The organism is Nostoc sp. S13 (assembly GCF_029379315.1).
In the GTDB taxonomy this organism is placed as follows: domain Bacteria; phylum Cyanobacteriota; class Cyanobacteriia; order Cyanobacteriales; family Nostocaceae; genus Nostoc.
Genome location: NZ_JAQYWQ010000051.1, coordinates 1 through 44284 on the forward strand (window position 1 = coordinate 1; position 44284 = coordinate 44284).

31 protein-coding genes, 1 other RNA gene and 2 pseudogenes are annotated in these 44284 nt (G+C 41.6%); 16 read left to right on the forward strand and 18 right to left on the reverse strand.

What is annotated here, in order from left to right; all coding sequences use genetic code 11:
* Nucleotides 1-58 precede the first annotated feature (58 nt).
* The 6 genes and pseudogenes from PUQ00_RS16880 to PUQ00_RS16905 all read left to right on the forward strand — a co-directional run bounded on the left by PUQ00_RS16880 (nucleotide 59) and on the right by PUQ00_RS16905 (nucleotide 5568).
* Nucleotides 59-703 carry a tetratricopeptide repeat protein gene (locus PUQ00_RS16880; protein WP_300418760.1) on the forward strand — a complete coding sequence of 215 codons (645 nt, stop codon included), beginning with the start codon at nucleotides 59-61 and terminating at the stop codon, nucleotides 701-703.
* Nucleotides 700-2970 carry a glycosyltransferase gene (locus PUQ00_RS16885; RefSeq protein WP_300418761.1) on the forward strand — a complete coding sequence of 757 codons (2271 nt, stop codon included), beginning with the start codon at nucleotides 700-702 and terminating at the stop codon, nucleotides 2968-2970. The genes PUQ00_RS16880 and PUQ00_RS16885 overlap by 4 nt, the downstream gene beginning before the upstream one ends.
* Nucleotides 2918-3472 (forward strand): hypothetical protein, encoded by a 555-nt coding sequence (locus tag PUQ00_RS16890; RefSeq protein WP_300418762.1) that lies wholly within the window; start codon nucleotides 2918-2920, stop codon nucleotides 3470-3472. The genes PUQ00_RS16885 and PUQ00_RS16890 overlap by 53 nt, the downstream gene beginning before the upstream one ends.
* A 3-nt stretch (nucleotides 3473-3475) precedes the next feature.
* Nucleotides 3476-3595: pseudogene (locus PUQ00_RS16895) on the forward strand (NAD-dependent dehydratase); the annotation flags it as partial.
* 165 nt (nucleotides 3596-3760) lie between these two features.
* Nucleotides 3761-4141 (forward strand): hypothetical protein, encoded by a 381-nt coding sequence (locus PUQ00_RS16900; protein WP_300418763.1) that lies wholly within the window; start codon nucleotides 3761-3763, stop codon nucleotides 4139-4141.
* 116 nt (nucleotides 4142-4257) lie between these two features.
* A pseudogene (locus tag PUQ00_RS16905) lies at nucleotides 4258-5568 on the forward strand (DUF4910 domain-containing protein).
* A gap of 127 nt (nucleotides 5569-5695) precedes the next feature.
* On the opposite strand, the gene PUQ00_RS16915 reads toward PUQ00_RS16905, so the two are convergent.
* Both PUQ00_RS16915 and PUQ00_RS16920 read right to left on the reverse strand, forming a co-directional pair.
* Nucleotides 5696-8281, reverse strand: coding sequence for an adenylate/guanylate cyclase domain-containing protein (locus tag PUQ00_RS16915; protein WP_300418765.1), 2586 nt, complete (start codon nucleotides 8279-8281; stop codon nucleotides 5696-5698).
* A gap of 388 nt (nucleotides 8282-8669) precedes the next feature.
* Nucleotides 8670-15800 (reverse strand): AAA family ATPase, encoded by a 7131-nt coding sequence (locus PUQ00_RS16920; RefSeq protein ID WP_300418767.1) that lies wholly within the window; start codon nucleotides 15798-15800, stop codon nucleotides 8670-8672.
* Between the two features lie 181 nt (nucleotides 15801-15981).
* On the opposite strand from PUQ00_RS16920, the gene PUQ00_RS16925 reads away from it, so the two are divergent.
* Complete coding sequence (locus tag PUQ00_RS16925; protein ID WP_300418769.1) at nucleotides 15982-16722, forward strand: cytochrome c biogenesis protein CcdA; 741 nt, start codon at nucleotides 15982-15984, stop codon at nucleotides 16720-16722.
* Nucleotides 16723-16751: 29 nt separating this feature from the next.
* Nucleotides 16752-18152 carry a cytochrome c biogenesis protein gene (locus PUQ00_RS16930; RefSeq protein ID WP_300418771.1) on the forward strand — a complete coding sequence of 467 codons (1401 nt, stop codon included), beginning with the start codon at nucleotides 16752-16754 and terminating at the stop codon, nucleotides 18150-18152.
* Nucleotides 18153-18366: 214 nt separating this feature from the next.
* Here the strand turns inward: PUQ00_RS16930 and queF are convergent, their stop codons facing one another.
* The 6 genes from queF to PUQ00_RS16960 all read right to left on the reverse strand — a co-directional run bounded on the left by queF (nucleotide 18367) and on the right by PUQ00_RS16960 (nucleotide 20681).
* On the reverse strand, nucleotides 18367-18780 hold the full coding sequence (queF, locus tag PUQ00_RS16935; protein WP_300418772.1) for a preQ(1) synthase: 414 nt from the start codon (nucleotides 18778-18780) through the stop codon (nucleotides 18367-18369).
* 72 nt (nucleotides 18781-18852) lie between these two features.
* Nucleotides 18853-19248, reverse strand: a complete 396-nt coding sequence (locus PUQ00_RS16940; RefSeq protein WP_300418773.1) for a hypothetical protein — start codon at nucleotides 19246-19248, stop codon at nucleotides 18853-18855.
* A gap of 146 nt (nucleotides 19249-19394) precedes the next feature.
* On the reverse strand, nucleotides 19395-19778 hold the full coding sequence (locus PUQ00_RS16945; protein WP_300418774.1) for a phasin family protein: 384 nt from the start codon (nucleotides 19776-19778) through the stop codon (nucleotides 19395-19397).
* Between the two features lie 25 nt (nucleotides 19779-19803).
* An RNA gene (ffs, locus tag PUQ00_RS16950) (signal recognition particle sRNA small type) lies at nucleotides 19804-19900 on the reverse strand.
* Nucleotides 19901-19937: 37 nt separating this feature from the next.
* Entirely contained in the window at nucleotides 19938-20204 is a 267-nt protein-coding gene (locus PUQ00_RS16955) for a YciI family protein (protein WP_292767049.1), read from the reverse strand.
* A 141-nt stretch (nucleotides 20205-20345) separates the two neighbouring features.
* Complete coding sequence (locus tag PUQ00_RS16960) at nucleotides 20346-20681, reverse strand: KGK domain-containing protein (protein ID WP_300418777.1); 336 nt, start codon at nucleotides 20679-20681, stop codon at nucleotides 20346-20348.
* A gap of 116 nt (nucleotides 20682-20797) precedes the next feature.
* Here PUQ00_RS16960 and PUQ00_RS16965 point away from each other — a divergent pair, with 116 nt between their 5' ends.
* Entirely contained in the window at nucleotides 20798-21349 is a 552-nt protein-coding gene (locus PUQ00_RS16965) for a 2'-5' RNA ligase family protein (RefSeq protein WP_300418779.1), read from the forward strand.
* 35 nt (nucleotides 21350-21384) lie between these two features.
* Here the strand turns inward: PUQ00_RS16965 and PUQ00_RS16970 are convergent, their stop codons facing one another.
* A complete protein-coding gene (locus tag PUQ00_RS16970) occupies nucleotides 21385-21549 on the reverse strand; it encodes a hypothetical protein (RefSeq protein ID WP_300418781.1) in 165 nt (54 codons plus the stop codon).
* Nucleotides 21550-21665: 116 nt separating this feature from the next.
* On the opposite strand from PUQ00_RS16970, the gene PUQ00_RS16975 reads away from it, so the two are divergent.
* Nucleotides 21666-22499, forward strand: coding sequence for a peptidoglycan-binding domain-containing protein (locus tag PUQ00_RS16975; protein ID WP_300418783.1), 834 nt, complete (start codon nucleotides 21666-21668; stop codon nucleotides 22497-22499).
* A gap of 459 nt (nucleotides 22500-22958) precedes the next feature.
* On the opposite strand, the gene PUQ00_RS16980 is transcribed toward PUQ00_RS16975, so the two are convergent.
* From PUQ00_RS16980 to PUQ00_RS16990, 3 genes are all read right to left on the reverse strand, one after another.
* Nucleotides 22959-23786 (reverse strand): FecR family protein, encoded by an 828-nt coding sequence (locus tag PUQ00_RS16980; RefSeq protein ID WP_300418785.1) that lies wholly within the window; start codon nucleotides 23784-23786, stop codon nucleotides 22959-22961.
* A 125-nt stretch (nucleotides 23787-23911) separates the two neighbouring features.
* Nucleotides 23912-24286: a hypothetical protein gene (locus PUQ00_RS16985; protein WP_300418787.1), complete on the reverse strand. Its 375-nt coding sequence runs from the start codon at nucleotides 24284-24286 to the stop codon at nucleotides 23912-23914.
* A gap of 96 nt (nucleotides 24287-24382) precedes the next feature.
* Nucleotides 24383-26269: an adenylate/guanylate cyclase domain-containing protein gene (locus PUQ00_RS16990; protein WP_300418789.1), complete on the reverse strand. Its 1887-nt coding sequence runs from the start codon at nucleotides 26267-26269 to the stop codon at nucleotides 24383-24385.
* A 646-nt stretch (nucleotides 26270-26915) separates the two neighbouring features.
* Between PUQ00_RS16990 and PUQ00_RS16995 the strand changes: the two genes are divergently transcribed.
* Nucleotides 26916-28103: a TRC40/GET3/ArsA family transport-energizing ATPase gene (locus PUQ00_RS16995; protein WP_300418790.1), complete on the forward strand. Its 1188-nt coding sequence runs from the start codon at nucleotides 26916-26918 to the stop codon at nucleotides 28101-28103.
* A 256-nt stretch (nucleotides 28104-28359) separates the two neighbouring features.
* A complete protein-coding gene (locus PUQ00_RS17000) occupies nucleotides 28360-31677 on the forward strand; it encodes a GAF domain-containing protein (RefSeq protein WP_300418792.1) in 3318 nt (1105 codons plus the stop codon).
* 352 nt (nucleotides 31678-32029) lie between these two features.
* Here the strand turns inward: PUQ00_RS17000 and dnaN are convergent, their stop codons facing one another.
* Complete coding sequence (gene dnaN, locus PUQ00_RS17005; RefSeq protein ID WP_300418794.1) at nucleotides 32030-33193, reverse strand: DNA polymerase III subunit beta; 1164 nt, start codon at nucleotides 33191-33193, stop codon at nucleotides 32030-32032.
* A 60-nt stretch (nucleotides 33194-33253) separates the two neighbouring features.
* Nucleotides 33254-34477 (reverse strand): transposase, encoded by a 1224-nt coding sequence (locus PUQ00_RS17010; RefSeq protein ID WP_300418796.1) that lies wholly within the window; start codon nucleotides 34475-34477, stop codon nucleotides 33254-33256.
* Nucleotides 34478-35185: 708 nt separating this feature from the next.
* Between PUQ00_RS17010 and PUQ00_RS17015 the strand changes: the two genes are divergently transcribed.
* Nucleotides 35186-35626: a hypothetical protein gene (locus tag PUQ00_RS17015; RefSeq protein ID WP_300418798.1), complete on the forward strand. Its 441-nt coding sequence runs from the start codon at nucleotides 35186-35188 to the stop codon at nucleotides 35624-35626.
* Between the two features lie 117 nt (nucleotides 35627-35743).
* On the opposite strand, the gene PUQ00_RS17020 is transcribed toward PUQ00_RS17015, so the two are convergent.
* From PUQ00_RS17020 to dnaA, 3 genes are all read right to left on the reverse strand, one after another.
* Nucleotides 35744-36436, reverse strand: coding sequence for a hypothetical protein (locus tag PUQ00_RS17020; protein ID WP_300418799.1), 693 nt, complete (start codon nucleotides 36434-36436; stop codon nucleotides 35744-35746).
* 14 nt (nucleotides 36437-36450) lie between these two features.
* Nucleotides 36451-36879, reverse strand: coding sequence for a DUF4365 domain-containing protein (locus PUQ00_RS17025; protein ID WP_300418801.1), 429 nt, complete (start codon nucleotides 36877-36879; stop codon nucleotides 36451-36453).
* A 476-nt stretch (nucleotides 36880-37355) separates the two neighbouring features.
* The gene (gene dnaA, locus PUQ00_RS17030; RefSeq protein ID WP_300418803.1) at nucleotides 37356-38738 is read right to left on the reverse strand and encodes a chromosomal replication initiator protein DnaA; all 1383 of its coding nucleotides are present in this window, start codon (nucleotides 38736-38738) and stop codon (nucleotides 37356-37358) included.
* A gap of 164 nt (nucleotides 38739-38902) precedes the next feature.
* On the opposite strand from dnaA, the gene PUQ00_RS17035 reads away from it, so the two are divergent.
* The 3 genes from PUQ00_RS17035 to PUQ00_RS17045 all read left to right on the forward strand — a co-directional run bounded on the left by PUQ00_RS17035 (nucleotide 38903) and on the right by PUQ00_RS17045 (nucleotide 42218).
* Complete coding sequence (locus PUQ00_RS17035) at nucleotides 38903-40162, forward strand: HhoA/HhoB/HtrA family serine endopeptidase (RefSeq protein WP_300418804.1); 1260 nt, start codon at nucleotides 38903-38905, stop codon at nucleotides 40160-40162.
* Between the two features lie 158 nt (nucleotides 40163-40320).
* Nucleotides 40321-40851: a peptide deformylase gene (def, locus tag PUQ00_RS17040; protein ID WP_300418806.1), complete on the forward strand. Its 531-nt coding sequence runs from the start codon at nucleotides 40321-40323 to the stop codon at nucleotides 40849-40851.
* Nucleotides 40852-41069: 218 nt separating this feature from the next.
* Entirely contained in the window at nucleotides 41070-42218 is a 1149-nt protein-coding gene (locus PUQ00_RS17045; protein WP_300418808.1) for a hypothetical protein, read from the forward strand.
* Between the two features lie 133 nt (nucleotides 42219-42351).
* Here the strand turns inward: PUQ00_RS17045 and PUQ00_RS17050 are convergent, their stop codons facing one another.
* Nucleotides 42352-44043: an NAD-binding protein gene (locus tag PUQ00_RS17050; RefSeq protein WP_300418809.1), complete on the reverse strand. Its 1692-nt coding sequence runs from the start codon at nucleotides 44041-44043 to the stop codon at nucleotides 42352-42354.
* Nucleotides 44044-44284 lie beyond the last annotated feature (241 nt).

The following is a 44284-nucleotide window of genomic DNA, read 5'->3' on the forward strand; positions in this document are numbered from 1 at the left end:
TTTTTTCTTTTAATCCTTTTATTAAGAATACTCGGAAAGTGACAGAAGAGGGATAGCCATGAATATTACAAATATTTCTGAACTTAAAGTTAAATCTCTCATTCAAATCGCGTTACAAAAGCATCAGTTAGGTCAAGGGGATGAATCTGAATCGCTATACAAAACAGAAGTGGCTGAAATCCTTCAACTAGCAGTTCAACATCAACAAGCCAATCGTTTAGTGGAGGCTGAACTCCTATATAGTCAAGTTCTGGAAAAACAACCTGACCACCCGGAAGCTTTATATAGTTTAGGGATGTTGGCGCAGCAGATGGGGCAATCTCAAACTGCTGAACAGTGGCTAACTGCGGCTTCGCAAGTTCAACCTGATTCTGTTAAGACTTGGTTTAGTTTAGGTAATTTGCGTTTAGTTCAAGAACAGTTTTTGGAAGCAGAGAAAGCTTACCGTCAAGCTCTAACCATAGTACCTGCTTCACTGCCAATTTTCAACAATTTGGGCTATGCTCTGCAACAACAAGGACTATTTGAGGAAGCTATTAACTACTATCAAAAAGCTCTAGACTTAAAGCCAGACTTTATAGAAGCAGACGTGAATTTGGGTAATGCGTTGCACGCTCAAGGTAAGCTACCTAGCGAGCAACAATTGCACTATGCACAATTGAATCATAAATTGGGTCTTGCCCGGAAAAAACAGGGGATTTGAAAACTGCTGTTAGTTATTATAAGCAAGCGATCGCACTACAGCCAGATTTGCTAGAAGCTTATTATAACTTGGGACTGACACTGCAATCACAAGGGGAGTTAGAAGAGGCGATCGCCTTTTATCAAAAACTCTTGGAACTTAATGCCAACTATGGAGAAGTTTACTTGAACTTAGGCAAAATTTACCAGCAGCAGAACCAATTCCAGAAAGCAGTTTCTGCCTATCGACAAGGGTTAAAGCTAATTAATCCCCACTATGCCAAAGCATTAGCAACTGGTGAGGATGCTGAAATTCCTCAACAAGTACCAGTTACACCCCCACTTCCTCAAGAGGAGGTAATTGTAGGTAAATACGGTTTTCCGGCTATCCAGACCTTAGTAGATGATACAGTCCATCGTCCTTTCTGGAGTGTGGTGGTAACTGTATATAACCGTATCGATTATCTACTCGAATGCCTTGCCAGTGTGTTGGCACAATGGCAGGGAGAAGAGCAGATGCAAATCATCGTTATGGACGATGCTAGTAGAACGCCAGTATTTGAACTGGTGAATAGTATTGGACAAGGAATAATCCACTACTACCGCAACCCGCAAAACCTCGGTCTGCCAGAAAATTGGAATGCGGGAATTGCCCTAACTCGCGGTCGGTGGGTTCATTTACTTCACGACGATGATTATATTCTCCCAGGTTTTTATTCCCGGCTGCAAGAGAGTTTAGAAGGGTGTTCAGACTCTGTAGGAGCAGCTTTTACGGGTTATCAAAATATTAACGAGAAAGGGGAAGTAACTTTTTGCCGACAAGTCTATGGAGAGCAGCGAGGGATTGCTAAAAATTGGTTGCAACACATTGGAGTTAGTAACTTATTGAATATGCGTGCGGTGGTGATTCGTCGAGAGGCGCACGAACAATTGGGGGCATCTCATCCCGGATTGACCTATACAACTGATTGGGAACTTTATAAACGCATTGCTGCTGTTTACGATTGGTGGTATCAGCCGGAAATCTTAGCTCGTTACCGCCAACATGCTAATAATATGACTAGCGAACTTTTACTGACTGGGAAGCAGATGATATCCATCCGCCGGGCAATTGAAATGTCAGAGAGTTATTTTCCCACTGAAGACTCCGATGAGATTACGGCCCAATGCCGAAGTTATCATTTTGTTTATTGTCTAAAATTAGCCCTAATTCCTCTACAGGCTGGGAATCTGACTGAAGCTTGGCAAGTGTTAGAAGCGGCTCTAAAAATAGATCATAGCTCGAAAGCGATCGCAACATTATTCAGTTGGTTAACACGGGAAGAAACAACTCCCTTTCGGCAAGCAGGTTATATCCAGAAAGCGCTGGACTATTACCAACAAGCGATCGCTCTTAAGCCAGACTTGTCAGAGGTGTATTATAACTTAGGCAGCATTCTGCAAGAACAAAAGCAGCTAGAAGCAGCGATGCCTGCGGCGGTAAACTACGCATGCGATCACCAAGCTTTAAAAGTCAATCCTCAAAACTGGGAAATCTACAACCGTTTAGGTCAGGTTTACCAAGCTCAAAACCAGATTGTAGAGGCGATTTCGGTGTATCGTCAGGGGTTGAGCTTACTCAATCCCCACTACGCCAAAGCAGTGGCCGCTTACCAGAATTCTGCCATCATCCCAGAAATGCTGGTGACTCCACCCATTCCTCAAGGCGAGATTACTATTGAAACTTATCAGTTTCCAGCGATTCCACCTGTCACAAACCCAGAGAAACCTCGACCATTTTGGACTGTGGTGATTCCGGTATATAACCGCACTAATTATCTCCTTGAATGTCTGGCTAGCGTCTTGGTGCAATGGTCTGGGGCAGAGCAGATGGAAATTTTGGTGATCGATAATGGCAGTACACCACCGTTGTTTGATCTAGTAAATAGTATTGGGGGAGGAGTAATCCGCTACTATCGCAATCAGCAAAATATTGGAGTCCTGCCAAATCACAATGCAGGCATTTCCCTCAGTCGCGGTCAGTGGATTCATATCCTGCATGATGATGACTGTGTGCTTCCAGGTTTTTATGATCGACTCCAGCAAAGTCTTCAAGGGTGTCCAGATTCCGTAGGAGCCGCTTTCACAAATTTTGAATATTTCAATGAAAAAGGAACAGTAATTAAAAAAGGGGAAGTAATTTCCTGGTTTGGAGACCATAAAGGTATGCCTCGGAATTGTTTTGCAGCAAATTGGTGTGACATGTCCTTTACAAGTGCCTGCGGTTGTCATTCGTCGCGTTACTCATGAACAACTCGGAGGTTATCATCTGAAGTTAGTTTGCGCTCCAGAATGGGAACTTTATAAACGCATTGCTGTTTTTTATGATTGGTGGTACGAACCGGGAAGTTTGGCTCGTTACCGTATACATTCCCACAGACAGACAGATGAGGACTTATCATCTGGTATTCTGGCGACATCTATCCGCCAGGGGATAGAAATTTCTGAGAGTTATCTTCCTGCTGAACATCGCGCAGACATTACAACCCAAGCTCGTAGCTATAACTTCAATTATTGTCTGATTCGGGCGGCCATTCCTCTGAAAACTGGCAATGTTATGGGAACTTTGCGTATGCTCCAAGAAATTCTTAAACTCGATTGCTCTCCACAAGCGATCGCAAAGTTATTCGCTTGGTTAAATCAAGATGAAACTGCTTTCCTGAGAGATGAGATTGTTGCCAAGTTACTTGTTATTTTAGGAGAAAATATTCCTACTGAATTAAAACCCCCACCAATTGCGATCGCAGCATAAAATATGAAAATACTTGTAACTGGAACTGAAAGTTATATCGGTTCATTATTAGCTCCCCTCTTTATCCAACAAAGTCATAAAGTTATCAGTTTGGATACTAGCTTTTATAAAGTAGGTTGGCTAAAGATAAATAGCTGTAACTATAAATTAATATAGTTCAGTTAAGCATTTCTTCCTTCTCTCTGTGCTCTCTGCGCTTCTGCGGTTCGTTAAAAGAAATTGACTTTCACAAAGAGTTTTAGCCTTAACACCAAGCGGATTGAATTGTTTTGCCAAAAAATCTAAATTATGAATTTATCAAAACCAACAAATAATCAACCAACCCCTAATAACTGTCAGTTCTGTGAGACCGAGTTGCACCATACCTTCGTAGATTTAGGTATGTCTCCTCCCTGCGAAAGCTATCGCAGTCTCAAACAACTCAATGAAGTCGAGTCTTTTTATCCTCTGCATGTCTATGTTTGCGAGAAGTGTTTTTTAGTTCAACTCCAAGAATATATTAGCCCGGAAAATATTTTTAGCGACTACGCTTATTTCTCTTCCTACTCTGATAGTTGGTTGGAACATGCCAAGAACTACGTTGATTTGGTAGTAGAAACTTTCCAATTAAACCAGGAAAGTCAGGTAATAGAAATTGCTAGTTCCGATTTGATTTGTGAAAAAATCTAAGTATATGTAGGGTGTGTTATCGCGTAGCGTAACGCACCTGGAATCAGAGGTGGTGCGTTAGCCTTTGGCGTAACGCACCCTACGTATATTTCAAAAATCAAATATCAGTCCTATATATGAATCTTAGTAGTATAAAAACACCCTCAGAGCAAATTGCTCAGGAACTTTATCAACTAGTTTATCAGCTATATCCTATTTGTCGTAGTATTACAGGTAATGGCGTTAGAAACACCCTGAAGATTATTAGTGAGTATATTCCTTTATCGGTTCATGAAGTTCCAACTGGCACTCAAGTTTTCGATTGGACAGTTCCGAAAGAATGGAATATTAAAGATGCCTATATTAAAAATTCCCAAGGTAAGAAAGTTGTAGATTTTGCTAACTCAAATCTGCATATTGTTAGCTACAGCCTTCCGGTTCACAAAAAAGTATTGCTGACAGAACTCCAAACGCATCTATTTACAGTGCCTGAGTATCCTGACTAGATTCCCTTCCGCACTTGATATTATAAAGAAACTTGGGGTTTTTGCCTGAGTCACAATCAATATTTGGAACTAAATGATCAAGAATATGAAGTATTTATTGATTCCTCCCTCGAACCAGGTCATCTGAGCTATGGTGAGTATTATATTCCAGGAGACAGTACTGATGAAGTCTTAATTTCTTGTCCCGTCTGTCATCCCTCACTGTGTAATGATAATCTTTCGGGAATTGCGATCGCTACTTTTATCGCTAAATATTTAAGTCAAACTACACCAAGATATTCCTATCGATTTCTCTGGATTCCAGCAACCATTGGTTCAATTACATGGTTGGCTCTCAACGAGGCTAAAGTAAATAATATTAAACATGGATTGGTATTAAGTTGTTTAGGAGATTCTGGCAACTTTACTTACAAAAAAAGCCGTAGAGGTGATACTGAAATTGATAAAGTTGCTGCTTATGTACTCAGAAACTCAAAACAGGATTACAAAATTATCGATTTCTTTCCTTATGGCTATGATGAGCGACAATATTGCTCACCTGGATTTAATTTAGCTGTAGGTTGCTTGATGCGATCGCCTCATGAATGTTTTCCCGAATATCACACCTCAGCCGATGATTTAAATTTTGTTCAACCCCAATATCTTGCTGAGTCATTCTTTCAATGTCGTTCGATATTAGATATCCTCAATAATAATCACATTTACTACAACCAAAATCCTAAATGTGAGCCACAGTTGGGCAGAAGGGGTCTATATCAGCCATACAATGGTGATCAAGATAGTCGGCTAAATCAAATGGCAACTTTGTGGGTTTTAAATTTATCTGATGGTCAACATACTCTGCTAGATATTGTTGAAAGATCGGGAATGTCATTTGATGTGATTAAATATGCTGCCGATAGCTTATTAGCATATGAACTGTTAACAAGTAAAAACAACTAACGGACTTCTAAGAAAGAAATTATCTAAAGAAACGAACCACTCCAGACGCAGAGAATATATAAAGAAGAGAAATAGAGAGGGTTTTTGTGTCAGTTTTGGGATATTTTTTTATTTGGAAGTCCCTAAGCTATTTTTCTAGAAATGTCCAAACTCCTTCATCCCAATCTAATTCTGTTGGGGGTGATTGTAACCAATGCTGACAACGCAACAGATGCAACATAGCAGCTTTGTCTTGGTTGTCTGCTGCCAAAACATTAGCAAACTCAGCTCTTGCAAGATTAAAATCCTGCTTAAGGTAATACTCGCGCCCTTTCTGATAGTGGTCAATCACTTGCAATTTTTCGCTTTCAATCGGATTGGAACGCAAACCCAATAATTCATATATGGCTACTGGCTCATTTCTGCCCTTGACACGAATGTAATCTAGTTCCCTAGCCCAAATATAATCTTGGCATGGTTTAAAAGTGTTATGGCTAATAATAATATCGCAACCATACTGTTTACTGACACTTTCTAATCGGGAGCCAAGATTAACGCCATCGCCAATGGCGGTAAATTCCATTCGCTTGCTAGAGCCAATATTCCCACTAATGACGGTATCAGAATTGATGCCAATCCCAATCTTGATTTTGTCCTTATTAGCTGTGTGGCGACGTTGATTAAATTCGTGCAGCCGAAGGCGCATTTCTAAGGCTGTTTGCACTGCCATCCAAGCGTGTTCTTTCAACGGTAGGGGAGAACCAAACACAGCCATGATGGCGTCGCCGATGTATTTGTCAAGGGTGCCTTTATGTTTAAAGACTGCCTCCACCATTGATTCAAAATATTCATTGAGCATACTCACCACTTCTTCTGCTTCCAAGCTTTCCGTTAAAGTGGTGTAGCCGCGAATATCGGAAAATAAAATCGAAACTTCTTTGCGATCGCCCCCTAGTTTAGCATCATCCAATTTCAGCAATTCTTCGGCTAATTCCTGGGTCATGTAGCGATACATCGTACTCTTGAGCCGCTTCTCATCACTGATATCTTCCATCACCACTAGCACCCCACGCACTTGGTCTTGGTCGCTAGCATCGGCAATTGTGTTAATCGATAAATTGATACTGTGCTGTTTTATGCTAGTACTTAGGAGTGTGCGATCGGGGTAATATTGCTGACGGCCTTTTAAGTCAACTGCATGTAAAGCATCCTGATACCACTTGCTAAAGTCACCTTCTTTGATGGCGATCGCATCAGTAACTAATTTACCTTCTAACCGATCTTCTGGTTCGAGTCCTAGTAAACGCTTGGCACTTTCATTAGCGGCGATAATTAATCCAGTTTTATCAGTGGAAACCACTCCATTGGAAAGACTACGCAGAATATCCCGTTGCATTTGTTCTTGTTGCTTAACTGTGGCAAACAACTGGGCATTTTGCAGCGCGACTCCGGCTTGAATATTAAAAGCTTCCATGAACTCTTCATCGTTGCGGTCAAAGCTAGCTTGGAAGCAGTCGGGAGCTTTGGGCCAATCAGCTGGATTATAAGGTGGAAAATCACCAGATTTCTTTTTATTTACTAGCTGGGTAACGCCAATTAATTGTTGATCGCCGTTAAATACTGGCATACAAAATAAGCTACAGGTGCGATAGCCATTTTGCTGGTCGAGTTCTTTGGCTGTCTCCGAGTCAGGATGGTAGTACAAGTCAAAGGCAATATTTAGTTTCTTGCCAGAAACCGCTACTAGACCAGCAAAGCCTTTACCTACAGGGACTCGCAACTCTTTAGTTGAACCATCGTCCTGGGTGATTTTCGTCCACAATTCATGACGATCGCGGTCTATTAACCATAGTGTACTGCGATCGGCATTCATCAGTTCCTTGGCTTCATCCATCACCCGCTTAAGAGTGTCTTCCAAGTCGAGACTGCTTTGAGAAAGGGACTTAATCGCCTTCATCAGCGCCGCCACTGCTCTTTGTTTTTGAGTGGCTACATAAAAAGAGCGCGAGGACTCTAAAATCAGGCGAATCGAAGGTGCAAATTCTTGAAATAATTGCTCGTCAGCATAGATGAAACCTTTGGTATCAATGCGCTCTGCAAGTGGAGCATCAGAATTATTAACAGATTTTAATTTATTAAGTAATTGTACTACTGCAACTAACTTTCCATGTTCATTCAACAATGGCAAAGCCAGCATGGTGTAAGTGCGATAGCCAGTTCTTTTTTCTTGTTCTTGAGCAAAATGCGATCGCGGGTCACTATAAAAATCAAAGGGAATATTGATAACTTCCTTGAAGGTGGCGACTTCCCCAGCAATGCCTTTATCGGCGGGGATGCGAATTTCTAAAGAGCGATGGTTCTCTCCCTCAGCCAGAATTGACCAGAGTTCTTGTTTTTCTTCATCCAATAAAAATATCGTCGTCCGGTCTGCCCCCAGTAATTCTCCGGTTTTCAAGGTAATCGAATGCAACATTTCTTGCAAAAGAGTTTCAAATCCCTGAGAATCGAGCATTGATAGGGTCTGATGGACAATCTGTAATTTTCGCTCGACATCCTTAACGACTTGTTTAAAAGTATCCTGAGTCAGGGGAGCAAGAAACGTAGAAAAAGTTCCTTGTCTTGTGGCAAGAGCACCCCCAGGAGCAGAATTTCCTTGTAATTCGAGGTTTTCTTGGTTGTGAATACCAATAATCAAATCGGTGGTCTCCCCAGAACTTCCTTGATACACTGACATAATTGGTATTTTCTATAGCAGGATGAGATTTTAGAGTTAACAATGAAATTAAATTTATGTAAGTGGTGTTAAAAGCAACAATTAATTACTTGATATTATCCATAGTTTAATCGCTTGTTCAGCTAGCGTCATCCTGTACAGGAAGGTGGAAATGGATACCAACAAGCGTCATATGACCAAAGTGCAGATGCAGTGATACTCCGAAGCCCTGCTACTGTTTACACACAAGTCTTCTGGGGATCGTCAATCGATTTTGGATTTTGGATTTTGGATTTTGGATTTTGGATTGACCCCGACCACCTTTCTTAAGGGGCTTGGGGATTCAGCGCAAAGGGAGAGGGGGAGAAGAGGAGCAACTTTGTTCTTAGACATGCCACTCGTACAGAATTCATGCTGAATTCTGAGGACTGACGCCTTTATTCTGTTTCGATAAGTCTAATAAGACGATCGCCTTCACTAATTCTTCTGGATCTACAGGCTTGGAAATATGCAGTTGAAATCCGACAGCGATCGCTTGCTGATGATCTATCTCGCCAGCATAGGCAGTTAAAGCGATCGCTGGAATTGTCCCGCCTTGCTCTGGTTCCAAACTCCTCACCTCTTGCATCAGCATATAACCATCCATTTCTGGCATCCCGATATCGCTGATGATCAAATTTGGCTGGGATTGACTCAGGGCAGTTAAAGCTGCAATGGCTGAGGCTGCAACTGTTACCGTTGCACCATATTGCTCTAGCATGAAGGGCAAAAATTGTCGCATATCTGCATCATCATCCACCACGAGAATCTCTAAGCCAGACAGGGGCAAGGACTGAGCCGCCACAAGTGAGGAGTTATCCTTTGTATCCTTGATTCCTTTGCTTTCATCCTGTAAACATGGAAGTCTAACAGTGAAAGTTGCTCCTTTACCTTCACCCAGGCTTTCTGCTTGAACAGTTCCCCCGTGAAGTTCTACAAGATGGTGAACGATCGCTAATCCTAAACCTAAACCGCCAAATTTTCGAGTTGTCGCACCATCTGCTTGACGGAAATAATCAAAGACATAAGGTAAGAACTCAGGTGCAATCCCCTTTCCTGTGTCAGTGACGCAGATTTGTAGCTGTGGGCCGACTTGCTCTAATTTAATTTTTACCTGTCCCCCGCTAGGAGTAAACTTAATCGCATTGGAAAGGATATTCCAAATGACTTGTTGCAATCGATTGGCATCGCCTAAAACTGGCCCGACACCAGATTCAAGAATTGTCTGAATCTGGATAGACTTAGCCTCGCCCGATAAACGCACTGTCTCGATCGCAGCTACAATCACTGATACCAAATTAATCTGCTCGAAGTTAAGGTTAAGTTTACCCTGAAGGATGCGGGAGACATCAAGCAAATCTTCAATCAATTGAGTTTGTAACTTGGCGTTGCGCTCAATGGTTTCTAGGGCGCGATCGCTTGTTGCTTGGTCAAGCTTGCGGCTCCGCATCAGTTTTGCCCAACCCAGAATCGGGTTAAGCGGTGTTCTCAGTTCATGGGACAGCACGGCGAGAAATTCATCTTTGATGCGATTTGCTGATTCTGCTGCACTTCGTGCCGTTCGTTCGGCTTCATAGAGATGAGCGCGAGCGATCGCTTGGGCGCATTGTTGAGCAATAGCCAAGATAAATGCTTGATCTTCCCCACTAAGTTGTTGAAGCTGGGCAAATCCCAAAGTTATACCGCCAACTGCCCAACCCTCCACCATCAACGGAATAGAAATCCAGGCTTCAAAGTCATATTGGGCGTAAGCTTGGGCCAAATGCGGGTAACGAGCTACCCGATTTTGTATTGGTTCAGCCCAAATAGGTTGCCCAGTCCGCACAGCTTCTGCTAAAGGAGAAGGTGAATCTATGGGAAAATTACGCCAAGTATTCAGCAAATCTTGGTTAAAGCCAACCGCCCGCACAATTTCCAGTTCAGTTTTACTTTTATTCAGCAAGGCGACGAGGACACAACTGGCTCCCAAGGCAGCCATGCTCTGGTCTACAATGACTTCAGATACTTGGGCTGGTGTCAGTAATTCTGAAAGGGCAGCCGTGATCGACTGGAGACGGGCAATGCGCTCTAAGGCTCGCTCTGCTGTTCTTTGTGCCTGCTGTGCTTCTTGGTAAAGGCGGGCATTATCGATGGCGATCGCCGCTCGATGGGCAACATCTTCCGCTAGTGACAAGTCAGCCGGGCTGTAACGACGTTCTGATTCAGCAGTTACAAAGGAAATAGCACCAAAAATCCGTCCGCGTGCCACCAAGGGCAAGATTATACAAGACTTTAAACCAAGTTCACGCAGAATCCGCAGATATTCTGGATCTGGGATGGCTGCTGCTAGGGCTGCATCTGAAATCTCAGCTATCATTTCACTTTGACCGGTACGCAGCACTTTCGGCACACCTTCAGGTGCATCCAACTTTCTCGGATAAAGCTGATAAAGTTCCCAGCCAAGTTTAACTTTCTCTGGATCTCGGTGAGCAACTGCTACCCGATTAATTGATTGGTTGTCTTGGAGCAGATCAACGCCGCACCAATCGGCGAAGTCAGGCACAACTAGGTTTGCCACGCTTGCTAGCGTACTTTCGTAATCGAGGGAAGAGGCGAGGGTTGCACTGACTTGAGCCAAAAACGCTGCTCGTTGCTGATCGGCTTCTGCTTCCTGTCGGGCGGTTTGCTCTTGAATCAGTTGGATACGTTCGGCTTCAGATTTTTTGCGAGCGGTGATATCAAGCACAATACCACTCATGTGTGTGGCTTTACCAGCTTGGTTGAAAAAGGCTTTTCCCCGACACGCTGCGTAGCGGATACTGGCGTCATCTCGAATAATTCGATATTCTAAATTATGCTCCACGCCTTCATTAATCGCTCGACTCAACGATTGAGCCAGCAATCCTCGATCATCTGGATGCAGGCGGGCTAAAAGCGCTTGGGAGGTGGCAACAAATGTTTGAGGTGTTAACCCAAATAGTTGATAAATCTGCTCATCCAAGTCAAAGCGATCGTTGGCAATATCCCAACTCCAAACACCGATTTGGGCAGATTTTAACGCCATATTGAGTTGTGCTTGGCTGTCTTCTAGACCTTGATAAAGACGAGCATTTTCTAGAGAAATGGCAATTTGAACTGTCAAGATTTCCAGTATAGAAAGTTTTTCCTGTGTAAAGGCGCTGGAGATCAGATTGTTTTCTAAATATAAAATACCAAGTAATTTCGACTGACGAGCGATCGGCAAACAAAGTACAGATTTAGGTTGCTTTTGAATTACATACTCGTCTTTTGAAAACAGATTCTGCTCAGTGGCATTCTGCAAAATCACTGTTTCTTGAGTTCGTTGAACATAATTCAGCATTGATTGCGGAATAACCTGTGAAATTTCACCTTTTAATACAGGTCGAGAAACATTGAGCTTTTCTGCTAGAGGATTAACCTTAGCTTCTACTTCGATCACCAGATTTTGCTCGTGTTCAAGCAACAAATAACCGATTTCTGCTCCTGCTTGTTCGATGACAATTTGCATTAATGTCTTCAACAACCGCGAAAGAACAATTTCACTAGATATAGTTTGAGACGCTTTAACTACTGATAAAAAGTCTAGATGTTCACCTGTGGTGAAAAACGTTCCGTTAGAGACAAGCTGTTGTGGTAATAGCTGAGGATAGGATTCTTCAAGATGCTTGACTTTAGCAAATGCCTCCCAGCGCACATAGGCATTTTTAGCTGCTTGCAAATAGCTTTTGGCAATTAATTCAAACTCCCGCTCCAAGTAAAACTTAGCGCCTAGCTCATTAGCCAAAGCTTCATATTGCACAAATCCCTGCTCACGGGCTGAAGCAATTGATTGCTCATACAGGCGCATTGCTTCCAAGTCTCGACCCTCAATCCGAGCTATTTCAGCAGCAACTAATTGAGACTTATGTAAGAAGTTTGCAGGGCAGTGGTTAGCCCAGTATTGCAATTGCTGCTGATGGCATTCTAAGGTTTGTAAAAACTCTTCTTGCTTTTGATCAGTTACTGTTAGATAAAGAGCCGTTAGAGTCAGTGAGTAATATAAGACATAATCTGTTTCAATTGGTAATGCCAGTGTCAAAACTGGTAAATTGGACAATTTCAAGGCATACTTAAGTGCTTCTGCATACTGCCCATAGGTAACAAAGATAATTAATTTGATAATGTGATAAAAAATAATTCCACTGACAAAACCTGTATCTGTAATAATAGATAAAGCGCGTGGTTCATCAAATTCGTCATTACTTAGAGCCAGGTTATGGTGAGTAAGTCCGCGCAGATTCATCAGTAGCATCTGCTGTAATCTAATTGTCTGATAGACAGCCTCGTGTTTAGACTGGCGGGCAAAGGTGGTGTATTTTTCTAGAGATTTGTATGTTTCTGTAAGTGGAGAACCTAACTGGATAATTTGCCACGAGCCTTGATAGCCGTTGTAGTTTGCCATTGTCACATCACCTGCTTCTACACAGCCGATAAATCCCCTCTCTAAAAAGGGAATATCAGTAGCAATATGGTTACGCCAAACGTTGATATGACTTCCATGAATGTGTAGAACAACTCCTCTAAGTTTCAAGTCATGTAACTTTTCATTCAATTGAATTGTCATCTCAGAAAATGCGTAGCCTGTAGGAATATCATGGAAGATGGAAACTAACAACATGGCATACATACTGTAAGCAAAACACGAATCTTCCGTATTCCCAAACTTGAGTGAGTAGTTAACTGCTTTAAGTACAACTAACGGAAACAGATGGGGTCTACCGAGATAAGTAGGTGGGCCTAAAGTCGTCAACAGACTAATCAATGTCTTAATATTTGGATCTTGGATCACCGGGGCATTAATTAAATCACAGACTTGTCTATCACCTAAATTTATTAATACCTGGTTTTTTTCAATAGCGAGCGCACTTTGCACTTGCTCATTTAAATCAGGGAATGTCACCTCAAAAAGTTTTAAGGCTTCTAATCCCAATGTCAACGCTTCTTCATACCTCCCTGCAACTTGATAAAGCCTGATTTGCAGCATATAAATATTAGATTTTTCCACAGAAGATTCTGCTATGAGCAATAGAAGATCAAATAATTCTTCCGCTTGCTCTAAATTTCCTATTAAAAATTCACACTCAGCCCGTTCTCTAAATAAAGTAAATGTTTGTTCATATTGTTCAATCCAGTCATTTTCAGCTAAAAGATTCATGGCAACGCTAAAAAATCTTTTAGCATGAGTGTAGGCTGTGGAAGCTTTTGCCTTTTTACCAGCGATTAAATTCAATCGCACCAATTCATCTTTTTGTGTTTGTTCAATAATCAGATCCACAGCGAGATTAAGTTGATTGACTAGATCAAAAACTTGCTCGTTCACTTGTTCCTGACTAGCATTCTTTAGCAAAAGCTGCCCAATCTTTAGGTGAACAGCCGACTTTGATTCATCGGCAATTAAGGCATAAGCAGCTTGTTGAACTCGATCATGGTAGAAACGATAGTTTTTATCAACACTTTCATCTGACTCAATGGAAATAATTAACCCTCTTAAAATTGCTTCAACCAGTGCATTTGCCGTTTCTTCAAGAGATTGTTCACCAACGATCGCTAAAACTTCTAAATCAAAGCGATTACCGATGCAAGAGGCTAACTTCAGCACCTGTTGAGTTGCTCTTGGCAGTTTTTGCATCCGCCTAATCATCAAATTGACAATATTATCTGTAATAGCTTGAGCTTCAATCTTAGCTAGATTCCATTGCCACCCTCCCTTGCTAAGGGGGGATTGAGGGGGGTGAAAATTTAGCAGATTTTCTTGATGGAGTGTTTTGAGAAATTCATTGACAAAAAAAGGATTACCATCAGTTTTTTGGATAATCAATTCAGCCAGGGGTGCTACTTGTTCTGCTGAACTATGTAAGGTATCAGCAATCAACTGATTAACATAGGCAAGATTCAACGGTTTAAGAATAATTTCAGTTGTTCTTGCTCCATGCTGCCGAACCTTCTTTATCATCAAACTAAAGGGATGTAGAACATCTACTTCATTATCTCGATACGCCAAAATGAAGCAGATATATTGGATACTAGAGCCAGTAATAATAGTTTGAATTAAATTCAAAGTAGCGCTATCTGCCCACTGCATATCATCCAAAAAAACAGTGAGTGGATGCTCTTTTTGAGCAAAGACATTGATAAAGTTTTGAAACACCAAATTGAATCGGTTTTGAGATTCAGCAGGCCCCAACTCTGGTATAGGAGACTGTTCTCCAACGATTAGTTCAACTTCTGGAATTACATCAGCGATTAGTCTACCATTGTTCCCTAATGCTGCTTGTATTCGCTTTTTCCAGGTGGCAAGTTGAGCTTTAGGCTGTGTTAAAATTTGTCGAACGAGTGTTTGAAAAGCTTGAACAATGGTGGAATAAGGAATATCTCGTTTGTACTGATCAAATTTACCACAGATAAAAACCCCACGTTCTCTGACAATAGGTTTATGAATCTCCTTCACCAGAGAAGATTTACCAACCCCAGCATAGCCAGAGACGAACACAATCTCTAGTTTTCCTTGGCGAACAACTCGCTCAAATGCTTCTAGAAGCTTGGCAATCTCTTGTTCTCGCCCATACAATTTTTGAGGAATTTGAAAGCGCTCTGAGATATCTTGCTCACCCAAAACAAAGGATTGGATTTGTCCGCTTGTCTCCAATTGCTTTAAGCACCGTTCCAGATCAAATTGCAAACCTAAAGCGCTCTGATACCTCTGTTCTGCCTCCTTCGACAGCAATTTCATCATGATGTCACAAAGCATTTGCGGAATATCAGAGTTCAGCTTTGTCGGGGATAGGGGAGATTTGGCAATATGACAATGCACCCACTCTAAGGGGTCTTGACCTTGAAACGCTAGCTGACCTGTGAGCATCTCATAAAAGGTGACTCCCAGTGAATACAAATCGCTGCGATGGTCAATTCCTCGATTCATCCGCCCAGTTTGCTCAGGTGACAAATAAGGTAAACTGCCTTCAATGCGACTGGAACTGCTAACCATTTGTTGCTCATAAGGAATAAAGGCAGCAATTCCAAAATCGGCGATTTTAACCTGATTAGTTTCGAGGTTAACTAAGATATTTTGCGGCTTAATATCCTTGTGGACAATGTTATAAGTGTGGATTTGTGCGAGTTTGCTGGTGATTTCAATGGCAATCTTCAGAAACGGAACAGGCTGTTGAAATTGGTCTAGCAACTCGTCGAGCGATCGCCCTCCAAAATCCTCCATAATTAAATAAGGAATTCCCTGGTGCATCTCTAAGGCGTAGGCTTTGAGTGCGGCGGCGGTGTTTAACCTTTGAGCGATCGCATACTCATGTTTGAGTTGTTCAATATTATTCGGTGTACACTGTTCTGGACGTAGCCCTTTGATAATTACCGGACACTGATCTTTAAGCTTAATTCCACGGTATATGACTGCTTTTACCCCTGCTTTTAACAAAGTAACAATCTGAAATCCGGGTAATGCAATCATCATGCCAAATACTCCAGGCGTGCTTCTTCAGGAATAATGCGAGATTAGTTGTATTTTAGATACATTTGTTTGAGCAGGTTAAATTTAAATGATATCAGGTTCAGATAATTATTTATGCTGACTCTACATCCAAAAATAAGCTAAAATTCAAGCAGAGTAAGCATTTTCCGCTCAGAAACTTTCCATGCTTGATAACCTGCAAACCCAAATTTACCAACTAGAACAATTTGCCAACAGCCTTGTTTCTAACCAACTAACACACCTTAGCGTGATCAGTATTGGTATCATCTTTGCCGCTGGCTTGCTCACCAGTCTCACACCCTGTATGCTTTCTATGCTACCAATTACCATTGGTTACATCGGCGGTTATGAAGCCAAAAGCCGCCTGCAAGCAGCAGCCCAATCAACTTGGTTTGCTTTGGGATTAGCAACTACATTGGCAGGACTTGGTATCATAGCAGCTTTTGTGGGAAAAGTATACGGTCAAGTGGGAATTGGTTTGCCGATTATCGTCAGCATTATCGCCATTCTCATGGGGCTGAACTTACTAGAAGCACTACCTCTGCAATTTCCATCCTTGGGTGAAACCAATTGGATTTCGCCAGATTTACCAGCAGGATTGCGTTCCTATTTGCTGGGGCTGACTTTCGGCTTAGTCGCATCCCCTTGTAGCACGCCTGTTTTAGCCAGCTTACTGGGTTGGATTGCCAATACACAAGACTTAATTTTAGGCGCTGTTTTGCTACTTTCTTATACAGCCGGTTATGTAGCACCATTGATTTTGGCGGGTACTTTTACAGCTTCAATTAAAAAGTTACTAGAATTGCGTCGCTGGTCTGGTTGGATTAACCCAGTTAGCGGGGCGCTGTTGGTAGGATTCGGTGTATTTTCCTTAATTTCTCGGATTCCCCTTGGCAGTTTTTAATATCAATACTTTTTTAGATTTTATACCTAATGACTTTAGAAGATTCAGCGTCAAAAGAATTAAAATGGTGGGCAGTACCTGGGCAGTTTTTACGGCAGGAGCTTTTGCCTGTACTGACTAACTTACGACTAGCGATCGCCCTACTGCTATTGATTGCAATCTTTAGCTCCACCGGTACTGTAATTGAACAAGGTCAGTCACCCGCATTCTATCAGACTAACTATCCAGAACATCCAGCTTTATTTGGTTTCTTAACTTGGAAGGTAATTCAGGTAGTTGGGTTAGACCACGTATATCGTACTTGGTGGTTTCTGGCATTACTGATCTTATTTGGTACTAGCTTAACTGCTTGTTCTTTTACCCGTCAGTTACCAGCCTTAAAAGCCGCCCAGCGCTGGAAATATTACGAAGAACCCCGGCAATTTCAAAAGTTAGCTTTGAGTGCAGAACTAGATACTGGTTCCCTGAATTCTCTCAGTCAAATATTACAAAAACGCCGCTATAAAATTTTTCTTGATCTTGAAAAAGAAAATCTCCTCTACGCCCGCAAGGGAATAGTCGGACGCATCGGCCCAATTATTGTTCATATTGGCATCGTCGCTATTCTGCTAGGGGGAATTTGGGGGGCGATGACTGGGTTTCTTGCTCAGGAAATGGTTGCCAGTGGCGATACATTTAAAGTGACAAATATTGTCGATGCTGGCCCCTTAGCAGCAGCCCAAGTCCCGAAAGATTGGTCTGTGCGCGTCAATCGTTTTTGGATTGACTACACACCATCTGGCGGAATTGATCAATTTTATTCAGATTTGTCTGTCTTAAATAATCAGGGAAAGGAAGTTGAGCATAAGAAGATTTTTGTCAACGAGCCTTTGCGATATCATGGCGTAACTTTCTATCAAACAGATTGGGGACTTGCAGCTGTTCGCGTCCAATTTAACAACAGCCCGATTTTTCAGCTACCGATGGCGCAATTGAACACCAACGGTAAGGGGCGGATTTGGGGAACCTGGGTTCCGACTAAACCGGATTTGAGTGAGGGTGTCTCCCTGTTAGCCAAAGACTTGCAAGGGATGGTATTAATTTATGATGCCACTGGCAAACTTGTTGATACTGTCCGCGCTGGGATGTTCACCGAAATCAATGGCGTGAAGCTGAAAATTCTCGAAGTCATTGGCAGCACTGGCTTACAAATTAAAGCCGATCCAGGCATACCAATTGTTTACTCAGGGTTTGGTTTACTAATGCTGGGTGTGGTGATGAGTTACTTTTCCCACTCGCAAATATGGGCATTGCAAAAAGGCGATCGCTTGTATGTCGGTGGCAAAACTAATCGCGCCCAAGTTGCTTTTGAACAAGAGGTTTTAGAGATTTTAGATCGGCTGAGTTCACAACCAAAAGGCGAGGAGAAAGAGACAGCAGTTAAAGTTTAAACCCAAAGGAACACAGAGTCATCCTCTGCGTTCCTCTGGGGTTTCCTCTGCGCCCCTTTGCGTTTCAAAGTTATCTAGAATTAATTACGCCCATACCGCTACAAATTGGGAAATTACTAGAGGTACTTATTATAAAGCGTGTTTTACTTCTGTTAGCAAAGCGGGGCGTAGCCCATTCACCAATTCTGAATTATGACTCCTGAATTCTGCTGTATTACTTTTGGTGACGCACTTCAACCACGGTATGTACATTACCGCGAGGCGTAAAATCTGCTTTCACCGTCACTTCCAACGGATGACAAGCAGCTACAAAATCATCCAAAATTTGATTTGCAGATTCTTCGTGGGAAATGTAGCGATCGCGGTAACTATTAATATAAAGCTTAAGTGCCTTCAATTCTACTACCCGTTCATCAGGCACATAGCTAACATAAATTGTCGCAAAGTCAGGATAACCAGAAAACGGACATTTACAAGTAAATTCCGGCAAAGTAATGTTGATGTCATATCGCCTCCCCACACGCGGATTCGGAAAAGTAATTAGTTTACCTTCCGCAATGTCGCGTTCGCCATACTTAATTTCTTGGCTTGCGTGGGATACACTTTCAGTTAATTTATCAGTTGTCATTGGTTATTTTACTTGTCTTTACATCTTTTTATTAATTTTATAACTCCTGTACAGACGCGATTAATCACGTCTCTACTCTTCCTTCTCCCAGTCAGGACAATTCTCATCTTCACAACCGTGGGGATGCATGGCACAAACTAACAAATTACCACCATAAACTTGACCGTGGTAGTGACTACAACCGATACAGGCAGGATTTTTTTCGGCTGTGGGTTCAACTGAATAAGGAAAACCCGGATCTACATCTGCTACAATGTCTTCTAATTCCCAGTAAGCTTCCAACATTGGTTCAGCAAAATCCTGTAAATACTGATCGACTTCAGTGACAATATTAGGGACTTGATCGATCATTTCTTCCGTTAGCTCAAAAAAAGCGTCTACCATTTCATTCATTCCCAGGAAGAAACGCTCTACTTCATCAGCCACTATTTCGACGATTTCTACTAAATCTTTTTGCCACTGTTCCATAAACTTGAAGCCCTTACAGGCTATAAACAAGACGGTTTGTGCTATCTGGCTTGAAGCACTAGAGTACACACTAGGCAATGTATCTTATCAAGTTTCTAACTGAAGTGCCACTTATTACTGATATTTCGATCAAACAATGCTTTTTATTAATCGCGTTGCAATCGTTTTAACTCGTCTTGCAGGTCTAGCACTTCTTGGCGTAATTTATCCACATTTTCATCAGTTGATGCCTGTTTCACCGTTGGTTCTTCATCTTCCTCTAAAATTTCAATGCGCCGAGGTTCAGAAGGGGGTGTTTCTGGTGAAGTTTCACCAGATGCTTGCGGCTGTTGGGCTTGCTTCATCATATCGTCAACGAAGCGGCGGGCTTCTTCGGTGTTCATTTCGCCCTTTGCCACCATTTCATCTGCCAGTTTTTGGACTTGCGATCGCACTTGGGCTAATTTTCCCCCTGCTTTCTCACCTGCGTAAGAAGCTAATCCAACACCGAGGTAAAAAGCTTTTTGAACAATATCTCCAAAACCAGGCATTTTTGCTGAACGCTCCTAAAAATAGGGCGACCCGGAGACTACGCCTACCACAAGCCTCCCGTGTTGCTGCTACCTTCCGGTTCTGACAAGATTTGGGTGTTGCGATCGCATAGATCCAGGTCTTCTAAAAGCATAACATTAAAAGTCAGTAAGTGTGTATTATTCCATAACAATTCGCCATTCATAAAGCTGATAGTTGACGCAGCCATGTTGTACCAAGGGGTCATCAGCTACAATCGCTTCTGCTTCATCCTTTGAGGCTGCCTCAAACAGCAACATCCCGCCTCTTTGCTCCGCCCAATAGCCTGTTCGCGCTTTGTGTCCTTTAGCAATTAAGTCCTGAATGTAGGCTTTGTGGGCAGGTACATATTGGTCAAAGGTCGGCTTATCAACTTTGCCTTCTTCAATTTTTACAAACCACGGCATCAGCTTATTTACTCCAGTTACAATGGACATCCTGCTTAAGTTACTACTATTTTTGAGTAGCATTTGAGTAGCAATATACACAAACTACAGCGATTTACTGAAGATTTAACTAAAACAGCAGAAGCGACGCATCTGTGACTGTTAAACCTCTAGGTGCGATCGCAGATCATCGAGTGGAGATGTTGAGTTAGTGGGAATCAGTGGTTTTGTTGGTGTCGGCTTGTCAGGAACAAATTCAAAGCGAATTCGGATTTTACCTTTCTGCCAGCCGCCACCCTGAGCTAGTAAAACCTTACAGTTCAGTCCATTCGCAGCCCAGGCTTCAGCCGTGTCCTTTTGTAAGCCGGTGTTATTAAATAGCAAATTCGCCATAGTCTCCATCAATTCTTCACCTGTTGATGTTGAAGCCTCAGTAAAGTTAGCATCCTGAGCCATAGAAAGAACATCCTCATCAGACAGAATAATTTGATCCCTCATTTAATTTTCTCTTTCGTTACACAACATCGCGGATCAAGCGCCAACTCGATCCGCCTTTCCTAAGTTTTCCCACCGATCACCAATTACTAAGCAATAAAAATAATTAATATAGATAGATGAGCCGTTTTTTTGTCGCCCTTTTACCACCGCAAGATATTCAAGACCACGCCAACCAGATTAAGCACTACTTTGCCGATCGCTATGCTAGTAGCGGGGCGCTAAAGTCTCCGCCTCATGTTACCCTGCAACCGCCCTTTGAATGGGCAGACGCTAACTTACCAGTGCTAGAAGCCTCTTTGAAGGAGTTTGCTAGTGGACAACAGCCATTAGCAATTACACTCAGGGGGTTTGATGCCTTTGCGCCTCGTGTCATATACATTAATGTCGTCATAAGTCAAGAGCTTTTAACTTTGCAAGCTGATTTAATGGCTTATACAGAAAGCAACTTGGGAATTGTTGATCAGGTTTCTAAAACCCGCCCTTTTGCGCCCCACATGACGGTTGCGTTTCGGGATTTAACAAAGCAAAACTTTAAAGCTGCTTGGCCAGAGTTTGAAAAACGTCAGTTGCATTTTGAGTTTACCGCCGACAAATTAACGCTGCTGCTTCACGACGGTAAGCGCTGGAATATTAAATCGCAGTTTGGTTTTTTGGTTACTGAGCAATGAGATGGTGAAATAGCTAAAAACGATCGCAGCAGTTCTTAAAATAAGAGCGATCGCTCCAATTGTTGAATATAAGTCTGCGCTTGCTGATCGAGGTAGACACTTTTTGGAGCGATCGCACAAGTACGGTGAGCCGGTTGCAAACTGGTGTCAAGGAAACATTGCGTAGTATCATCAATAGTTGAGAAGAAGCGATCGCTCACCAAGACTTAAAACCATCTTTCTTTTTCCCCGTGTGTAGTCGCCTACGCCCAAACCTCTCCTAGAGAACCAGCTTGTCGTCACACATCGCTTAACTTTTGCAACGCCTTAATAAGATATGTTAGATTTATTTATTTCTACTTACGTAATTTTTGTAAAACAAGATACAACATTAAATGGTATTTTAGTAGCAAAGGAACCAAAAAGAATGGCCGTTAGTAGCCCTGAAGTCATCCGTCATATATTGATCGGGCTGGGATATTTAGCTCCTGAGATTGATCCTAAGCCTGATCTCACAAAATTTGCTCCCTGGAAGCGGAATAACAACTTCTTGACAGATGATCCTACCGAAGAGGCGATTAAAAAGTTTCAGAAACAATACTCACAAAAACTTGTGGTAAATGGTAACGCTGATTCCGACACTCGAACTGTAATGGAAGATACAGTTAAAGGGCTTCAGAATAGATTGAAGTTTCACGGTTTTGCAACCAATACCGAAATTCCTCCAGACAAGCCTTTTTATGGGCCAGCCACTTATATAGCAGTCAAGAAATTTCAGAAATCTCAGGGTTTAACTGAAAATGGCATTGCCACTATTGAACAGCGTCAAATTCTACAGCAACCTAGTCTAACAGATAAACCCCAGCCCCAGCCCCAGTCCCAACTCAAGCTGATAGATTTGTGGCTCCAATTCAAAAAGAATCCTCAAAATCCTTCTTACATCGCAGCCTTAAATAACTTACAACAAAATATACCTAAAGACGTTTTACACAAAGTTACTAACAAATGGAGGGGGACAAATGATCAAAATCCTGAGATTGTCAAGCTGACGAATGTGTTCACTTATTATGATGACAACAATCAAAACCATCGTGATGCACTGACTTACTTACAAAGTCAGATCACTCCAGTCATCTCTCAAGCATTTTTAAGTCTCTGGAATAAGAACTAAACTTAGAGGATGTTTGAAAAGTCGCAAAGTATACTACGAACCCCTCTCCAAACCTCTCCCCGAAAGGTAGAGAGGCTTTGAAACCCCCATTCCCTTGTAGGGAAAGGGGGCTAGGGGGGTTATGTTTGGGAGGCTTTGATGTTACCAAAAATACTTTTCAAACATCCTCTTAGAGCCAGGGCAAATGGTGGAAATCTTTTACTTATAAGCAACTTGGTAAGCAATGTGCAGCACACTGGTTGCATCTGAATTGGCAACAAAAAAACCATCATAGTAAATACCTTTAGAACTGATATCTAGAGGTATTTTTATTTACTCAGATTAATAATAGTTAAACAATTACAGCAGTTTGCGAACAAACCAGCCAGAAAAAGAGCTATCTAATAGGCTCAAAAAATAAACCACAATGATTAAACCAATTAAGAGCATTTTCATCAGTAATAGCAATACTATTGTAGTTTAAGGAACTATCAGTTGATATAGTTGTTTTGTCCCTAACGGTGTTGACACTTTAGCTTCTACTTTGTGGTTAGAAGGTAAAGGAACAGTAACATCAAATCTGCCATTTGAATTAACATTTTGAGGCTGTTGATTAATTAACAGTATATTTACCGGATCAACAGTACCAACAATCTGGACTCGTCTACCTGTAGCTAGAAGTTGACTAACATTCAAACGAGTATCTTCTCGCAAAGGAACTGCTGGTGAGGGTGGTTGTCCAGGGATAGTCAGATTTTGAAATCTAGCATTTACCAGCACTGTTTGTCCTTGAGCAGAGGTAGCTACTGCTCCTTTTTTAGTTGCAACACCCATTTTCCCGTCATTTTGAACGCTCACGCCAAACTCAGTTCCTCGGACTCCAGCAACTCCAGCCGGGGTTTTAATTTCTACACGAGAGGCATCATTAGTTAGGCGACGAACCTGTAGGCTTACTTGACCAGACCGGACAAGTAATTCTGTAATGCGTTCGCCTTTGTTGCCTATTTCCAGCTTTTGTACGGTTATAGTTGTGTTTTCAGAAACTTTAACGAAACCAGTACCTACATCAATTCCCAGCACTACACTAGAACCTTGTTTGGTGGTGATGGTATCACCGACCGATTGTAATCGCATTCCATTGTGGACTGGTTGAGATGTTTGTCCACGCGAATAAATAACTTGTCCGATGGGGCGTCGTACTTCTACCCACTGATTACTCTTTACTCTCAGTGAATCAGCCGCTAAAGCATGAATTGCAATAACTAACCCAACCATAGCCAGCATTAAACCTGCCCACCAAGCTTTCATAAAACTTTCTACCTTTACCGAGAATTTGGGTATAGAGCTACGTGCTTGTAGCACGGATTTATACGCGTATTTGTATGAACCATGAATTAGAATCCCTATACCTAAAGGTACAGGGAGTATGTCAATCAATGGAAATAGACGACTCTTGCATCTAACCCGTGGGATCTCAACACAGAAGATAAACATTCCGCTTCATGCCTATTTGCAGATCCTCCAGCATAGATATAAGCACCAAGCCTATGTTGTGCTAAAAATGCGTCGGTAACATAGCGTCTGACAACATTTAATAACTGCTCTGATTGACCGGGAACAACGACTACATAAGGACGATTTGGTACTTTCCCAATGACGATAACATCGCCCTGTCGAAAATTATTAACAGAGTTGCTAACTTCTGACAAGCTTTGAGAAATACATTGGGCTGGTTGTGTCCAACCCTTACATAACAGGGTGTTCCATAATACAGTTGTGACTATTCCTGCAATTAGATATCTATTCACTTACTTATAATATTTTACACTTTATAGTTCATCTGAAAATTATTCAGTTATAAATATATGACTAATGTAAACTTTTAAAGTTTCTAGTGTCGCTTTTCAATACTTATCTATTAAATCCACTGAGCTTTTAATCTCAGTTACAGAATAAATCATAGTCAGTTTTTGCCTTCCTCGCAGTTTTAACTCTTGTATTCTTTGGGTATAAAAAATATCCTTGATTAGCTGGTATGTTGTCTCACTAACTAAGATGTTATTAGGATTTCCTTCTTGCGTATTTTTATTGAGTTGTTCCAAACGAGCAGCAATATTGACAGCATCTCCTAATACAGAATAGTTTAATCGTTGAGATCCGCCAATACTACCAACAACTACTAAACCTGTATGAATACCGATACCAATATGAATAGCAGGTTGACCAAGCTGTTCCAGTTTTTTATTTAATAGTATTAATCTTTCCTGCATAGCCATGGCCGCAGAGACACCATTAATGGCATCTTGCTGAATTTCTTCTGCTTGCGTGTGGGGAAAGGGAATGCCAAAAACAGCCATAACGGCATCACCAATGTATTTATCAATTACTCCATGATACTCGTGAACACATTCAGCCATTGCCCCCAGATAGGTGTTTAACCAGTTGAGTAGCTCTCGTGGCTTCATCACTTCCGAAATTGTAGCAAAGCTGCGGATATCGCTAAATAAAACCGTTACTACCATTTCTTTGGCATCTAATTGCCCGTTTTGGAAAATTTCGGTGCGATTTTGCCAGATTAATGCTGCTGTCTCGCGAGAAACGTGACTAGCAAATAAACTCATTAATTGTTGTTTTTCTTTTTGTTCTTGCCACTGCACACTTAATCCAGCTAAAAGAATAGTACCAATGGGTGCAGCAGTAGGTAACCAAAGATTAGTGGTTGTAAGGGCTAATACTGATAAACTAAACCAAGTTAGGGATAGTAGTCCTAGTAGCAGAATTCGTTGGTAAAATTTTTGGGGAGTTAGTATTATGGTTCCCGTAATACTTATAATAAATAGTAGCAAAAGTTCAAATTGCCAAGGTAATCTTCGCAGAAATCGCTGATTGAGTAGATTATCCAGGACTGCGGCGTGTATATAAACACCAGAAGTGGCTACTATTTGCTCGAAGAGAGTTTTCACAGGATCGTTTGTACCAGTAGCAGTTAACCCAACTAAGACAATTTTGTTTTTAAGTTTGGCTAAATCTATTTTTTTCTGTAAAACATCGGCAAAGGAATAGGTGGGGATTTTCAGTGTTGGTTCTATCCAGTTAATCCAGACGGATTTTTCGTTCATTCCTGATTCCAGAGATGGAATGGGAATCAAAGATTTTTGGTTTTTATTTGTGTTTGCTGTGAAGGTGTGCTGCACACTATTGTTGTATGTTTCTAGTAACTTAATGCCCAGAGAAGGGACTTGATCGATATAGAGAAAATATTGCCGAGTGATGCCGTCAAAATCAGCATTACTGGCTATGTGTCCTTTGCTAGTGACACGATCTAAAATTGCCACAGGATGCAGGGTTTGTTGCTGTAGACTAGGGGCAACTGCTAAGACAACTCTACCGTTAATCGCCATTGCTTCTGCTAGTTCAGCATCATGATTTGTGGGTTCGGTAAAAAGAATATCAAAGCCAATCGCTGCGGGAGGGGTAGCTTCTAGGGTTTCTAATAATTGAGTATAGCGATCGCGTGATAAGGGGAACTGCCCATATTCTTGTAATGTACGATCATCAATACCAATTACTGCTATACGTTGATCCCAACTAGAATGCGGTAGATAGTTACGGGTGCGGAATATTAAGTTAAATCCTAATAATTCCAAGCTATTCCAAGCACTTACTTGCCATAATCCCACTGATAAGAATGCAGTTAGCACCCCAGGAAAAAGTGGATATTTTTCTAATATAGAGTTTTTGAGGAATTTATAAGTATTTCGTAGAGATTGTACCCGGATATTTAAAGCCATTTATGAGAGTCTCGTCAGAAATGTATTTATCATATCGCTTAGGATGGAGAATAGGGAAGAGTAAAAGAATGTATGGGGGTAAGTAGGTGGGCGTTAAAAAATACAACTAAATTAAGAAATGTAAATTGCTTAAAAGCTTATATTCAAAGCCTTTTTGGCACTTTACATAAATTTACATAGTTGGCTTTTATTCTGCCCACCTACTTAGTTTTTATAATTAATCATTTCCATAAATGCAAATACTTAGGCTATAAAAGTCTGGGTAAGTAGTTAGGCGCAATTAAACTTAACTTTACTAATTCTCTCTGCGTGTCTCTCTGTTTTGCCACGCACTTAATATTTTATGTCGTAAGTCAATGGAATATGCTGCCATAGAGCATATAGTCAAAATACTTCAAGTAATACTCAAAGTATTTTTAGTGTAAAGATGGTATTGGGTGTCTGGTGAGCTAAAAGTGATAAGTAAAAAAATATACATTTATTTTAAAAAATACGGTTTTTGGCGACCATTTTAAATCTAATTTAAGATAAGAATTAGACATTACTTTGCCTATGTGTTTAAAAGCCTTGTATTTACTAAGTTATAGGAATATAGGCTAAATTGTAAATAAATGTAATAAAATCCTCAAGCAGGACAGAAGCATCTATGCGTGTAATTTTAATGACCGGTAAAGGCGGCGTGGGCAAAACTTCCGTCGCTGCTGCAACTGGACTCCGTTGTGCGGAACTAGGCTATCAGACATTGGTTTTAAGTACAGATCCCGCTCACTCCCTGGCAGACAGTTTTGATATGGAACTGGGACATGCACCCCAAAAAATTCGCCCAAATCTGTGGGGTGCAGAACTGGATGCACTGCAAGAACTGGAAGGAAACTGGGGTGCTGTGAAACGTTATATTACCCAAGTTTTACAGGCAAGGGGTTTAGACGGCGTACAGGCGGAAGAATTGGCCATTTTACCAGGCATGGATGAGATTTTTGGCTTGGTAAGGATGAAACGCCATTACGATGAAGGTGAGTTTGATGTCTTAATTATCGATTCAGCCCCCACCGGCACAGCACTGCGCTTACTGAGTTTACCTGAAGTTGGTGGCTGGTATATGCGCCGTTTCTACAAACCATTTCAAAACATCTCCGTAGCACTTCGGCCTCTGGTTGAACCTTTTTTTAGGCCAATTGCTGGTTTTTCGCTACCAGATAAAGAGGTGATGGATGCACCTTATGAGTTTTATGAACAAATTGAAGCTCTGGAAAAAGTATTAACAGACAATACTCAAACCTCAGTACGTCTAGTAACAAATCCCGAAAAGATGGTGATTAAAGAGTCTCTTCGTGCCCATGCTTATCTGAGTTTGTATAATGTCGCAACAGATTTAATAGTAGCTAATCGGATTATTCCAAATGAAGTCCAAGACCCATTTTTCCAACGTTGGAAAGAAAGTCAGGAGCAATATCGCCAGGAAATCCATGATAATTTCCACCCTCTCCCAGTGAAAGAAGTTCCACTATTTTCTGAGGAAATGTGCGGATTGGCTGCCTTAGAACGCCTGAAGGAAACGCTCTATAAAGATGAAGATCCGACTCAGGTTTATTATAAAGAAACGACTATGAGAGTCGTGCAAGAGCAGAACCAATACAGCTTAGAAATTTACTTACCTGGGATTCCTAAAAACCAAGTTCAACTGAGCAAAAATGGAGACGAATTAAACATTACTATTGGCAACCACCGTCGTAACTTAGTTTTGCCGCAAGCTTTAGCAGCACTACAACCAGCAGGGGCAAAGATGGAAGACGACTATCTTAAAATCCGCTTTGCTGACAACATAAGAGGTTGATTTTTTGGCTCCGTCAATGTATGACAAAAACTCAAACCTAAAAAGCAAGAATCTTTTCTTGTAGCTAGTACAGACGCTATTCTTTTAGCGTCTATTTTTGTGATGTTTTGATGAATTTTCCTCAAAGGGAAATAAATATTTTTATTAATGATTTGCCCGTAATTTCACTGAAGACAAATGGATAAAATAAATCTCAAAATGGCTTTAGATTTAATTATCTTATTTTGGAAATTATTAATTTATTTTGCTATAAGCAATGACCTCCAACCCTGAACAAGATTTGTCCTTATGTCGCCATGAAGAAAGTTTATTACGCCGCATAACAAACCGTATCCGACGAAGCTTAGAGTTGGAAGAAATTATCACTGTGACAACAGCAGAGGTGCGATCGCTACTAAAAACTGACCGAGTGATGATTTACAAATTTCATGCCGATGGTAGTGGTCAAGTGATTGCTGAGTCAATTTACGAAAATCGTTTGCCGTCGCTACTGGGGCTGAATTTTCCTGCTGAGGATATTCCACTCACCGCCCGTGAACTATTTATTAAATCACGGGTGCGTTCTGTTGTGAATGTTGATACTCAAGAGATTGGTCAAAGTCACCTGTATGAATTGGAAAATGGAGAAACTATATCAGAGGAGATCCGTTACCGCCCTGTAGACTTATGCCATGTTGAATATTTGACGGCAATGGGGGTAAAGTCCTCTGTGGTAGCGCCTATTCTCTATCAAGATCAACTCTGGGGGCTGCTGGTATCTCACAATTCCCAAGCGCGTTTGATTTCAGAATATGAACTAGAAGCACTACAGATGGTAGTGGATCAACTCTCAGTGGCGATCGCTCAAAGTACCCTTCTGACTCAAGTCCGCAAAACAGCCGAACGGGAAGCGATCATTAACAGCGTTGCTACCCTACTACATTCATTACCGACTATTGTACTACAACCAGCCCTAGAAGCTGCTGTTGCTGCCTTTAATGGGGTTGGTGGCAGGCTTTGCATTAGAAATGAAGCTTTTGATTTGGACAATGGCAACGTCACTAGCTTAACAGAATGCTTAATACCAGGAAATACTTGTATCAAGCTTTATATCTGTGGACAGCAACCTGTGATGCCAAAACAAACTATATATCCACTGATAGAGCAGTATAGTGTCTGGCAGGAACACTACAAGTCAAATAAATACGATGTTTGGGCGATTTTAGATATATATAAAACTTCTAGCTTGCGAACTTTGCAAGTTGCTTTTCAACCAACTAAAATTCGCAGTATGTTGATTATCCCAATCCAGTATCGTCAGCAGTTGCTGGGCTACTTAAGTATTTTCCGTGAGGAAATAGATACAGAGACTCTCTGGGCGGGGCAGTATGACAGCGATCAAAGACAACTGTACCCCCGTTTATCCTTTGAGGTTTGGCGCGAATCTAAAAAAGCACAAGCTCAAAAATGGACGGATGAAGAGATTGAACTGGCTAGAGACCTCGGTAAACACTTTGCTTCAGCAGTTCAGCAATATGAACTATACCAACAGGTACAAGTCTTCAATGAAAATTTAGAAAAACAAGTTAAAAGACGCACAGTTGAGTTAGAACGGACATTTGAACAACAACAGGCTGTGTTTAAAGTTATTGCCGAGATTCGGGAATCTCTGGAGACAGATACTATTTTTCAAACCACTACTAAAGAGGTTTGTCAATTAATCAAAGCCGATCGCGTTTCTGTTTATCGTTTTGATTCTGATTGGGGTGGGGCATTTGTCGGGGATTTCGAGGCTGCTAGTCCATACTGGTCGAATAAGTCCAAACTAGGTATTAATACAATTTGGAATGACACATATTTACAAAATACACAGGGAGGACGCTACCGCAACAATGAAACATTTGCAGTCGATGACATCTACAAGATGGGGTTTACTCAGTGTCATATCGACAATCTAGAGCAATTTCAAATTCACGCTTTTGTGCTTGCTCCAATTTTTGTTGGACAAAAACTTTGGGGTTTGTTGGCAACTTATCAACACACTGCCCCCCGCGAATGGAAAACTTCTGAAGTTAACTTTCTCAGTCAAATTGCCGCCCAAATGGGGGTAGCAGTCCAGCAAGCTGATTTACTTACTCAGACCCGACAGCAGGCATTAGATTTGGAACAAGCAGCAGAACAACAACGAGTATTGTTTGAAGTTGTTACCAAAGTCAGGGAATCTCTTAACCTAGATGCGATTTTTCAGACAACCACCCAAGAAATCTGTAAATCACTACAAGTAGATCGAGTTGCAGTTTACCGGTTCCAGGCTGATTGGAGTGGTGAATATATCGCCGAATTTGTCGGTGATAGCTGGGTAAAAGTAGTAAGTGACCATACCGAGACAGTTTGGAAAGATAGCTATTTGCAGGAAACCCAAGGTGGGCGATATCGTCACAATGAAAGCTTTACAGTTGATGACATTTATCAAGCTGGCCACTCTCAATGCCATATTATGGCTCTAGAGCAAATTCAAGCAAGGGCTTATGCGATCGCACCCATATTTATCGGGCAACAGCTATGGGGCTTGCTAGCAGCTTATCAGAACTCTGCACCCCGTCATTGGGAAAGCTCAGAAATTAAGTTTATCACTCAAATTGCCAATCAGCTTGGAGTCGCACTTCAACAAGCTCAATTGCATAATCAGACCAAGGAGCAGACCCAAAAGTTGACTCTAGCTTTGGATGATTTAAAGCAAACTCAAACCCAACTGATCCAAACTGAGAAAATGTCCTCACTGGGTCAACTGGTAGCTGGTATTGCTCACGAAATTAATAACCCGGTGAACTTCATTTATGGCAACATCAATCATGTCAACGATTACGCTGAAGATTTACTGAGTATACTAGACCTCTATTTACAAAATACCCCCAACCCCAGCCCTGAAATTAGCGATCGCGCATTCGAGATAGACTTAGAATTTCTAATCGAGGATTTGCCTAAAACTCTATCTTCCATGAAAGTTGGGGTTGAGCGCATCCGTCAGATTGTCTTGAGTTTACGGAATTTCTCTCGCCTAGACCAAGCGGAAATGAAGCCAGTTGATATTCATGAGGGCATTGATAGCACCTTGTTAATTTTGCAGCATCGCTTGAAAGCGAAACCGGAAAGTCCAGATATTAAATTAGTCAAAGAGTACGGCGACCTTCCCTTAGTAGAGTGCTATGCCGGGCCACTCAATCAGGTATTTATGAATGTTTTGAGCAATGCGATCGATGCTCTAGAAGATCACAGCGAATCTCAATCAAAACCTCATAGCAATCAAATTACTATCAGCACTGCTCTTGGAGAGATGGAAGGCAATGTCAAGAGCGTAATAATTCGCATTGCAGATAATGGTCCAGGAATACCCGAAGCCTTAAAGGCAAGAATCTGCGACCCATTTTTCACTACTAAGCCAGTGGGAAAAGGCACTGGCTTGGGGTTGTCAATTAGTTATCAGATTGTCGTGGATAAACACGGTGGTGTATTTAAATGTGATTCAGAGCCAGGTTTAGGTACAGAATTTTGGATTGAAATTCCGGTGATCCAAATCACCAAATCGCACCATTAAGTGCCATAGGTTGGAGAGCCACTGCCGTGAACGGGTTAACAGGCTTGAGGCGAGTGACGTTTGACGCACAAAAGCCATTACTTAGTCTGACTTTTCACGATATCTGGAAAACCTCTCTCTAAATCTCTCTCCTTTTAGGAGAGAGACTTTGAATCTTACTCCCCTTCCCTTATAGGGGAGCCAGTGCGTTGGGGAGGCAGTGCGTTGGACGGGTTTCCCGGCTTGTTCGCGTAGCGTCTCCCCTTGGGAGAAGCAACTGCCGTCGGCTCCGCCGACTTGAAGCACCTGGCGTAAGGGGTTGGGGGTTAGGTCTATATTGAACTCAACCCAGAAGCGCTATATACCATTCTTTTTAACTTCTAAGTTGCACAGGCATAGCTAAATAGGTCATTTTCAAACCACCCAATGGTGTAAAAATCACTGGAGTCAGGCTTTGATTTAAATGCATTTGAATTTCGGAAGATGGTAATTCTTTCAAGCCTTCCATCAAATATTTAATGTTAAAGGCAATCTCTATATTCTCTCCAGAAATCTGTGCCGACATTGACTCTCTACCACTGCCCACATCTTGAGCTTCACACGATAAAGTAATTTCTTGGGCTTCGCTATCAATACTGACCTTGACAATATTATTTTTCTGATCGGCTAGCACAGCAATCCGCTCTAAAGTGCTGACAAATTGTCGCCGCTCAATTGTCACTTGTCGCTCAAATTGGCGTGGGATTAGTTGTCGATAAGCAGGATATTGCCCTTCCAATGTGCGACTAGTCAAGCGTTGATTTTGCCATGCAAACACAACTTGACCTTGATCGAAATATAAAGCTACAGGTTCATCTGATGAGGCGCTATGAGCTAGCATTCGTTGGAGTTCGCGTAATGCTCTAGCTGGTACTGTCACTTCTAGTTGACTAGTTCCGCCTAGAGGACGCTCGTTGCTAGTTTCTACTACTGCTAGGCGATGTCCGTCGGTAGCTGCAAATTCTAAGGTATCTTGTTTAACTGTTAAATGTACTCCCGTGAGTACTTGCTTGGTTTCATCAGCACTGGTAGCAAACAATGAGCCGCGTAAGCCCTCAATTAAAGCAGTGGTGGTGAGATAGATTACTTCCGTATTTTCAATTACAGGTAGTTCAGGAAATTCTTCCGGCCCCATTGCTCGTACTTGGTAATGTCCACTCTTGGGTGTGAGTGTGACAATTAAACCTTCCCCACTAGATGTTGCACCTGTGAGGGCTGATTCATCGTCTAGAGTGATTTCGCCTTCTGGAAGACGAGAGGTGATATCTACAAGTAACTTAGCAGGAAGTGCGATCGCGCCTCCTTGCCATACCTCTGCGTTAAAGCTGGTGCGGATTCCCAAGCTGAGATCAAAGGCTGTTAAGCTTACTTGGTTAGTTTCAGCATCCGCTTGTAACAGCACATTGGCAAGTACCGGATGAGTCGGCCGTGAAGGTACAGCACGACTGACGAGTGAGAGGTTTGTACTGAGATCGCTTTGGGAGCAAACTAATTTCATAAGTCAGATTCACTTGGTGAAAGATATCCTAACAGTTAGTAACTTTATAGACAAATATCCCTAAGCCACTTTTCCCGGTGTTATTCGGAATGGATAAACTGCAATATCCGCTATCCCTAAGCTAAAAGCCGCAGGGACTACTTTTCTTGTAATGTTCAGGCTGGCATTAATATCTGCATGGATGATTTTACCATCCCTGGATTGATACCAAGCCCTCTTGATTCGCTTACCACTAAAGGTATACTTTTCACCTTTTTTGTGAACGGGTATTGCATCTAAATCAAGGAACGAAGAACGGCTTGTATAAGATTCCTCATTAATCAAAACGGTAATTCCCACTAATTCAGCTTTGTATTGCAACTGCTCAATGAAACCAGTATGAGGAATACTTACAAAGTTCTGATTAGTTGTTTTACCTAGATTAATTTCCTGCTTCCACTGGTCATTCTTGCCAATAATTAATGTTCCAATTCCCTGACTTACCAAGTGATTAATAATCCAACGACTAGCGTTATGCAGATAATTATCAACTCGGTTATTGCGCTTACAAGTGAGTGCATTAATCCGTTTTGAGGTCTTAGCATTGCCCTTGAGTTGAGACTGAAGTCTAGCCTTAACCTTATTGTATTGTTGGTTGATTGATTTGAGTGGCCGCCCATTAACAAGAACTGGTTTAAACCCAGGCTTGTTTGAAGTTAACGCCGCTAAGTTGTCTAACCCAATATCAATACCTGCTATCCAGTTCGGATTTAGCTGTTGTGGTGTTGCCTGCTTGTCATAAACTACTTCAATCACATACTGCCCACATTTGGGGATTAATCGTACCTCCAAAATTTTAGATTGGCAACTTGGAAACTCAATATTAGTTTGAGATAATTTAATCAGTCCCTTTTTTAAAGCTTTTTTAGATATCGCGCCGAGTTCATAAATTACCAGATTTCGCCCCTTTGTTTTATCCTTGTACTTGGGCAGTTTCGGACAACCCAAAAACTTGGATGGATTTTGATTATAAGCAGATTGTGCCTCAAAAAATGATTTCCAGTTTCGATGTAGAACCATCAAAATCTGATTACTAACTTTACGTGGCAGTGCAATATACGACTCATGCTGCTTCACCAAATGAAAAATAGCAGCATTGTTAAGATATTTCCCTTCAAAGATAAATGACTGCCTTACTAAATAATTTGCATAGTTATAGAGGTTCTTGGAACGCCAACACAAGTCATGTATTTGTTGATAAAACTGATGACTTGTTTTTATGATATGACGTTCTACTAATCTCATTGCAAGATTCCGTTTTTCATTGACTTATTTTACCTTATTTGGGTATATATCAGTATAAAATCGTTAAATATTTACAACACCCTTATTGTTCATAGGCGATCGCTGTTTTTTGGTTAGTGCCGCAGCTACGCCCGCCGCAGGTATCGCTCCTACGCTTTAGATAAATTTCTGGTTTCACTAGATAACTAGATAATATGATGCGTTAGGCTAAAACCGTAATGTACTCAACTTCTATCTGTAAAAATTTAAACGTTTGCAACAAATAATCTTTCATATATAAGAAACACTTAAGCATTTCTTGCAAATGTATAAGCAGTTACTGCAAACGCTTAATATTTTGCAACAAATAATTTGACATATATAAGAAACGCTTAAGCATTTCTTGCAAATGTATAAGCAGTTGCTGCAAACGCTTAATACTTTGCAACAAATGATCTGACATATATAAGAAACGCTTAAACCATTGCAGCAATTGTTGTAATGAACTTATGAATTATTTGCTACCTGAAATTTCAAACTAGTCTAAGTGAAATTAGCTAAACTTTTGGAGATGCGATGTCTACGATGGTCACTGAGCTTGTCGTTGGCGCAGCCTCTTGTAGAGAAGTGCGGGCTATGCCTACGCAACTGATTTGTGATATTTCCCCATGACAATCAAAGACTTTTTGGTATAAAACAGTACTATAAACCTAGTAGCAGAGATGCATTATGGCACGTCGTAAAAGAAATTCCAGCATTTTAGAACGAGCCGATCGCCGGATTGAAAGTTTACAATCTATCAGCATAGAACTTGACTTTGGCCAAGGACTGACTATACAAGCTTACAGCACGACAATTAACGATCTCCGGTCTAAGCTTGCTGCCTACAACACTGCTTTATCCTCCATTGACAAACTCACAGATGATGTGAAGAACGCAGAACAGGCTGTAATAACAATATCAGAAAAAATGTTACTAGGAGTTGCCAGCCGTTACGGTAAAATCAGCCAGGAATACGAGATGGCGGGTGGTGTGCGACGAGGTAATACCAAGAAGAAGCGAAGCGTAGCGGGCAATTCCAAAGTCACCAATCCTTTAGCAGCCGATTCTGTTCAGCCTTCTTCTGGAAATGGATCTATGAATGGGGCATCGTCTGCGATCGTAAGTTAGCTAAGATCCAAAAGCAAATGGTACTCAGTTAAGATACAGCCCTTACCCTAAGTGCTTACCAGCCTGGGAGGGCTGCCGCTTCCAGGGGCTTGACGTTCCATTCTTATTCGTACACATTTACATATAAAAGCGGTAATGAAACTCTAGTGGATCATTTTTACCCACATATTTCAGGATATGTCCCACTTGCCTCGCTGCTCGAATGGTGATCGGTTCTCCTCGGTCGAACTGTGTATTGTTCCAGTTCATCTTCGTCAGTGCCAAAATTTCCTGTGCTAGCGCTTTGGGCGTTTCTTCTACACTTTCACACCGAAACTTTAAGGGGCGTGGCACATACATACCTGGATAAGTCGAAAAAAAATCTACACTACCTCGCGTGTATAAAACGTGAGTATAATTATCCAAACTTAACAGCGTTCCTCGTAGAGGAGGATACTTTCCGTAACGGAATAGTCTAGTTCCACCTGTACGGTCGAAACTGATAAACTCTGCTGTATCAATACCATGTTTATCCAACGCATCCTGAAATCCTTCAAACTCCTCTGGTATAAATCGATAAGTTTTATGCAGTACAACTCTTGCGGGTAAATTATGATGTTCTCGCCGATACATTGCCAAGGCATTAGAAAGCAATTTTGATGCATCTGATGGTGGAAGATAAGGTTGGCGATCATCTTTTGATAATTTAGCTTGCCCTCCACGCAAAATAACTCCTTCTCCCCGCTCGTTGAAAATTTGAGCAGTGCTGGTTAGTAATTTTGAGCGATCAAGTGTTTTATAGAAGCTAATACCTACGTAGCATGTAGTCAAATCTCGTGAATCTCTCACCAGTCGCCAGGGTGTTCCCAAAGCTTTGTAATATAAAGCAGTATAGAAATTCGTTTGGCATCGCAGAAGTAATCTTTTACAGCAATCCAAAAAGCTTCTTTAGTCGAAGTTTTGATAACAATGAGAATAACTGGGGCGTTGCCTTGTAGCCAGTAATCAATATCTCTTTCTTCAAATCGATACTCAAAACTGTTTTCATTTTCTGCCTGAAGAAGAGTTTTTTGAGTAGCTTTACTTTGAACTTGAAGGATACAGTTTGTGACTTCGCCTGTTTGGAAATCACGGATTTCAATTATGCCGTCAATACCTGCCTCTACACCTCCAGTTGGATACCAGAGGAATCCCATGCTCAGGACAACTTCTTCAATAATATTGATGCCTTGCTGTCCGATTATGTCAGATTGACCAATTTTCTTCCTAGACACTTGGCTACTTTGAAATCAACAAAATAATACATAAGTACCATATCATAACCTAATAATTTCCGTAAGCAAGGTATCCAATTTTTATTTTTAATATAGAAATCCGACTTGAGTCTTGCTAAGTATACTGATAATCACTATATAATTCATACTTCAGTCTGCTTTTTTCTGAGGCAGTAGTTATGGAAATTGTGGAAAACTTGCCACAAGTCAGTTTAATAAATGATTTAACAAATAACTACCTGTGGAAAACTTGTGGAAAAAGACCCTATCTTTTCCACAAGGTAATTATACTTAATTAAGTTTTGTCAACAGAATATCAAGTTTTCTACAGTTTTTTCCACAAAAAGTAATGTTTTTTCCTTAATGTGAGTTAAATTTAATCAATTTTTATACATTACTTAATATTCTCGACGTGAGGATTCAGCCATCAAGGCTAATGTTCACGGTGCTGCTTGTGGAAAACTTAAAATAAATCTTCACGATGGTTTTTGAGAACGGCTACTCATATTGATGCGATCGCTCAGTTGACGTAGTGTTTGTGCTAAAGTGCGATCGCTCTGGTGAAGTTGGGTAATTTTATCGCAACTGTAGATCACCGTTGTATGGTCTTTACCACCAAACTCCTCTCCAATTCTCGGCAAACTCAGGGATGTATGTTGACGCATGAGATACATTCCTATTTGACGCGCCCAGCTAATCTCTCTTCGTCGTGAGTTACCTTTGAGGTCGTCTATTGAAAGATCAAAATTACCAGCTACAACCTTTAAAATTGCTTCTGGGGTAGCTGCCATTTTTTCGTTAGGTGGTTCTAAAACTGGTGTGATATTTTCCACGGTCATTGGTAAGTCCCAAATGGAGATATAAGCCACCGCCCGAATTAAAGCTCCTTCTAATTCTCTAATATTAGAAGTATAGTTAGAAGCAATATACTCAATCACATCGCGGGGAAGACGAATATTTTCATACTCGGCTTTTTTCTGCAAAATTGCCATTCTAGTTTCTAAATCCGGCTTTTGGATATCTGCAATTAACCCCATAGAAAAGCGAGAACAAAGACGTTCTTGCAAACTAGGAATCTGGTTAGGAGGACGGTCGGAAGCAATCACAACTTGTTTACCAGCTTCATGTAAAGTATTAAAAGTATAAAAAAATTCTTCTTGGGTGTATTCCTTCCCTTCAAGAAACTGAATATCATCAACTAATAAAACATCAGCAGCACGGTAATGGTCTCGAAAATTTTGCATATTATCCTTACGAATCGCTGTAATTAAATCATTAGTAAACTGCTCAGTAGAAACATAAAATATTTTGCAATCAGGACAAATTTTCCAGCGATAATGACCAATAGCCTGCATAAGATGAGTTTTACCTAAACCCACACCACCGCATAAAAACAAAGGATTAAACTCCCTACCTGGAGATTCTGCAACTGCCAAAGAAGCAGCGTGAGCCATACGATTGTTGGCACCAACTACAAATCGTGAAAAGACATATTTAGAGTTTAATTCAGTAGTTTTTTGATTATGATTAGGAACAGTTTCAGAAATACTGCTGGGATTTGGTGATTCCCAAGAAACCTCTCGTTCGCTAAAATGAGAAACTTCATCAGCTTGAGCAACGGTAATGTAAATTCCCACAGGATGACCCAGAATATCTTGTACTACATGAGCAATGGTATTGATGTAATACTTCTGTAACCAATTACGAGCAAATGGGTTAGGAGTGCGAATAACCAAGCAATTATTTTCTAATCGCTCCGCACTAGTAGTTTTGATCCAAGTTTCAAAGGTGGGTCGGGACAGTTCAAGCTGTAGGCGCTCTAGTACCTGACTCCACAGACTTTCTATGGGAATTTCCATTATCCACCACCTTTGCTGCTAATTGTCACAATAGAAGAGAAAGCACTAATTTAGCATTGAGACACGCTAGACCTAGAATAAGCTTTTAAGTTGTAATCATTTTGGGACATACCCGGTAGGCAAGATCCTAACACCCACCGACTGACACGGAGAAGCAACGACACATGAAGACAACAAACCATCACTCAGCGCCCAAAAATATTCATACCAGGGGTTTGCCCCACAGATGGCGGGCAGATAATATTCTGGGGATGCTCTCATCTGGGGTAGCAGTGGTGTTCCTGGGGAGCTGCTCTCTTCTACCTGCTAAGACCTTTGAGACTCAACCAAGCCAGACTCAAGCCCAAAAGATAATAGAACCCAATCCAGTAATTGTCCCCCCGCCAATAATCTCGTCGTCTGGAGATCCTAATTTTATCGTGAAAGTAGTGCAGCAAGTGGGGCCTGCGGTAGTTCGCATTGATTCTTCGCGAACAATCACTTCTCGCGTACCAGACGAATTTAACGATCCATTTTTTCGGCGGTTTTTTGGAGACGCAGCGCCACAACCTAGACAACGGGTAGAGCGGGGTAGTGGCTCTGGATTTATCATTAATTCCTCAGGTCAAATTGTAACCAATTCTCATGTAGTAGATGGTGCGGATAAAGTGACTGTCATACTCAAAGATGGGCGGACTTTTGAGGGTAAAGTATTGGGTGAAGATCCGGTAACTGATGTCGCTGCGATTAAAATTGACGCTAATAATCTGCCAACCCTATCTGTGGGTAACTCTGATGCCTTACAACCAGGAGAAGCAGTAATTGCGATTGGTAATCCATTAGGCTTGAATAATACCGTCACTTCTGGGATTATTAGTGCTACAGGTCGTTCTAGTAGCGATATCGGTGCTAGTGACAAGCGGGTTGATTACATCCAAACGGATGCTGCAATTAACCCTGGTAACTCTGGTGGCCCATTGCTAAATGCTCGTGGTCAAGTAATTGCAATGAACACAGCTATTATCCGAGGCGCTCAAGGTTTGGGATTTGCTATTCCGATCAATACTGTGCAAAAAATTGCCCAAGAATTAATTGCTACCGGCAAGGTAGATCATCCTTATTTGGGTGTTCAGATGGTGACATTGACACCAGAAAATAAAGAAAGAATCAAAAATATCACAGGCGATCGCTTAAATATTACAGCAGATGAGGGCGTTTTGCTAGTTGAGATTGTACCGCGATCGCCTGCATCTGTAGCTGGACTAAAAGTTGGTGATGTGATTAAAAGCATTAATAGCCAGCCTGTTACTAAAATTGATGATGTACAAAAGTTAGTAGAAAACAGCAAAATCGGTACTAAGTTACCAATAGAAGTGGAACGCAATGGGCAAATTGTCCAAGTAGGTGTCCAACCTGCTACTTTGCCCGTGAGACGTGAAGGATAATGTTTGTTATTGGGCATTGGGCAATTCAATTTTGGATTTTGGATTTTAGATTTTGGATTAAATTTCAATTCTTTAATCTAAAATCTAAAATTCTTACTCCCCACTCCCCACTCCCCACTCCCCACTCCCTATTCACCATTACCTAAAGGAGTTTTATCATGACTGAATTAACGCCAATCATTCAATTAGGCAATCCAACATTGCGCCAAAAAGCTGCTTGGGTAGAGAATATTCAAGATGAGCATATCCAAAAATTAATTGAAGACTTAATCGCCACTGTTGCCAAGGCTAACGGCGTGGGAATTGCTGCGCCTCAAGTAGCACAATCCTATCGTTTATTTATTGTCGCTTCCCATCCTAATGCCAGGTATCCCAACGCCCCGGAAATGGAACCTACTGCCATGATTAATCCCAAAATTATCGGTCATTCAACTGAAGTTGTTAAAGATTGGGAAGGTTGTTTAAGTGTTCCAGGAATTAGGGGGTTAGTTCCTCGGTATAAAGCTATTGAAGTGGAATACACTGACTGTCAAGGCAACTTACAAAATCAAGAATTAACCGATTTTATCGCTCGCATCTTTCAACACGAGTATGATCATCTCGACGGTATCGTATTTGTTGATCGCCTAGAGAACACTCTCGATATGATCACTGAGCAGGAATATCAACAACGAATCGTTAAGAAATAAATGTGAGTGGGGAATAGCGAATGGTGTAGTTCAATTAATTGAAAAAGGCTGTAAATAATTAACTTAACATGAGTTCGATAAACCTCTCCCTGTCTTGAACTAAAGTTCAAGTCTATCCCTCTCCGACTTGGAGAGGGACGATTTTGCCTAAGTCCTGAAACAGTTAAAATACTCAGAATAGTCTTACGGTTTCTCATGCTGTGGCTGGACGGGGGGAAATGGCTAAGAAGTATATACAACTTAGAAGTCAGAGGTACTTCAAGCTCAGTTCACAAATCGCTCAGTTGGATAATGCACAATTGCGTTCTCTGTTTGACAATAGTGAGTCTAATGAGTCGAGTATGGGTTGGGGGATGAATCACGCGATCGTTTTTGGAGAAACCAAGGTCTTTGTGAAACGTCTTCCGGTTACAAACATCGAATTTGACAACCTGTTCTCCACCAGAAACCTCTATAACCTGCCAACTTACTGTAATTACGGCTTCGGTTCCACTGGTTTTGGGGTCTTCCGGGAACTTGTGACCCATATCAAGACAACTAACTGGGTATTGTCGGGGGCAATTGCCACTTTCCCACTAATGTACCATTATCGAATTATTCCGTTCTCTGGGCAGCGTGCGGATGTCGATATGGAGCGTCTAAAAGATTATGTGGAGTACTGGGGCAATAGTGCCAACGCCGGGAATTATATGTTAGATAGAGCGAACGCCAACTATGAGTTGGTTCTGTTTCTAGAGTACATACCACATGTTCTGGAAACATGGCTGCTCTTAAACCCCAACAAACTTCAGAAATCCCTGGATGACTTACGCACGACGATTAACTTTTTGAGGGCAAAGGGAATCATCCACTTCGATGCACATTTTCGCAACATCCTCACCGATGGCAAACGGACATATTTGACCGATTTTGGTTTGGTACTGGACAAAAGTTTTACATTGACTTCAGATGAAAAGTTTTTCTTTAAGCAGAACACATTTTATGACTATGGAGAACTCCTGCGGAATCTTGGTCATCTTATTCGATCGCCCTATGATTTATGTTCGGAGAACGATAAACGCAGGATTATGGAAAAATATGGCATAAAAGAAGGCTTAAAACCTTATGAACTGCGGTCTATATTACTCGACAACATCGAGCAGATACATGCTGATGGGGTGATGAAGTTAGATGAGTTCTATGTTGCCAGCATCGTCAAGTACCGCAGCATCATTGCGCTGATGCAAGACTTCTTTTCTGATATGTGGGAAAATAACAATAAGGACACGAAACTCCGTCACGCAGAACTACGGCTGCTGCTCAAAGAGACGGGGTTTATTCCTAGTGCTGGAACGCACGGCGGGCGGATAGTTGCCACTACTGGATAAGAAATGAATGGTATTTAATTTTTAGCTCTCAGAGTGCTTGCTCAATTACAGACTCGCTTAACAATTCTTTAAGCTGTACCCCTACTATTAAAACCTCTCATACAAAAGAGGTTGGTAATGCGATCGCATTGCCTTAAATCTGTGATTCGCAAACTCGTTCGTCCCGCCACAATTGATATAACCGCGTTGCTGGCATTGTCATATATAAAATATCCCCAGTACCGAGATGAGTTTCTAGCAAATCCCAGCCATGAAGGGTTTGGTGGTTTTTTTCTACGTACAAAGGTACACAGTCAGTGGACATGGCTACATCTTTCACCCAGTTACCATAAAAGGCATGTGAAGGTGTAATCACAGTCGCAAAAGCTACCCAAAGACTATCTGCTGTGATGCCATTGCCAAGGATGCGTCCGCCTAGTGCAGCAGCAGCAAAAGCTGGGGCTGCTAGTTCAGCCGGACTCAGTACGGCCTCGAAGCCAAATAGCTGTTGCGCTATGCCGGCAAAATCGGGATCGGCATAATGAACAATCACTGGAATGCTGGGTGTCAAGTTTTTGGCTTTGAGGGCAATTTCCAGATTGGTAGCATCATTGCTAGTAACAGCAAGGACTGCGGCGGCAGAGTCTATGTTGCTGGCTTTAAGTATTGTGCGGAAGCTGGCATCACCCTGAATGACGGGAATACCGAGTTCGCGGGCGGTGTTGATATATTTGTTGTTGGAGTCGGGTTCAACTACTACAACTTCATGTCCACTGGCGTGGAGTTGCTGGACAATTCTCACCCCAATACCACTCAAGCCACAGACAATGTAGTGATATCGCTGGGGAATTCGGGCTGCATCCCAAAATTGCTTAAAGCGGCTTCCTAAGACAAAATCGGTGAGCATTGCATACCAAATACCAATCACCACTGCTCCAACCAGCATCATCACAACGGTAAATAACTTAATACTGTTAGGAGCATTTTCTACTACTTTGTCATTACCACCCGCTCCAGTAATCATGCCTACAGAAAAATATAGAGCATCGATAGGAGACACACTTAACTCAGCCGATATATAAGTGAGTGTAGCAATCCCAATAACCGCCAATAGTACAATCGCACCCACCACTACCCCTCGCCCATGTTGCTGAAAAAGCCTAAGATTAGTCAGGACTTTCAGCAGTTTTTTAATCAATGATCTCCGAGCAGAACGGATGCGGGGTTGGGTACCAATAATTAAGCGATCGCCCACTTTTATTTCTTGTCCAGATGTCACAGCCGAGACCAAATCCATCTCACCTTCTGCTGGTAAGTAATAAATCAGCATCCGCGATCGGTCTGACCACAATTCACTCAGCTTTCGACCCTTCCAAAAGTGGTTTTCATCAATGTATTCTTCGTGAATTGGCCAAGTTTGCTGAAATAATTTGATTTGTCCGATCGCTCGGTTTCCCAGTGCTGCAAAAGTGAATACAGGTGCTGCTAATCCCACAACACTCATACTCAAGTGGTCTGGCAAACTTTGATCTAGGCGCTCCCCCAAATTTGTATTATAAAAACGGCTGATAATCCGAATCTGGGGATTTAGCACCCGCGCTTGCATCATAATAGACAAATTCAGAGCATCTTTAGATCCAGCGATTACTAAAGTGTGTGCCTGTTGAATTCCTGCTGCTGTTAGGGTAGAAGCTGCTTGTAAATCGCCAACAATCACATCTGGTGCTGTTTCGCCAGGGATGGATTGGTGATGAATACCAACAACGAAGGCTCCCTGCTGTCTCAGCAACCGAAAGGTTTTGTATCCGGTAAGTCCTAAGCCACAAACAATAATTCGAGGTTTCATGAAACGGCAGCATCTTTTACAGGTAAGGCTGCATTTTTAGTTATTTATCAATATTGTTGCCCATTTTCTTGGAATACAACTGTAGCTGACAACACGATTGTTTTAATTAGAGGCAAGAGGTAGGAGGCAGGAAGTACAAAAGACTCATCCGCGAATCATGAAAGCTTACCAGAAGAGAGTTACAAGGATTTGCACGGGAGGAGCGATCGCCATCTGGCTGTACGAGGAAATGAGGGTTTGA

Excerpts from the sequence above, each read along its gene's own strand:
- PUQ00_RS16880 (WP_300418760.1), top strand. The coding sequence starts at position 59 with ATGAATATTACAAATATTTCTGAACTTAAAGTTAAATCTCTCATTCAA.
- PUQ00_RS16900 (WP_300418763.1), top strand. The coding sequence starts at position 3,761 with ATGAATTTATCAAAACCAACAAATAATCAACCAACCCCTAATAACTGT.
- PUQ00_RS16915 (WP_300418765.1), bottom strand. The coding sequence starts at position 8,281 with ATGTCAGTGTATCAAGGAAGTTCTGGGGAGACCACCGATTTGATTATT.
- PUQ00_RS16920 (WP_300418767.1), bottom strand. The coding sequence starts at position 15,800 with ATGATGATTGCATTACCCGGATTTCAGATTGTTACTTTGTTAAAAGCA.
- PUQ00_RS16925 (WP_300418769.1), top strand. The coding sequence starts at position 15,982 with ATGCTTGATAACCTGCAAACCCAAATTTACCAACTAGAACAATTTGCC.
- PUQ00_RS16930 (WP_300418771.1), top strand. The coding sequence starts at position 16,752 with ATGACTTTAGAAGATTCAGCGTCAAAAGAATTAAAATGGTGGGCAGTA.
- queF (WP_300418772.1), bottom strand. The coding sequence starts at position 18,780 with ATGACAACTGATAAATTAACTGAAAGTGTATCCCACGCAAGCCAAGAA.
- PUQ00_RS16940 (WP_300418773.1), bottom strand. The coding sequence starts at position 19,248 with ATGGAACAGTGGCAAAAAGATTTAGTAGAAATCGTCGAAATAGTGGCT.
- PUQ00_RS16945 (WP_300418774.1), bottom strand. The coding sequence starts at position 19,778 with ATGCCTGGTTTTGGAGATATTGTTCAAAAAGCTTTTTACCTCGGTGTT.
- PUQ00_RS16955 (WP_292767049.1), bottom strand. The coding sequence starts at position 20,204 with ATGCCGTGGTTTGTAAAAATTGAAGAAGGCAAAGTTGATAAGCCGACC.
- PUQ00_RS16960 (WP_300418777.1), bottom strand. The coding sequence starts at position 20,681 with ATGAGGGATCAAATTATTCTGTCTGATGAGGATGTTCTTTCTATGGCT.
- PUQ00_RS16965 (WP_300418779.1), top strand. The coding sequence starts at position 20,798 with ATGAGCCGTTTTTTTGTCGCCCTTTTACCACCGCAAGATATTCAAGAC.
- PUQ00_RS16975 (WP_300418783.1), top strand. The coding sequence starts at position 21,666 with ATGTTAGATTTATTTATTTCTACTTACGTAATTTTTGTAAAACAAGAT.
- PUQ00_RS16980 (WP_300418785.1), bottom strand. The coding sequence starts at position 23,786 with ATGAAAGCTTGGTGGGCAGGTTTAATGCTGGCTATGGTTGGGTTAGTT.
- PUQ00_RS16990 (WP_300418789.1), bottom strand. The coding sequence starts at position 26,269 with ATGGCTTTAAATATCCGGGTACAATCTCTACGAAATACTTATAAATTC.
- PUQ00_RS16995 (WP_300418790.1), top strand. The coding sequence starts at position 26,916 with ATGCGTGTAATTTTAATGACCGGTAAAGGCGGCGTGGGCAAAACTTCC.
- PUQ00_RS17000 (WP_300418792.1), top strand. The coding sequence starts at position 28,360 with ATGACCTCCAACCCTGAACAAGATTTGTCCTTATGTCGCCATGAAGAA.
- dnaN (WP_300418794.1), bottom strand. The coding sequence starts at position 33,193 with ATGAAATTAGTTTGCTCCCAAAGCGATCTCAGTACAAACCTCTCACTC.
- PUQ00_RS17010 (WP_300418796.1), bottom strand. The coding sequence starts at position 34,477 with ATGAGATTAGTAGAACGTCATATCATAAAAACAAGTCATCAGTTTTAT.
- PUQ00_RS17015 (WP_300418798.1), top strand. The coding sequence starts at position 35,186 with ATGGCACGTCGTAAAAGAAATTCCAGCATTTTAGAACGAGCCGATCGC.
- dnaA (WP_300418803.1), bottom strand. The coding sequence starts at position 38,738 with ATGGAAATTCCCATAGAAAGTCTGTGGAGTCAGGTACTAGAGCGCCTA.
- PUQ00_RS17035 (WP_300418804.1), top strand. The coding sequence starts at position 38,903 with ATGAAGACAACAAACCATCACTCAGCGCCCAAAAATATTCATACCAGG.
- def (WP_300418806.1), top strand. The coding sequence starts at position 40,321 with ATGACTGAATTAACGCCAATCATTCAATTAGGCAATCCAACATTGCGC.
- PUQ00_RS17045 (WP_300418808.1), top strand. The coding sequence starts at position 41,070 with ATGGCTAAGAAGTATATACAACTTAGAAGTCAGAGGTACTTCAAGCTC.
- PUQ00_RS17050 (WP_300418809.1), bottom strand. The coding sequence starts at position 44,043 with ATGAAACCTCGAATTATTGTTTGTGGCTTAGGACTTACCGGATACAAA.